The sequence below is a fragment of the Shimia sp. R9_3 genome (assembly GCF_017743755.1).
Classification (GTDB): domain Bacteria; phylum Pseudomonadota; class Alphaproteobacteria; order Rhodobacterales; family Rhodobacteraceae; genus Shimia.
In genome coordinates this window covers 1-57,671 of sequence record NZ_JAGHRP010000006.1, presented here as the reverse complement: position 1 = coordinate 57,671, position 57,671 = coordinate 1, and the positions used below count along the sequence as shown (strand labels likewise).

The 57,671-nt window shown below is 58.1% G+C and carries 51 protein-coding genes, 1 tRNA gene and 1 pseudogene (1 of these 53 running past the window's edge); 32 read left to right on the top strand and 21 right to left on the bottom strand.

Annotation, left to right across the window (positions count from 1 at the left end; genetic code table 11):
- A protein-coding gene (gene speB, locus J7412_RS15495; RefSeq protein ID WP_209079472.1) for an agmatinase crosses the window boundary here: on the top strand, positions 1-77 show its final stretch. 901 nt of this gene lie to the left of the window's left edge; only the last 77 of its 978 coding nucleotides appear in the window; its start codon lies beyond the left edge, outside the window; it ends in the stop codon at positions 75-77.
- 130 nt (positions 78-207) lie between these two features.
- Here speB and J7412_RS15490 read toward each other — a convergent pair whose 3' ends face one another.
- Positions 208-555, bottom strand: a complete 348-nt coding sequence (locus J7412_RS15490) for a DUF2794 domain-containing protein (protein WP_209064039.1) — start codon at positions 553-555, stop codon at positions 208-210.
- Positions 556-902: 347 nt separating this feature from the next.
- On the opposite strand from J7412_RS15490, the gene J7412_RS15485 reads away from it, so the two are divergent.
- Positions 903-1,337 (top strand): cytochrome c, encoded by a 435-nt coding sequence (locus J7412_RS15485; protein ID WP_209079471.1) that lies wholly within the window; start codon positions 903-905, stop codon positions 1,335-1,337.
- Positions 1,338-1,358: 21 nt separating this feature from the next.
- Here the strand turns inward: J7412_RS15485 and J7412_RS15480 are convergent, their stop codons facing one another.
- Entirely contained in the window at positions 1,359-1,622 is a 264-nt protein-coding gene (locus tag J7412_RS15480) for an I78 family peptidase inhibitor (protein ID WP_209079470.1), read from the bottom strand.
- A 198-nt stretch (positions 1,623-1,820) separates the two neighbouring features.
- On the opposite strand from J7412_RS15480, the gene J7412_RS15475 reads away from it, so the two are divergent.
- Positions 1,821-2,960, top strand: a complete 1,140-nt coding sequence (locus tag J7412_RS15475) for an S-(hydroxymethyl)glutathione dehydrogenase/class III alcohol dehydrogenase (RefSeq protein WP_280637743.1) — start codon at positions 1,821-1,823, stop codon at positions 2,958-2,960.
- A 71-nt stretch (positions 2,961-3,031) separates the two neighbouring features.
- Here the strand turns inward: J7412_RS15475 and J7412_RS15470 are convergent, their stop codons facing one another.
- Together J7412_RS15470 and J7412_RS15465 are read right to left on the bottom strand one after the other, a co-directional pair.
- A complete protein-coding gene (locus J7412_RS15470; RefSeq protein ID WP_209079469.1) occupies positions 3,032-3,652 on the bottom strand; it encodes a TetR/AcrR family transcriptional regulator in 621 nt (206 codons plus the stop codon).
- A 122-nt stretch (positions 3,653-3,774) separates the two neighbouring features.
- Positions 3,775-4,125, bottom strand: coding sequence for a helix-turn-helix domain-containing protein (locus J7412_RS15465; RefSeq protein WP_209079468.1), 351 nt, complete (start codon positions 4,123-4,125; stop codon positions 3,775-3,777).
- A gap of 72 nt (positions 4,126-4,197) precedes the next feature.
- On the opposite strand from J7412_RS15465, the gene J7412_RS15460 reads away from it, so the two are divergent.
- The 4 genes from J7412_RS15460 (at position 4,198) to J7412_RS15445 (ending at position 7,717) form a co-directional block, all read left to right on the top strand.
- Positions 4,198-5,088: a DMT family transporter gene (locus J7412_RS15460; RefSeq protein ID WP_209079467.1), complete on the top strand. Its 891-nt coding sequence runs from the start codon at positions 4,198-4,200 to the stop codon at positions 5,086-5,088.
- A 362-nt stretch (positions 5,089-5,450) separates the two neighbouring features.
- Positions 5,451-6,380 (top strand): AEC family transporter, encoded by a 930-nt coding sequence (locus J7412_RS15455; RefSeq protein ID WP_209079466.1) that lies wholly within the window; start codon positions 5,451-5,453, stop codon positions 6,378-6,380.
- A gap of 36 nt (positions 6,381-6,416) precedes the next feature.
- Entirely contained in the window at positions 6,417-7,250 is an 834-nt protein-coding gene (fghA, locus tag J7412_RS15450) for an S-formylglutathione hydrolase (RefSeq protein WP_209079465.1), read from the top strand.
- Between the two features lie 17 nt (positions 7,251-7,267).
- On the top strand, positions 7,268-7,717 hold the full coding sequence (locus J7412_RS15445) for a YaiI/YqxD family protein (protein WP_209079464.1): 450 nt from the start codon (positions 7,268-7,270) through the stop codon (positions 7,715-7,717).
- Positions 7,718-7,734: 17 nt separating this feature from the next.
- Here the strand turns inward: J7412_RS15445 and J7412_RS15440 are convergent, their stop codons facing one another.
- Positions 7,735-8,229 (bottom strand): SRPBCC domain-containing protein, encoded by a 495-nt coding sequence (locus J7412_RS15440; RefSeq protein WP_209079463.1) that lies wholly within the window; start codon positions 8,227-8,229, stop codon positions 7,735-7,737.
- A gap of 242 nt (positions 8,230-8,471) precedes the next feature.
- Here J7412_RS15440 and J7412_RS15435 point away from each other — a divergent pair, with 242 nt between their 5' ends.
- The 3 genes from J7412_RS15435 (at position 8,472) to J7412_RS15425 (ending at position 11,056) form a co-directional block, all read left to right on the top strand.
- A complete protein-coding gene (locus J7412_RS15435; protein ID WP_209079462.1) occupies positions 8,472-9,437 on the top strand; it encodes a DMT family transporter in 966 nt (321 codons plus the stop codon).
- Between the two features lie 84 nt (positions 9,438-9,521).
- Positions 9,522-10,145: an HAD family phosphatase gene (locus J7412_RS15430; protein WP_209079461.1), complete on the top strand. Its 624-nt coding sequence runs from the start codon at positions 9,522-9,524 to the stop codon at positions 10,143-10,145.
- The gene (locus J7412_RS15425; protein ID WP_209079460.1) at positions 10,142-11,056 is read left to right on the top strand and encodes an ornithine cyclodeaminase; all 915 of its coding nucleotides are present in this window, start codon (positions 10,142-10,144) and stop codon (positions 11,054-11,056) included. The genes J7412_RS15430 and J7412_RS15425 overlap by 4 nt, the downstream gene beginning before the upstream one ends.
- Positions 11,057-11,244: 188 nt before the next feature.
- On the opposite strand, the gene J7412_RS15420 is transcribed toward J7412_RS15425, so the two are convergent.
- A complete protein-coding gene (locus tag J7412_RS15420) occupies positions 11,245-12,483 on the bottom strand; it encodes an MFS transporter (RefSeq protein WP_209079459.1) in 1,239 nt (412 codons plus the stop codon).
- A 138-nt stretch (positions 12,484-12,621) separates the two neighbouring features.
- Here J7412_RS15420 and zapE point away from each other — a divergent pair, with 138 nt between their 5' ends.
- Together zapE and J7412_RS15410 are read left to right on the top strand one after the other, a co-directional pair.
- Positions 12,622-13,692, top strand: coding sequence for a cell division protein ZapE (gene zapE / locus J7412_RS15415; RefSeq protein ID WP_209079458.1), 1,071 nt, complete (start codon positions 12,622-12,624; stop codon positions 13,690-13,692).
- A 134-nt stretch (positions 13,693-13,826) separates the two neighbouring features.
- Positions 13,827-14,738, top strand: a complete 912-nt coding sequence (locus tag J7412_RS15410; RefSeq protein WP_209079457.1) for a LysR family transcriptional regulator — start codon at positions 13,827-13,829, stop codon at positions 14,736-14,738.
- Positions 14,739-14,790: 52 nt separating this feature from the next.
- On the opposite strand, the gene J7412_RS15405 is transcribed toward J7412_RS15410, so the two are convergent.
- Positions 14,791-15,495 carry an NAD(P)H-dependent oxidoreductase gene (locus tag J7412_RS15405; protein WP_209079456.1) on the bottom strand — a complete coding sequence of 235 codons (705 nt, stop codon included), beginning with the start codon at positions 15,493-15,495 and terminating at the stop codon, positions 14,791-14,793.
- 316 nt (positions 15,496-15,811) lie between these two features.
- Positions 15,812-18,601 (bottom strand): bifunctional aconitate hydratase 2/2-methylisocitrate dehydratase, encoded by a 2,790-nt coding sequence (locus tag J7412_RS15400; protein ID WP_209079455.1) that lies wholly within the window; start codon positions 18,599-18,601, stop codon positions 15,812-15,814.
- Between the two features lie 369 nt (positions 18,602-18,970).
- On the opposite strand from J7412_RS15400, the gene J7412_RS15395 reads away from it, so the two are divergent.
- The 7 genes from J7412_RS15395 to J7412_RS15365 all read left to right on the top strand — a co-directional run bounded on the left by J7412_RS15395 (position 18,971) and on the right by J7412_RS15365 (position 28,165).
- Positions 18,971-19,615, top strand: a complete 645-nt coding sequence (locus J7412_RS15395) for a hypothetical protein (RefSeq protein WP_209079454.1) — start codon at positions 18,971-18,973, stop codon at positions 19,613-19,615.
- A gap of 12 nt (positions 19,616-19,627) precedes the next feature.
- A complete protein-coding gene (locus J7412_RS15390) occupies positions 19,628-20,617 on the top strand; it encodes a hypothetical protein (protein ID WP_209079453.1) in 990 nt (329 codons plus the stop codon).
- A 9-nt stretch (positions 20,618-20,626) separates the two neighbouring features.
- A complete protein-coding gene (locus J7412_RS15385; protein ID WP_209079452.1) occupies positions 20,627-22,291 on the top strand; it encodes a peroxidase in 1,665 nt (554 codons plus the stop codon).
- Between the two features lie 209 nt (positions 22,292-22,500).
- Entirely contained in the window at positions 22,501-23,388 is an 888-nt protein-coding gene (locus J7412_RS15380; protein WP_209079451.1) for a GNAT family N-acetyltransferase, read from the top strand.
- A gap of 124 nt (positions 23,389-23,512) precedes the next feature.
- Positions 23,513-23,929 (top strand): methyl-accepting chemotaxis protein, encoded by a 417-nt coding sequence (locus J7412_RS15375; RefSeq protein ID WP_348540506.1) that lies wholly within the window; start codon positions 23,513-23,515, stop codon positions 23,927-23,929.
- 487 nt (positions 23,930-24,416) lie between these two features.
- A complete protein-coding gene (locus J7412_RS15370) occupies positions 24,417-27,119 on the top strand; it encodes a Hint domain-containing protein (protein WP_209079449.1) in 2,703 nt (900 codons plus the stop codon).
- Positions 27,120-27,127: 8 nt separating this feature from the next.
- Complete coding sequence (locus J7412_RS15365) at positions 27,128-28,165, top strand: hypothetical protein (protein ID WP_209079448.1); 1,038 nt, start codon at positions 27,128-27,130, stop codon at positions 28,163-28,165.
- Between the two features lie 237 nt (positions 28,166-28,402).
- Here the strand turns inward: J7412_RS15365 and J7412_RS15360 are convergent, their stop codons facing one another.
- From J7412_RS15360 to J7412_RS15345, 4 genes are all read right to left on the bottom strand, one after another.
- Positions 28,403-29,116, bottom strand: a complete 714-nt coding sequence (locus J7412_RS15360) for a sugar transferase (RefSeq protein ID WP_209079447.1) — start codon at positions 29,114-29,116, stop codon at positions 28,403-28,405.
- A gap of 519 nt (positions 29,117-29,635) precedes the next feature.
- Positions 29,636-30,856 carry a polysaccharide biosynthesis/export family protein gene (locus J7412_RS15355; RefSeq protein WP_209079446.1) on the bottom strand — a complete coding sequence of 407 codons (1,221 nt, stop codon included), beginning with the start codon at positions 30,854-30,856 and terminating at the stop codon, positions 29,636-29,638.
- Positions 30,849-33,065: a polysaccharide biosynthesis tyrosine autokinase gene (locus tag J7412_RS15350; RefSeq protein ID WP_209079445.1), complete on the bottom strand. Its 2,217-nt coding sequence runs from the start codon at positions 33,063-33,065 to the stop codon at positions 30,849-30,851. The genes J7412_RS15355 and J7412_RS15350 overlap by 8 nt, the downstream gene beginning before the upstream one ends.
- A 99-nt stretch (positions 33,066-33,164) precedes the next feature.
- A complete protein-coding gene (locus J7412_RS15345; protein ID WP_209079444.1) occupies positions 33,165-34,526 on the bottom strand; it encodes a hypothetical protein in 1,362 nt (453 codons plus the stop codon).
- Between the two features lie 278 nt (positions 34,527-34,804).
- Here J7412_RS15345 and J7412_RS15340 point away from each other — a divergent pair, with 278 nt between their 5' ends.
- The 5 genes from J7412_RS15340 to J7412_RS15320 all read left to right on the top strand — a co-directional run bounded on the left by J7412_RS15340 (position 34,805) and on the right by J7412_RS15320 (position 39,446).
- Positions 34,805-36,274, top strand: coding sequence for an oligosaccharide flippase family protein (locus J7412_RS15340; protein WP_209079443.1), 1,470 nt, complete (start codon positions 34,805-34,807; stop codon positions 36,272-36,274).
- Positions 36,275-36,430: 156 nt separating this feature from the next.
- On the top strand, positions 36,431-36,697 hold the full coding sequence (locus J7412_RS15335; RefSeq protein WP_247743960.1) for a hypothetical protein: 267 nt from the start codon (positions 36,431-36,433) through the stop codon (positions 36,695-36,697).
- A complete protein-coding gene (locus J7412_RS15330; protein WP_209079442.1) occupies positions 36,697-38,145 on the top strand; it encodes a hypothetical protein in 1,449 nt (482 codons plus the stop codon). Before J7412_RS15335 ends, J7412_RS15330 begins: the two co-directional genes overlap by 1 nt.
- The gene (locus J7412_RS15325) at positions 38,072-38,551 is read left to right on the top strand and encodes a hypothetical protein (RefSeq protein ID WP_209079441.1); all 480 of its coding nucleotides are present in this window, start codon (positions 38,072-38,074) and stop codon (positions 38,549-38,551) included. The genes J7412_RS15330 and J7412_RS15325 overlap by 74 nt, the downstream gene beginning before the upstream one ends.
- A 97-nt stretch (positions 38,552-38,648) precedes the next feature.
- Complete coding sequence (locus J7412_RS15320) at positions 38,649-39,446, top strand: metallophosphoesterase (RefSeq protein ID WP_209079440.1); 798 nt, start codon at positions 38,649-38,651, stop codon at positions 39,444-39,446.
- Here J7412_RS15320 and J7412_RS15315 read toward each other — a convergent pair.
- Entirely contained in the window at positions 39,376-40,470 is a 1,095-nt protein-coding gene (locus tag J7412_RS15315; RefSeq protein WP_209079439.1) for a glycosyltransferase family 1 protein, read from the bottom strand. The genes J7412_RS15320 and J7412_RS15315 overlap by 71 nt on opposite strands.
- A 217-nt stretch (positions 40,471-40,687) precedes the next feature.
- Here J7412_RS15315 and J7412_RS15310 point away from each other — a divergent pair, with 217 nt between their 5' ends.
- The gene (locus J7412_RS15310; RefSeq protein ID WP_209079438.1) at positions 40,688-41,746 is read left to right on the top strand and encodes an acyltransferase; all 1,059 of its coding nucleotides are present in this window, start codon (positions 40,688-40,690) and stop codon (positions 41,744-41,746) included.
- A gap of 8 nt (positions 41,747-41,754) precedes the next feature.
- On the opposite strand, the gene J7412_RS15305 is transcribed toward J7412_RS15310, so the two are convergent.
- Together J7412_RS15305 and J7412_RS15300 are read right to left on the bottom strand one after the other, a co-directional pair.
- Positions 41,755-42,651 carry a hypothetical protein gene (locus J7412_RS15305; protein WP_209079437.1) on the bottom strand — a complete coding sequence of 299 codons (897 nt, stop codon included), beginning with the start codon at positions 42,649-42,651 and terminating at the stop codon, positions 41,755-41,757.
- Between the two features lie 145 nt (positions 42,652-42,796).
- Positions 42,797-43,408 carry a hypothetical protein gene (locus J7412_RS15300; protein ID WP_209079436.1) on the bottom strand — a complete coding sequence of 204 codons (612 nt, stop codon included), beginning with the start codon at positions 43,406-43,408 and terminating at the stop codon, positions 42,797-42,799.
- Positions 43,409-44,205: 797 nt separating this feature from the next.
- On the opposite strand from J7412_RS15300, the gene J7412_RS15295 reads away from it, so the two are divergent.
- From J7412_RS15295 to J7412_RS15285, 3 genes are read left to right on the top strand one after another with little or no spacing between them, the layout of a single operon-like run.
- Entirely contained in the window at positions 44,206-45,654 is a 1,449-nt protein-coding gene (locus tag J7412_RS15295; protein ID WP_209079435.1) for a mannose-1-phosphate guanylyltransferase/mannose-6-phosphate isomerase, read from the top strand.
- A gap of 12 nt (positions 45,655-45,666) precedes the next feature.
- Positions 45,667-46,815 carry a glycosyltransferase gene (locus J7412_RS15290; protein WP_209079434.1) on the top strand — a complete coding sequence of 383 codons (1,149 nt, stop codon included), beginning with the start codon at positions 45,667-45,669 and terminating at the stop codon, positions 46,813-46,815.
- Positions 46,812-47,912 carry a glycosyltransferase family 1 protein gene (locus J7412_RS15285; protein ID WP_209079433.1) on the top strand — a complete coding sequence of 367 codons (1,101 nt, stop codon included), beginning with the start codon at positions 46,812-46,814 and terminating at the stop codon, positions 47,910-47,912. The genes J7412_RS15290 and J7412_RS15285 overlap by 4 nt, the downstream gene beginning before the upstream one ends.
- Here the strand turns inward: J7412_RS15285 and J7412_RS15280 are convergent.
- Entirely contained in the window at positions 47,909-48,685 is a 777-nt protein-coding gene (locus J7412_RS15280) for a sulfotransferase (protein WP_209079432.1), read from the bottom strand. The genes J7412_RS15285 and J7412_RS15280 overlap by 4 nt on opposite strands.
- A 101-nt stretch (positions 48,686-48,786) precedes the next feature.
- Positions 48,787-50,418 (bottom strand): hypothetical protein, encoded by a 1,632-nt coding sequence (locus J7412_RS15275; RefSeq protein ID WP_209079431.1) that lies wholly within the window; start codon positions 50,416-50,418, stop codon positions 48,787-48,789.
- 205 nt (positions 50,419-50,623) lie between these two features.
- Between J7412_RS15275 and J7412_RS15270 the strand changes: the two genes are divergently transcribed.
- The 3 genes from J7412_RS15270 to J7412_RS15260 all read left to right on the top strand — a co-directional run bounded on the left by J7412_RS15270 (position 50,624) and on the right by J7412_RS15260 (position 53,166).
- Entirely contained in the window at positions 50,624-51,538 is a 915-nt protein-coding gene (locus tag J7412_RS15270) for a glycosyltransferase family A protein (protein WP_209079430.1), read from the top strand.
- A 174-nt stretch (positions 51,539-51,712) separates the two neighbouring features.
- Entirely contained in the window at positions 51,713-52,303 is a 591-nt protein-coding gene (locus J7412_RS15265; protein ID WP_209079429.1) for an NAD(P)H-dependent oxidoreductase, read from the top strand.
- A gap of 140 nt (positions 52,304-52,443) precedes the next feature.
- Positions 52,444-53,166 carry a glutathione binding-like protein gene (locus tag J7412_RS15260; RefSeq protein ID WP_209079428.1) on the top strand — a complete coding sequence of 241 codons (723 nt, stop codon included), beginning with the start codon at positions 52,444-52,446 and terminating at the stop codon, positions 53,164-53,166.
- A 13-nt stretch (positions 53,167-53,179) separates the two neighbouring features.
- Here J7412_RS15260 and J7412_RS15255 read toward each other — a convergent pair whose 3' ends face one another.
- Together J7412_RS15255 and J7412_RS15250 are read right to left on the bottom strand one after the other, a co-directional pair.
- Positions 53,180-55,429: an ATP-binding protein gene (locus tag J7412_RS15255; protein WP_209079427.1), complete on the bottom strand. Its 2,250-nt coding sequence runs from the start codon at positions 55,427-55,429 to the stop codon at positions 53,180-53,182.
- Positions 55,430-55,708: 279 nt separating this feature from the next.
- Complete coding sequence (locus J7412_RS15250) at positions 55,709-56,353, bottom strand: 2-hydroxychromene-2-carboxylate isomerase (protein ID WP_209079426.1); 645 nt, start codon at positions 56,351-56,353, stop codon at positions 55,709-55,711.
- Positions 56,354-56,656: 303 nt separating this feature from the next.
- On the opposite strand from J7412_RS15250, the gene J7412_RS15245 reads away from it, so the two are divergent.
- The gene (locus tag J7412_RS15245) at positions 56,657-57,238 is read left to right on the top strand and encodes a hypothetical protein (RefSeq protein WP_209079425.1); all 582 of its coding nucleotides are present in this window, start codon (positions 56,657-56,659) and stop codon (positions 57,236-57,238) included.
- Positions 57,239-57,294: 56 nt separating this feature from the next.
- Here the strand turns inward: J7412_RS15245 and J7412_RS15240 are convergent.
- Together J7412_RS15240 and tuf are read right to left on the bottom strand one after the other, a co-directional pair.
- Positions 57,295-57,370: transfer RNA gene (locus tag J7412_RS15240), tRNA-Trp, on the bottom strand.
- Positions 57,371-57,534: 164 nt separating this feature from the next.
- Positions 57,535-57,671: pseudogene (gene tuf, locus J7412_RS15235) on the bottom strand (elongation factor Tu); the annotation flags it as partial.

Below are 57,671 nucleotides of genomic sequence, written 5' to 3'. Positions count from 1 at the left end.
TCCTTGGGGTCTCCATCATGTTTGAGCTGCTCTGCGTGATGGCAAACACCATCGCTTCCCGACCCGCAGAAAGGTAAGAGCTCTGCCCTCGCCCCAACGCGGTTGCTGGGCTCCGCCCGTTCGCCGCTGAACGTGTCCACTGGACACATTCCGAGACGCGGCTCACCCCGGGATATTGTCAGAATGAGAACGCGGCGCGGGTGCGCGTCAATCCACGGCGCGGATCAGCTTGCGTTCCAAGACCCGCAGCACGGTTTTGAGATCATGGCCGCGCTTGAGCACCTGACCATCCATGCCGATCACCGCATATAGCCCCTGCTTGTTGCGCAGCTTTGGGCGCTTCTCGATGCGATAGAGCGGGTTTTCTGCCGTGCGCCGGAAGACGGAGAACACCGCCACTTCTTTCAATGAGGAAATCCCATAGTCCCGCCATTCTCCGGCCGCCACCATCCGGCCATAGAGGCTCAGAATGATCGACAGTTCCGTGCGGTGAAACGCAACTTGCTGCGGCGGTTTAAAGGAAGGGTGCAGGGCGGTGGGCGGCTGTGCATTCATACGTTCAGATTTGCGCCCTTTGCCCGCAAAATCAAGCCTCTCTCTGAACCGCCGGCCGCTGCCTCATTTCCGCCGCAGATTTATCTGCAAAAGGCCTTCGTCCGATCCTCTTTTTGCCAAAGGGTAATGAAAAATTAAGGTCATAGCGACGACTACGCTACTCCCGGCGGCGCGGCTTTATTGCCCCCACCCAGTCTGCGCCGCCGGGGGGCACTTTTCCCAGACAGATTGCGACCCTGCGCAAAGACGCAGCAGGCCGCGCGCAAAGCCACCCCGCGATGAGTTTACTTGCTTTTCTCCGCCACTTTGCTCTGTAGTGCGCGCAGCCAAAATCTAAGGATATCGCCGTGTTTCGCACTCTCACTCTGTCTTGCCTACTGTTGCTCGCAAATGCCGCCGCCGCCCATAACGGCGTGAAAGACCCTCAGGTCATGGCCCGCATGATGGCCATGGAGAGCATCGGCTCCGCCTTCAAAACTCTGGTGAGCATGGCCAAGAATGAAACGCCGCTGCATCAGGCCAAGGCGCGTATGGCACGCGACACAATTGTTCAGCACTCCGGCAACATCAAAGCCCTGTTTGAAGCGCAGGCCAGTGACCCGAAATCTGAAGCCTTGCCAGCGATCTGGGCGAACTGGGAAGATTTCTCCGACCGCGCAGACGATCTGACCACATCCGCGCAGGCGCTGGACTTCAAAGACCGCGCCGCGCTGGCAGACACATTGGGTGCCGTGGGCGGCGCCTGCCGCGCCTGCCACAAGCAGTACCGCGAAAAGAAATAAAGCGCGGCGCCCTGCGGCGCATCAGCCGCAGCTGACCTCAATAATCTTGCCTGCGTCATCGTGGATCACATTGAGGCGCTGCTGATTGAAATCCATCGTGGCGGGGGAGTTTTCCCCCAACACGCGCACCACCTCAGGTGTGGTGACCCCCTCCAGCGCGCCTTTGTCCTGCCCGACCAGAAAGGCAAACGCCTCCGGATCACAGGTCATGCTGCCTTGGCTGGCCACCTCTTCCTCTTTGCAGGCCACCAATGCCGTCAGGCTCAGGGCCATCAAACCGATCATACGCATCTTCTCAATCCCTCTCATTGCGCCCGCGCGCCTTGCCCCCTGCCACATCCGCCCGGCCTTGCACAACCAACGGTTTCGCCTGCTTTGATCCACACGCGGCGTGGCGCAATTCGGGCTTGCGACGTCGCCATTAAGGTTGCATAGCGCGCGGGTTTCAACCACGCTCTGAGCAAATCATGGAGGATAAGCAAAATGATGCGTACCCGTGCCGCCGTCGCGCTAGAAGCCGGCAAGCCTTTGGAAATTATGGAAGTGAACCTCGAAGGCCCGAAAAAGGGTGAGGTTCTGGTGGAGATCAAGGCCACCGGCCTGTGCCACACCGATGAATTCACCCGTTCCGGCGCGGACCCTGAAGGGTTGTTCCCCTCCATCCTCGGCCACGAAGGCGCAGGCGTTGTGGTGGAAGTGGGCGAAGGTGTCACCACCCTGAAGCCCGGCGACCACGTGATCCCACTCTACACCCCTGAGTGCCGTGAATGTCACGCCTGTCTATCGGGCAAAACCAACCTCTGCACCGCGATCCGTGGCACGCAAGGCCAAGGCCTGATGCCCGATGGCACCACCCGTTTCTCCATGCTCGATGGCACGCCGATCTACCACTACATGGGCTGCTCGACCTTCGCGAACCACACGGTTTTGCCGGAAATCGCGCTCGCAAAAGTGCGCGAAGACGCGCCGTTTGACAAAATCTGCTACATCGGCTGCGGCGTCACCACCGGCATCGGCGCGGTGATCAACACCGCTGGCGTCGAGATCGGCTCCTCCGCGGCGGTCTTCGGCCTCGGCGGCATTGGTCTCAACGTCATTCAGGGCCTGCGCATGGCCGGCGCTGACATGATCATCGGCGTTGATCTCAACAACGACAAAGCCGAGATGGCCAAGAAGTTTGGCATGACCCACTTCGTGAACCCCTCCGAGCTGCCCGAAGGCCAGTCCGTGACCGAAGCGATCATCGAGCTCACCAAAACCGAGAAAGACCAGTTCGGCGGCGTGGATTACTCCTTTGACGCCACCGGCAACGTGCAGGTCATGCGCGACGCGCTGGAATGCTCCCACCGCGGCTGGGGTGTTTCCGTGATCATCGGTGTAGCACCAGCCGGCGCTGAGATCTCCACCCGCCCCTTCCAGCTGGTCACCGGTCGCGTCTGGAAAGGCACTGCCTTTGGCGGCGCGAAAGGCCGCACCGACGTGCCTCAGTTCGTTGACTGGTACATGGACGGCAAGATCGAGATCGACCCGATGATCACCCACAAACTGACGCTGGATGAGATCAACCACGGCTTTGATCTGATGCACGAAGGCAAGTCCATTCGCGCAGTGGTGGAGTTCTAAACCGCTCCCCTAAAACACAAAAACGGGTCGCTTCGGCGGCCCGTTTGCTTTTTGCCTACATAGTGCGCCCCCTAGCGCACCCCATAGCGCGCCATGAACATTTCCACAGCGCCCTCGACCACGTGCTCCACCTCACCTGCCGCAAACTCTGTCTGCACGCCGGTCACCTGCCGCAGAAACAGCCCGGCCTTGCACAGCTCCGCAAACTGGTCCGCTGCCAGTTTCTTATCGGGCACCCGCAGCTCCCCGCGCGCTTCTGCTTCAGCAAAAAACGCCATCAACCGGCTCTGACAAAGCTGCGGGCCGGAGGTGTAAAACTGCTGCCCCAACTCGGGAAACCGGTCCCCTTCCGACACACAGACCCGAAACATATTGCGCCCGAACTCGGACAGGATGATCCCCATCAGCCCGCGCCCGACCACGCGCAAAACCTCGGCGGCCGGCTGCGTGCCATCCACTGCCGCCTCCAGCTGTTCGGCCTGCTCCGCACATTCCTGGCGCACAACCTCCATGAACAGCATCCGCTTGTCGGGGAAATAGTTGTAGAGCGTCGCCTTGGAGACCTGCGCCGCCTGCGCGATATGGTCCATACTCACACTTTCAAACCCATGCTGCATGAACAGACGCCGCGCATGATCCAGAACCTGCGCAAATTTCCGGCCTTGCCGAATGATGGGGCTTTGGGTGTTCATAAGGCTGTGCTGACCTCTTGGCTGGCGTGCGTCCAGACAGTACACCGCCGCTTTCCCCTGCGGCAAGTCCGGTTGCGAAACTTGTTTCGACAGCCCCGCAAAACCTGGGCCCTCCAATACCGCTAGCCGTCCTGTGAGCTCTCCGCCAGCCCCTGCGCCCACTTCGGCGCCCAAGGGCCAAAGGGGGCCAACAGCGCAAACAACTCATGGCCGGCAGCACTCAGTTCATACCCCGCATCGCCGCGCTGCACCAACCCGCTGGCCATCAACTCTTTGAGACGCCGGTTCAGCACCGTTGGCGACACCTGCTCACACCGCGCCTGCAATGCGCGAAAGGTCAGCGCCCCGTCTGAAAGCTGCCACAAAACCCCAAGCGCCCAGCTGCGCCCCAAAAGGTCAAACAGCGCCATAATCGGCTTGCCGGTCTTTGAGCCGCGCACGGGGCGGCCGGGTGTTGGCACCTGATGCGTCATAGATCCTCCTTGCTACACATTCGATAGCACATTATTGCTACACAAAACGTAGTGAATCTGTTGAGCCCTGTCATGACCCTTCTTCCCCTTCTTGCCGCGCTGGGTGCGTCTTTTGGCTGGGCCAGTGGCATCGTGATTGCCCAATCCCCTGCAAAGCAGTTGGGGGCCTTTGCCTTCACCCATATCCAGCTGGTCGCCTGCGGGTTGCTTGCGGCCGCGCTCACCACCGCGCTCGGGCACTGGCACAGCGTCCCGTGGCAATTCTGGCCCGCCTTTGTGTTCAGCAGTGTCTTTGGCATTCTGCTGGGCAACCTTGCCATGATCGCCTGCCTGCGCAGAGGCGGCCCCAGACGCACAGAGCTGCTGCTGTCTCTGAAGGCCCCCATCGTGGGCGGCATCGCCTTTCTCTGGCTGGGGGAAGTGCCCGCGCCAGCTGATATCCTCGGCGCCACCATCACCCTGATCGGGGTCTGTATCGCCATTGTTTTTGGCACCAACACCGAATCCCAAAGCGACGCGCGCTTTGCCCCTTTGCTGCACATTGTGGGCTTGGGCGTGGTGGCCACTGCCCTGCAGGGGGCTGGTTTTCTGGCCATGAAACCCGCGCTCGAAGCCGGGCTGACCCCCATTGCGGCCACCGCCCTGCGCCTCTTGGGTGCTGCGGCCTTGATTTCTGTGATGGCCTGCCTGCCAATGAAAGCGGTGAAACCGAACACGGCGCTCAATCCGCCTTTGCTGGGCAAAACCATCCTGCCGGGGGTGATCGGCTATATATTTGCCTCGTCTCTGTTGCTCTTTGCCTTTGCGCATCTGGATGCGGGCATCGCCGCGACGCTGGGCGCATTGTCCCCGGTGCTGATCTTGCCGATCCTCTGGGCCAAAGAGCGTCTTCGGCCACATCCCATGGCCCTTATAGGCGCGCTGACCGCCGTGTCAGGCACAGCGGTAATCGCCTTGCTCTAACGCCTGTGCACAATCACGAGGTTGCATCAGAGCGCTGCCTATTTCGTCGTCATTTGGCCGTGAAATAGATGGCTTGTCCTGCGCCCAAATCCCTAAATCATCGTCCAGTAAATCTGCAACAACTGTAGCAGGTCACATAGACCGGCCCCCGACCCTGGGTGGGGGTGAAGCCCCCTCCCTTGGGGAGGGTCGGGGGCTGGTCGGCTTCGCCACCTGCACGCAGGTAGAGACCAAGCGCCTCAGGTTTTCACGACCATGATTTGGAACTGAGCAATTTTGGACTGAAGCTGATGCGACCTCCTGATTGCCCACAGGCCCCAGCCCACCCTTGCCACCTGCACCAAACCTGTTAAGCCTTGGCCATGCTGGCAATCTTTCTGAAAACACTGCCGTTTTTTGCGCTCATTGGCCTTGGCTACTGGGCCGGGCGCACGCGGTTCTTCTCAGAGGAGGCCACGGCCTATCTCACCAAATTTGTGTTCTATTTCGCGCTCTCAGCGATGCTGTTCCGCTTTGCCGCCAATCTCAGCCTTGCTGAGGTTCTGAACTGGCGCCTGATGGGAGCCTATCTGCTGGGCAGCTGCGTGATCTACGGGCTGGCGACCAGCATTGCCATGCTGCGCAAACAGGATGTGGCCACCGCCGCTGTCGAGGCGCAATGCGCCACCATCGGTAATGTCGGCTTTCTGGGCGTGCCCATGCTGACACTTCTGATGGGGCCAGACGCCATCGGCCCTGTGATGCTGGTGCTGGCGGTGGATCTGATCGTCTTCTCCAGCCTCATTGTGATCCTGATCACCGGTTCACGGGACGGGCGCATGAACCTCGCAATCCTGCGCACGGTTGCCGCCGGTTTGATTCGCAATCCGATGATTGTGGCGATTTCGCTGGGCTTTGTCTGGTCCGCCCTTGCGCTGCCGATCCCCGCGCCTGTGAACGAGTTTCTGGCCATCCTTGGCGGCGCGGCCACACCTGGGGCGCTCTTTGCCATTGGCGCGTCGCTGGCCAGCAAATCAGCCGAGCGCGTGCAGGTGGCGGTCTGGCTCAGCTTTGCCAAATTGGTGCTGCACCCGTTGTTTGTGGCCATCGCCGTGCTGTGGGTTTTGCCAATTGATCCCTATTCCGCCAGTGTTGTGATCGCCGCTGCCGCCCTGCCGGTGGCTGGCAATGTCTATATGCTTGCGCAGCACTATGGCGTCGCCCCGCATCGGGTGTCCGCCGCCATTCTCTTTTCCACCGTCGCATCCATCGCTACGGTCTCGCTGGTGATTGCATGGGTCAGCCAGTTCTGACATTTTGGCGCAAACCGTTTGGCAGGAGCCCCACCCATGGAATTGATCTCTGAAAACCGCGCCTTTGGCGGCACTCAAGGCGTCTACACACACAATGCACACAGCACACGCTGTGACATGACTTTTGGCCTCTTTCTGCCCGAAGAAGCCAAGGTCGGCCCGGTGCCGCTCATCTGGTATCTCTCCGGCCTGACCTGCACCCATGAAAACGCCATGGTGAAGGCAGGCGCACAGCAATGGGCCGCCGAACAGGGCGTTGCGCTGGTCTTCCCGGACACCTCGCCCCGCGGCGAAGGCGTGGCAGATGATCCGGCCTATGATCTGGGTCAGGGCGCAGGCTTTTATGTGAATGCCACCCAAAAACCATGGGCGCCGCACTACAACATGTGGGACTACATCGCCGAGGATCTGCCGTCCTTCCTGCAGGAAGAATTCCCGGTGGATTTGTCGCGCCAGTCCATCATGGGCCACTCCATGGGTGGTCACGGCGCGCTAACGCTGGCCATGTCCCTGCCCGACCGCTTCCGCTCCGTGTCTGCCTTTGCCCCTATCGCCAACCCGACTGCGGCGGACTGGGGCCGCAAACAGCTTTCTGCCTATCTCGGCGACGACGAAGCCGCCTGGGCGGCCCATGACGCGACCCTGCTGATGCGCGAGAAAGGCTTTGACGGGCCGATCCTAGTGGACACCGGCACCGACGATCAGTTCATTGATCTCTTGCGCCCCGAAGCGCTGGCCGAAGCCGCCAACGCCCGCCGTCAGGAAGCCACCCTGCGTCTGCAAAAAGGCTATGATCACAGCTACTTCTTTGTGTCGTCCTTCATGGAAGAGCACATCGCCTTCCACGCCGAAGCGCTCTACGCAGACTAAGAACAGGACAGGCCCAAATGACTGCGATTTATGTGGATGCCGACGCCTGCCCGGTGAAAGCCGAGGTCGAACGGGTCGGCACCCGCCACAAGGTCAAAATCTACGTTGTCTCCAACGGCGGTCTCCGGCCCAGCCAGAACCCGCTTGTGGAAAACGTGATTGTGCCCGAAGGCCCGGATGTGGCCGATATGTGGATCGCAGACCGCGCCAAAACGGGGGATGTTGTCATCACCGGCGACATCCCTCTGGCCGCAAAATGTGTGGAGGCCGGGGCCCGCGTGCTCAAACACAACGGCGAGGCTCTCACCGCGGCCAACATCGGCAATGTGCTCGCCACCCGCGATCTCATGGCAGACCTGCGCGCCGCAGACCCGTTCCGTCAGGGCGGCGGCAAAGGTTTCACCAAAGCAGACCGCTCCCGCTTTCTGGATGCGCTTGAACGCGAGTTGCGCGCCGCCAAGCGCTAGCCCGAAAAAAAGGCCGCTTAAGCCGCTTCTCCCACCAGCAGGCGCTCCATCCGCGCAAGGTTCTGACGCCAGCCGCCTTCCACCATCGGCAAATACTCCACAAAACAGATCCGTTCAGTCAGAGAAGCTGCAACCGGCACCATCGACACCCCGAGCTTGGTGTGTTCGCCCGCAGGCGCAAGGGTGATCGTGGTCAGAATATCCTGCGGCCAATTCGGCAACGACTGGCTTGGCGTTTTCTGCCAATCCGCATCGGTCGATTGATGCAGCCAGACCAGACGCGCCTTTTCCTCAATCGTCTTGAACAGAATACGGCTGTGGTCACATTGCCCGTTAAACCGCATCTCCGTGCGCCACTCGCCGCCTTCCTCAAAGGCAAAGCCATGGGTCACGGTCTCAACGCCCACCCCGTACCACTGCCCAAGCAGCGACGGCACACTCAAGGCGGCCCAGACCTGACCCATCGAAGCCGCAATATCGCGCTCCAAGGTGAATACCGGCACGTCGATCATGACCCTAGTGTTCCTTTTCCTGCGCGCGCCTCACACGCATCTGTCTTGCCTTCAAACACACCGGTGGCGTCCGAGGGCGCACCTGTGCTTCCCCTAAATACGGCCACAGCCTTAAGAAGTTCTGACGATAGACCGGATTTGGCCCCCAAATCCGCACCGCTGCGCCCACCGCAAAAGCGCAAAAATCCGCACAGGTCGTTTTTGCTCTAGACGCTGAACGATTGTTCATCCCAAGTGGACACATGAGCCAAGCCCTGACCCATCGCCTGCCCCTCGGCCCGCTTTCGGCCGTGATCGCCGTGATCTTCTTCTCGATCAACGACGCGACGATCAAATTCCTGTCCGGTGACTACGCGCTGCACCAGATTGTGCTGATCCGCTCCGTCATCGGCTTGGCGATCCTGCTGGCCATCATTGTGCCTCTGCAGGGCGGCTTTGGCGTGCTGCGCACCAGCCGCTTTGGCATGCATATGTTGCGCGGCTTCTGCGTGGTCGCCGCCAACACAACCTTCTTTCTTGGCCTTGCGGTGCTGCCGCTGGCCGATGCTGTGGCGGTCTTCTTTGTCTCGCCCTTGCTGATCACTGCCTTTTCCGTGCTGCTGCTGGGGGAAAAGATCGGCCCGCGCCGCCTGCTGGCGGTGGGGCTTGGCATGGTTGGCGTTTTGATCATGGTGCGCCCGGGGGCTGAGGGCTTCAACGCCGCGCTCCTGCTGCCGATCCTCGCCGCCGTAGCCTATGCGCTGCTGCACGTGCTCACGCGCAAAATCGGCGGCACCGAAAGCGCGGCCACCATGTCGGTCTATATCCAGCTGGTCTTTGTAGTTGTCTCCGCCACCGTAGGGGCCACCCTCGGCCATGGCGCGTGGGAGGACAAAGGCGGCGAAATGCTCGCCTTCCTGCTGCGCAGCTGGCACATCCCCGCCGCGGCGGACTGGCCCCTGCTTGTGCTGCTGGGCATCGCAAGCGCGGGCGGCGGCTTCTTCATTTCGCAGGCCTACCGCCTGTCAGAGGCCAGCCTGATTGCCCCGCTGGAATATGTCGCTATGCCGATCGCGGTTGTCGTCGGCATCGTGCTCTTTGGCGAATGGCCCACGCCGGCCTCATGGCTCGGCATGGTGCTGATCATCGGCAGCGGCCTGTTTGTCTTCTGGCGCGAAACCAAGCTGGGCGATGTGCCTACGCCCGAACGCCCGCGCAGCCGCCGCTAGCAGCTGTATTTGATAGAAAAACCGGTTCCCCTGACGCCCCCGCCGCTCTACGGTCAGCCCAAAATATCCATACAGGGGAAGACCATGTCGCAAATCGAGGCCGTGATCTTTGACATCGGCAATGTGCTGATCGAGTGGCAACCGGAGAATTTCTACGACCGAACCGTGGGAGAGGCGCGCCGCAAAGCCTTCTTTGCCGACACAGACATTCACCGACACCACGAAGCCATTGATGCCGGGGCCTCCCTGCCGGAAATGATCGAAAGCCTCGTGCCGCAGTACCCGGAGTATGAGGCGGAGCTGCGCATGTGGAACGACAATTGGAACGATCTCGCCGCCCCGGCAATCCCCCATTCCGTGCGCCTGCTGAACGCACTGGTGGACAAAGGCGTCACGGTTTTCACCCTCACGAATTTCGGCCACGACAACTTCCCGCTGTCCCAAGCGGTCTACCCGTTCCTCAACCGCTTTGACCGGGAATATGTCTCTGGCCGTCTCAAACTGATAAAACCCGATCCGGCGATCTACGCCCATGTGGAAACCGACAGCGGTGTTGATCCCGCGCGCCTGCTCTTCACCGATGACCGCGCCGACAACATCGCCGCCGCCGCCGCACGTGGCTGGCAAACCCATCTCTTTGAACACCCTCAGGGCTGGGCTGACCGGCTGGTCACAGAGGGTCTCCTGACGGCGGAGGAAGCAAAATGATCCCTTATATCTCCTTTGAAGACGGAGAGAGAAACATCAACTGGCTCGGCCTCACCGATGCGCTGGCCGCTGGCCATGATCTGCCCCGCGCCGAAATCTCCGACAGCTTTCTCTATCGCGGCAATGACACGCTCTTGCAGCGTCAGGCCTGGATCGACGGTCTAGGTATCGCGGTCAAATCCGCCACCGTGTTCCCCGACAACCCGGCGCAGGACGTGCCCATGGTCAACGGGGCGGTCACCCTGTTTGACGACAATATCGGCACGCTCTCCGCGTTGATTGATTTTCACCTCGTCACCAAATGGAAAACCGCAGGCGACAGCCTTCTGGCCGCCCGCCGCCTCGCCCGCCCTGACAGCCGCAACATCCTAATCGTTGGCGCAGGCACGCAGGGGCGCAACCTGCGCGACGCTTATGGTGCCGCCTTCCCGGAGGCGCGCTTCACCGTCTGGAACCGCACACAGGCCAATGCCGAGAAAATGGCTGCCGAGATCGAGGGCCTTTCTGTGGCCACCGATCTGGAAACCGCCGTGGGCGAGGCTGACATCATCACCTGCGCCACCATGTCCACAGAGCCCACCTTGCGCGGCGACTGGCTGCAACCCGGCCAGCATGTGGATCTGATCGGTGCCTATCGCCCCGACATGCGCGAGGCCGATGACACCGCGCTCCAACGCGCCCGCGTGTTTGTGGACAGTTATGCCACCACCTTGGATCATATCGGCGAGTTGAAGATCCCGCTGTCTGAGGGCGCCCTCACCCGCGAGGATGTGCTGGCAGATTATTATGACCTGTCCCGGTTCACCCGCCAGTCAGAGGACGAGATCACACTCTTTAAGAACGGCGGGGGGGCCCATCTCGATCTGATGACCAGCCGCTACATTCTCGATCAATGGCAGGCCGCGAGCTGACGCGCGCGCCGTCCTCTTGCCAAACCGATGTTTGGGGCGAGATTGCGCCCCAACAAGCCGCCTAGGGCCTCTGTTTGCCGGCGCAACGCGCGGTTGGGTAACCTTTTTTCGCCGCCAAATTTCGCACCTCCGCAATACAGCCGCGATACAGACGCAATACCGACGTTCCGATTTATGGTTAACGCGACCTAGGCCGCGGACGCAACGGGCTCCCGTTTTTCGCGGATCGGAAGGTGCACAATCGCGCTGAACGCCCCGATGGCCACACCCAGCCACCACACCACCGTGTAGTCGCCGTATTGGTCATACAAACGCCCGCCCAGCCAGACACCCAAGAAGCTGCCAAGCTGATGAGAGAAAAAGACAATTCCGTAAAGCGTCGCCATATAGCGCAGCCCATAAAGATGCGCGACCAGCCCTGAGGTCAGCGGCACGGTGGCCAGCCACAGAGAGCCCATCACCAGCGAGAAGACCACCACCGTTGTCGGCGTGATCGGCATCAGGATGAACATTGCCGCCGCGAGGGTGCGCCCCGTGTAAACCCCTGCCAGCAAATACTTTTTCTGATAGTGCTTACCCAACCAACCGGCCAGCAAAGTGCCTCCGATGTTGGCCAGACCAATCAGCGAAATCGCCACCGCGCCCAGGGCAGAGGTGGTCGAAATCCCCAACCCCGCCAACATGCTCCCCGGCGCAATTGGCCCGCACATCTCAGTGATCATCGCCGGGAAATGCGCGGTCACAAAACCAAGCTGATAGCCGCAGCTGAAAAACCCAAGGAAAATCAACGTGTAAGACGGGTCCCGGAAGGCTTTCATCAGGATCGCCCCCATGCTCTCCTGCAGCTCCGCCTTGGGCGCCGCAGGCGCCCTCATCATCGGCAAGAGCAGCAGCACCGCGACAATCACCGCCGCAAAAACAAGGAAGGTCTCCTGCCAGCTCAAAAAGCCCAGCATCCATTCCGCCAGCGGTGCCCCAAACACCTGCCCACCTGACCCCGCAGCCGTGGCAATCGCCAGTGACATAGAGCGGTTCTCATCCGAACTGGCCCGCCCCACGACCGCCAGGATCACCCCGAACCCCGTACCTGCAATGCCAAATCCCACAAGGATTTCATAGAGTTGATGCGCTTCGGGTGTGACCGCGAAAGAGGACAGAACAAGCCCCGCCGCATAGGTCACAGCCCCCAGAATGATCGCTTTCCGGTCGCCCATCTTCTCGGAAATCATCCCGAAGAACGGCTGGCCAATCCCCCAGGCAAGGTTCTGAATCGCGATCGCCAGAGAGAATTCGCTGCGCAACCAGCCAAACTCATCGGCAATCGGGATCTGAAACACCCCAAAGCTCGCCCGAATGGCAAAGCTCACCAGAATGATGATACAGCCCACAATCAGCACCGGGGTCATAAGAGGAGTCTTCTGCGGCATGGGGGTTCTCCTGTTGCGCAGAGCAGATACTGCACAGTTTAAACAACACAGGCAATTCAGCATTTGTTTGCCCCCACATCACGCCTGTCAATGTAACGCCACTTTTCCTCCGCCCCGCGATTGGCTACACCCGATAATATGACAAGCTTGCCAGAGATTTACGCCGCCAAGGTTGCCGAAGGCATCCTCACGCCTGACGACGCCCAGACCGCCGTTTTGCCAGAGCTTGAGCGCATCCGCGCAGAGGTGAGCAAACCGGTCAAAAAGAGCTGGTTCCGCAAATCCACACCAGAACCCGTGCAGGGACTCTATCTCTGGGGCGGCGTGGGTCGGGGCAAGTCCATGCTGATGGATCTGTTTGTCGAAAGCCTCTCTGTCCCCGTCCGGCGCGTGCATTTTCATGCCTTTATGCAGGAAATCCACGAGGCCATGCACAAGGCCCGCGCTGATGGGGTTGAGGACGCCATTCAACCCGTGGCCCAAGCGGTGTCAGAGAGCGTGCGCGTGCTGGCATTTGATGAGATGCAGATCACCGACATCACCGATGCCATGATTGTGGGCCGCCTGTTTGAACAGCTTTTTGAGGCGGGTGTTGTGGTTGTCACCACCTCAAACCGCGTGCCAGACGACCTCTATAAAAATGGCCTCAACCGTCAGTTATTTCTGCCTTTTATAGCGATCATCAAGGAGCAGCTGCGGGTCTGGGAGCTGGTCAGCCCAACCGACTACCGCCAAAATCGCCTTGCGGGAAGTCAGGTGTATTTTGTCCAGGCTGGCACCGAGGCCCGCGCGCAAATCCGCGGCATCTGGGAAGATCTGACCGGTGGCGATGCCGCGCCATTGGTGCTTACGGTTAAGAGCCGCGAAGTCACCTTGCCCGCCTTCCGCAATGGTGTGGCTCGGGCGAGCTTCTTTGACCTCTGCGGTAAGATGCTTGGCCCCGGTGATTATCTGGCCATCGCCAATGCGGTGCGGGTTCTGATCCTGGAAGACATCCCTGCCTTGAGCCGCACAAACTTCAACGAAGCCAAGCGTTTCGTAACCCTGATCGACGCCCTCTATGAAGCCCGCGTTCGCCTAATCTGCTCTGCCGCAGCAGAACCAGAGATGCTCTATCTTGAGGGGGAAGGCACCTTTGAGTTTGAACGCACCGCTTCCCGCCTGCGCGAAATGCAAGACGCGGATTGGGGCCAAGAGCCTGAAAACTAATCCAAAAACAAGGGGCACAACTGCTATGCGAGCATCCCCAAACCGCGAGCAATAGTCACGTAAGCATTGCGCCTTAGGGAAAAACCACTCATTTCTGGATGGATCGTTCCACCCTTCCATGCAATGAGGCGCCCATGGATACTGACAGCCTCCGCCTTTTTGTGCTCGCCGCCGACAAGCTCAACATCAGCGCCGCCGGTCGGGAGCTTGGTCTGGCACCAGCCGTTGCCAGCGCCCGTCTGGCCAAGCTTGAGCACGCCCTAGGCGCCGACCTTCTGCACCGCTCTACCCGAAAGGTGTCTCTGTCACTGGAAGGCGCGGAGTTTCTCCCCTACGCGCGGGAAATCCTTGTTCAGGAGGAAGCCGCTTTGGCCGCTTTGGGCCAAGGTCGGGCCATGCCTACGGGCACGCTGCGCTTCACCGCGCCAAGCACCTTTGCGCAGCTCTACATTGCCCCGATCCTTCCCAAATTTCTGGAGCAATACCCGGGCATTACGCTGGACCTGCGCCTCTCAGACAGCCGGTTTGACCTGATCGAAGGCAGCTTTGACCTCGCGATCCGCAACTCAGCACTTGAGGACACCAGCCTCAAAGGGCGCAAACTGGCCAATGACCACCGCATCCTTTGCGCTGCCCCCAGCTACCTTGAGAAACGCGGCATCCCTCAAACGCCTGAGGATCTGCTCTCACACGAACTGATTGCCTTTGCCGATCAGGAGGCCAAACCTTTGCGCCGCCGTGATGGGGAGATCGGGAGTTTTGACCCGCATAAGGCCCGAGGCCGGGTGATCTTGGACGACGGCCTCAGCCAGAAATTGGCGACCATCGCCGGGGCTGGCATCTCCAGCAATCCGGTCTGGAGCGTTCATCAGGAGCTGAAGTCCGGTACGCTTGTTCGGGTGTTGCCCGATCACGAGGTGGCAGATGGCTCAGTGCTCTGGATGATCTACCCAAAAACCAACGTGCTCTCTGCCAAGGTGCGGGTGTTTATGGATTTTCTGATCGAAGAGATCGGCAAGTCACCGGTCTGGCAGACCCCGGTATAAAACCGCGCCCCGGTTTTGGGGGCGCAGTCAAAGTGCTTCGACAAAGCCGGCGTTAGAACCAGCTTACAGTCTCTTCCATGCTGCGGCGGATCTTGCCGAACTCCGGCTCATTGGCACGGTAGCCAAAGGCAAACATCACAGCCGGTTTGTAGAGCTTTGGATCGATGCCAAAGTGCTTTTCAAGCACCTCTGCGGTCTGTGCCATGTCAAAGCCTTCGATCGGGCAGGAATCGATGCCCATCAGCGCGCCTGTGGTCATCATATTCGCCAGCACGATATAGGCCTGCTTGCCTGCCCAGTCGCTGATCTCACGCGGGCTGGTGATCTTATGATCGTCGGATTGGAACTTGCCATAAGCGCCGTTGAAGATCTCGATCACCTCTTCAGGCAGCTGTTTCACATTGCGATAGAAGTTCTGCAGGTAATCGGAGCCCGCAGTCATGGTCTCTTCGGTGTGCGCCAGAATGATGCCGAAGTGGCTCGCAGTGCCCAGTTGGCCGGTGCTGCCGTTCATCATCCCGTTTGCCCCCCAGGAGAACTCACGGAACAGTTCACGGTTTTCGGGCTTCTGGAGCATGACGATCTTGAACGGCTCATGCCCAAAGGAAGTTGGCGACAGGCGCGCGGCTTCCAGAATGGTCTCAAAGGAGGCGTCATCAATCTTGCGCTCAGCGTCGAACACTTTGGTCGCGTGACGGAAGTTGAAGGCCTCAAGAATTTCGGCCTGGATGCGGGTGGTGTCAGTGATGTCTTTCATGTCTTCACTCAAAAAATCTGATGGCGCTCAGATATGAGAAGCGAGATCTGACAAAAACTGAGACGAGTCACAAAAGAGAATTCGGGTTTCGCATATAATTAACGGGTGAATTACACTTTGCCGGAAAGACGTAAATCAAGGGGTAACGCAACGAACTGCGCATCGCCAAAAGGGGCTAACCCGCTAAAATTATTTGTTTTTGAGAGACTCGACAGGCGAGAAAATCGCTTAGCAGGCGATTGTATGCATATCGCATCAGCGCCTGAAAAAGAAAACGGGCAGCACCTTTTCCAGATGCTGCCCGTCGGTGTGTTTCTTAGAAGTGTGCGGACTTCGCGTTCGCTGGCACCTGAAGCGGTGGTGCGAATTTGGTCAGGTCGATGCCTTCAACCGCCTCTTTGTATTCTTCCAGCGTTGGTGTGCGGCCGAGGATCGCGGAGAGCACCACCAGCGGTGTGGACGCAAGCAGAGACTCACCCTTCTTCTCCGGCAGGTCAGCCACAACACGGCCTTGGAACAGGCGGGTTGAGGTCGCCAGTACGGTGTCACCCTTCGCAGCTTTCTCCTGGTTGCCCATGCAGAGGTTACAGCCTGGACGCTCAAGATAGAGAATGTTCTCATACTCGGTACGCGCCTGCTGTTTCGGGAACAGATCATCAAACTCAAAGCCCGAGTACTTCTGCAGGATGTCCCAGTCGCCCTCTTCCTTCATCTCGTCGATGATGTTGTAGGTCGGCGCGGCCACAACCAGCGGTGCCTTGAACTCGACTTTGCCATTGGCGGCTTCGAGGTTCTTCAGCATCTGAGCCACAATCTTCATGTCGCCCTTGTGCACCATGCAGGAGCCCACAAAGCCCAGGTCCACTTTCTTCTCAGCGTTGTAGTAGCTGATCGGACGGATGGTGTCGTGGGTGTAACGCTTGGAGACGTCTGCGTTGTTCACGTCCGGGTCGGCGATCATTGGCTCAACGATCTGGTCCAGATCCACCACAACTTCTGCGAAGTACTTCGCGTCGCTATCCGGAGTCAGTGCTGGCTTCTCACCGGACTGGATTTCGGCAATGCGGGCATCCGCTTTGTCGATCAGGCCCTGAAGCATCTTCACTTCGTTGTCCATGCCCTTGTCGATCATGATCTGGATGCGGGATTTCGCAAGCTCCAGAGAACCGATCAGGGTCTCATCGTTGGAGATACAGATCGAGGCTTTCGCCTTCATCTCTGCGGTCCAGTCGGTGAAGGTGAAGGCTTGGTCTGCCAGCAGCGTTCCGATGTGCACTTCGATCACGCGGCCTTGGAACACGTTGTCGCCGTGCTGCTCCAGCATCTGCGCCTGGGTGGCGTGCACCACATCACGGAAGTCCATGTGATCAGCCATCTGACCTTTGAAGGTCACTTTCACAGATTCTGGGATCGGCATGGAGGCTTCACCGGTCGCGAGCGCCAGAGCCACAGTGCCGGAGTCCGCACCGAAGGCCACGCCTTTGGACATACGGGTGTGGCTGTCGCCGCCGATGATGATGTCCCAGTCGTTGACGGTGATGTCGTTCAGCACCTTGTGAATCACGTCGGTCATGGAGTGATAAACGTCTTTGGGGTCGCGCGCGGTGATCAGGCCGAAGTCGTTCATGAACTGCATCAGACGCGGCGTGTTGGCCTGCGCTTTTGCATCCCACACAGAGGCAGTGTGACAGCCAGACTGATAGGCGCCATCCACGATTGGGGACACAACAGTCGCCGCCATCGCTTCCAGTTCCTGCATGGTCATCAGGCCGGTGGTGTCTTGAGAGCCAACGATGTTGACCTTCACGCGCACGTCGGAACCTGCCAGCAGAGTGGCACCCGGCGTGGAGCCCAGAGCGTTTTTGTTGAAGATCTTTTCAACAGCAGTGAGGCCTTGGCCTTCCGCGGTGATCTCTTTGGACGGCGCAAAGACAGGAGTTGCTTCCACGCCCAGAGCTTCTGCAGCAAATGTCTGCAGCTTCTTACCAAAGACAATCGCGTAAGAGCCGCCAGCCTTCATGAACTCGGCCTTTTGCGGGGTGAAGGCTGAGGACACATCCACCAGCTCTTCGCCGTCTTCGCTCAGCAGCTTTTTGTCTTTGGTGTTGATTTTCAGAACGGTGCCGGTCTCAACAGAGTATTTCTGCTCAAGGATCGGGTTGCCGTCGTTGTTGAGGATCGGGTTGCCATCCTCATCGGTTTTGCGCACCCAGTTCTTCAGGTCCAGACCGATACCGCCGGTCACGCCAACAGTGGTCAGGAAGATCGGGGAGATGCCGTTGGTGCCCGCCACAATCGGCGCGTAGTTCACAAATGGCACATAAGGGGAAGCTTGCTTACCGGTCCAAAGCGCCACGTTGTTCACGCCGGACATACGGGACGACCCCACACCCATTGTGCCTTTTTCGGCGATCAACATAACTTGCTTGCCAGGGTGCTGCAGCTTCAGCTCTTCGATGTGCTTCTGTGCCGCTTCGGTGATCATGCACTTGCCGTGCAGTTCACGGTCCGCGCGGGAGTGCGCTTCGGCACCTGGGGACAGCAGGTCGGTGGAGATGTCACCTTCTGCCGCAATGAAGGTCACGATCTCGATCTCTTCGTCGATGTCAGGCAGCTTGGTGAAGAACTCTGCCTTCGCATAGCTTTCCAGAAGGTCTTTGGCGATAGCATTGCCACCGTCCAGCGCTTCTTTGAGGCGCGCTTGGTCCGCGTCATAGAGGAACACCTGAGTCTTCAGAACTTCTGCGGCTTGCTTCGCGATGGCTTCATCGTCGCCCAGCGCCAAATCCAGCAGCACGCGCACGGAAGGGCCACCCTTCATGTGCGAAAGCAGCTCAAATGCAAACTCTTGAGAAATCTCGGCCACATCAGCGGCACCAAGAATGATCTCTTTGAGGAATTCCGCTTTCACACCAGCAGCGCTCGTGGTGCCCGGAAGTGTGTTGTAGATAAAGAAGTTAAGCGCACCTTCGCGCGCCTCGTTCCCGGTGTCCTTGATCAGTTCGATCAATTCGGCAACCAGGTCTCCCGCGTCAATCGGCTTGGGGTTCAGACCCTGCTCTTTGCGCGTTTCGATTTCAGCTAGGTAATCCGTATAAAGGCTCATGGCTATCCTGACGAGTAAGCGTTAGAAGAAGCGAGAGCACAGGGTGCTGACAAAGATCAGCGCGCCCTGAAGCGCTCTTTGTATGCCGATGTATACCAAGCTTGCCTCGGTTACAAGGTCCTGACCAACGACAATATGCTTAAAACGCGTTGTGAACTAGGCCATTTGGCCGGAATCTCAAGCCCAGCAATCGGTCGCCTGCCACATGGCTGCGAAATCGCATACCACATAGGGCCGTCACCGTCACATCTTGCGGATGCGACCAAAGCACACCCCAAATTTTTCCGCCTTTTCCGTTAACAAACCGTCTCAATTGGCTTAATCTGAGAGAATATTTTTAAGTGCGTTGTTATTTAGGTCGAGGTTTTTATGACCAATGTTGCCGGCAAGGCGTATGCCATGAATGTCGTCACTCCAAGCAGCCCCAAGCTGACATGGCTCAACCGATTGTTTTTCATGGCGGCGCGAGGATTGCCTGAGCGTTTGGCCGGGCTTTTGGGCCTGTCTCTCATTCACTTTGCCCGCTGGGTGATTATCAAACCCAAGGACTGGCCGGATCTCGGCCAAGGCCCGCAAAATCTGCAAAACGACTACGTTCTATTCTGCTCCAATTTCAACGGAACATGGGACCAGTATATCGACGCCTTTTCCGATGGCATTCCCAGCGGGCTTGATCTGTTCTGGTTTTCCGCCACGAAATACCCGCTGTCGATACCGGTCACGCCCTTCAAAGATTACATCACCCACAATCAGATCAGCACGGATTACTACTACAACGCCACCCCCGGCGCCGCGCAGCGTGACATCAAAGGGGCGCTGAAGGTTTATGATGCGCTCCTGCACCTGGAGACGGTCTACGCCGAAGAAAGCCCCGAAGCCTTTGCCCGCAGTTTTCGCGAGGCCATGAGCCGGGTTCAGGGCTGTTTGGGCGACGTGGGCTTTGGCCCGGTCGCCAGCCTCAGCACCGAACGCGCGGATCTGAACCGCAACATCTATGTCGCCAATGATGCGTGAGGAGCGCCCCCAATGCCAGATCTGGACAGCGGCCACTACTTCCTGACAACGCTCGCCCCTATCCGCGACAGCGCCGCAGGCGAGCACACCCACACCTCATATACGCAAGCCGCCCGCATTGCCTTGGCAAAAATGCCACCCGCGCTGCAATCTCCTGCCACGCAGAAAAGCGGCAAAAACAGCCCCTTTGCGCGTAACAACCGTACCCATTTTGCCCGCATGTTTGTGCTCAATGACGCGGTTTACAACGGACGTGTGGGCAAACGCTTTCGCGGAGACCCGGTTAATCCGCAACATGTGGACCGCTTGAACACATCTTATGTGGTGTTTTGTGCCGACATTGACGCGATAACCGAAGATGGTGCCCCTTTGCCGGAAGAGCTTTCCCGCACGGAGCACAAAGAGGTCCGCGCCGCTTATGCCCGCACGCTCTGGAACACCATGGAGGCGGAATTGCGCGCGGTTTATTGCAATTGTGAGGGCTTTGACGGCGTTCAGTCCGCTGACGACTTCGCGCTCTATCTGGACAAGTGCCACGTCGAAACGACCATGCCGTTTCATGACTATTACCTCAATTTGCCCGACTTCCACCATCTGCCGCTGCGCCGCCTGATTGCTTTGGTCGCTGTACCACTGCTCTTTGCTCTTTTGGGGCTCTTGCTGCGCCTGATCGGTGTGATGGACATGCCGCTTCTACCTATAAGCACCTTCTGGGCCTTTATTGGCGGCTTGCTTGCGGCCGTCCTCATGGCCGCGGCAGCGGTGTGGTATGTGTGCCAAAACGGGAAGAAACCTCTGCCCCCTGCAGAATATGACGATCTGCCCTCGGTGCTTAAGGCGCTCTATCTGCAGCAGAAATTTGCAGATTTCGCAGTCGACACCCAAGGGGCCGATCCCGAAGAACTGCACGCGCAGTTTGGCGCCTTTCTCGCCGCCCATCAGCCGGCAAACAAGACCGCGCCAACGCAGCTCCCCGGCACGATTGCAGCCCCAAAACCATAAGGACAGCCCATGGCACGCACCCTCAATCTGCATGACATTCAGGGCAATGTGATCCGCGCGTATGGGCGGTATTCCTTCCCGTATGCCCGCTACTTTTTTCTGCATATCGACAAGGCTGCCGAGGGGCGCAAGTTCGTCGACGCGCTTCGCAAGGTTGTCACCACAGGCGCGCGCTGGCCGGAAGAGGCTGAAAAGCCCGCCTGTACGGTCAATGTTGCTTTCAGTTTCATGGGGCTTCTCGCTTTGGAAGTGCCTACGCGCACCTTGAAAGGCATGCCTTTTGAATTTGCTGACGGCATGAAGGCGCGCGCCTTTGTTCTGGGCGATCGGGACACCACAAAAGTGGCGCAGGACGATCCGGAATGGGATGCACATTGGGATCCCATCTGGCAAAACAACCGCGCTCCCGGCAGCGGAGGGGCTGAGGATGTGCACATCTGGATTTCTCTGAACGCGCAACTTGCGCAACCGGGTAAGGCTGATCCCTCCCCCGCACTTGAGACACGTACCCAGTGGTTGCGCGATCTGTGCGAGGCCTCAGGTGGCGGCGTGCGCATATTGAATGCCGGTCGTGATAGCAGGGCGGATTATCTGGAAGCCAATGCGGTGTTTGGCACCCACGGCGATGTCGTACTGCCCACACCCAAAGAGCATTTTGGCTTTGCGGACGGCATCGGTGATCCGGTGTTTGACGGGCAGTACCGCCCCGAAGACATGCCTGATCGGGTCATCGGGCGCGGCAAGCGCATGGATGGCAAATGGACGCCCATCGCCACCGGAGAGTTTATTCTCGGCCACCCCGACGAAAGTCAGGAGTTGCCCCCTGCCGCCATGCCGCCTGAGTTTTCACACAACGGCACCTTCATGGCGTTTCGCAAACTCCATGAGAACGTCGGCAGCTTCAATGAGGTGCTGGAGGCGGAAAGCGCACGTTTCGCCAAGGTGATGTCAGTCCCAAAAGAAGAAGCGCGTGAAACGCTTATGGCCAAAATGTGTGGCCGCTGGTCTGACGGTGTGCCGCTGGCCAAGCACCCCACATTTGCGGGCTGGCAAGCCTTTAAGGCAGGGCGCGGCTTTGACGATCCAGATCCAGTCAAAGCGCTTGAAAATCAGATGGCTTTCCTGCGCTCCCCCTGCGCCTCAGATTTTCGCTACGCAGATGACATGCCGGGCTACAAGGTGCCCGGCGGCGCACATATTCGGCGCATGAACACGCGTGACTATCTCGACCCGCTCAATCAGGACGGCGTTGATGCCGAAGGGATGCCGTACCCCAACAAAAACGCCACCCATGCGCTCAACAAACGGCGCCGCGTGCTGCGTCGCGGCCTGCCCTACGGCAGCTCAGATGCCAGCAAAAACACAGATGACACAGAGCAAGGCGTCGCCATGATCCTGATGGGAGCCAGCCTGTTTCGTCAGTTTGAGTTTGTGCAGCAGCAGTGGGTGCAATACGGGCTGGATTTCAACCAAGGCAACAACACCTGCCCCATGCTGGGCGATCACAGCACCCACAAACGCCACACCATTCCGGCGGATCCGAAATGCGGAAAGCCGCCCTACATCATGTCCAAGCTCAAAACCTTTGTGGAGTGCCGGGGCGGAGAATATTTCTTTGTGCCCTCAATGACCGCCTTGCGGCTTATTGCTATGGGCGTGGTGGACCCAACATAAATACGCGACGTGGCGTAGGTTCAGAGCCAAAGCCACTCAATCACCGACAGCACCAGAAACACAGGAATAGAAAGTCCTATGGCCAAAAGAAGGGCCGCCGCCTTCGTCCATTTGGCGCTTGGTGCGGTCTGGCCATATACGGGGGTTTGTTTTGATTTTCTCATGAGTTTATTAACCATGATTTAGGTTTCAGATGCGTTAATGGCCGCATGTTTGATGCTTGCCCAGACCTCCCGCCAACCCCGCTTCAGCAAAGTGATGAATATCGCAAGGCTCTGGCACTGACCAAGACGCAAACCTCCGCTCTGGAGGACGGCACGCTGGTGCTGCGGCGCAAATTGGCAGGTGTGTCTGTGGCAATGCTCCCCCGCGCTCAACTCTCCCCAAACACCCTCCCCGCGCTGATCCGCAAACCCATCAAGGGCGGCAGCCTCTACAAACACCTTTTGGTGTTAAACCCCGATCAGCCCGCCCCGTGGCTGGGCAAGCTCGGCGCGGTTCCGGTGATGACCCCGCAGCACATCGCGGAGCTATCTTTGCAAGGTGATCTCCGCGCGCGACTGCATCAAAAGTGGCGCAACCGCCTGCGCTTTGCCGAACAGCAGGATCTGCGTATCACACGGCAGAACATGACACTGAAACCTGATCAATGGCTGCTGCAACAAAATCAGGCCCAGCAGAAAGAGCGCGGCTACAACGGCTGGCCCGATGCCCTCACGCTGGCCTATGCCAAGGCCAACCCCGGGTGCGCCAAGCTCTTCACCGCTTTCTCCGGGAAGACCCCTGTCGCAGCGATGCTGTTTTTGCGACATGGGCACAGCGCCACCTACCACATCAGCCACAGCACCGCTCTGGGTCGCTCATTGGCCGCACATAACCTGCTGATGTGGCAAGGCATGTGCTGGCTGGCCACCAAAGGGGCTTTGCATCTCGATCTGGGCATTGCCTCCACCGAAGGCTCCGCAGCAGGCCTCGCCCGCTTCAAACTGGGAACCGGTGCAACACTGCGCCCACTCGGTGGCACGTGGCTCTGGTGGCCGCCAATACGCGGAATGCTACGCCCCTTGAGTTTGCTGGACCAAAACCTGATGAAATGAGTGAACGACGGTCCAAGCCAGCAAGAAATAGCAACGCATTTCCAAGGGGGAAACGGGCTAAATCCCTGCGCCGATGGGATGCCATATTTCACCCTCCTGAACGCGTGAATTGAATTCACACAGTGTGTATCACTTGGCCCCACCCGAAGTGCGCTCACTGGCGCAAAGGACCTCAGATTGCGCCATGAAGATCAAAAACCTCATTTCTGCGAGCGCGCAGCAGATCGACAAAGGCATGGAGTTCGAGTGCAATGCCGGCGTCGCGATCAATGGCATTGCGAACCGCGTAAACCACATTTCCAAGTTGGTGTCCGAGCTGTCAGACAGAGCCGTGGAGCAGGCCAGCAATCTCGCAGAAATCAACAGCGGCACCTCGCAGCTTGAGCAAGTCACCCAGCGCAACGCTGCGATGGTCGAAGAAGCCGCCGCAACCAGTCAGGTGCTCAGCAATGACGCTGAAACCCTGTCGGAAATCGTCTCGTTCTTCCAGATTGATGGCACCGAATCAGCTGTGGCCCCCGAAGAAACTATCGCCGCTTAACAGGCCTGAGGGCGCTTCATCTGCACCTTTTTCGGTGTGAGCACACATGAAGCGCCTTCAGATCGCATCGCCGCGTTCTGACAACTACGCACCATCGCCGCGCCTAGATCTCTGCCAATAAAGGCAATCCCGTCTCTCCGTTGCCCGAAAAGACACACCTGAGACACGAAGAGGTCCCGCACGCGTCCTAATTTTATCACAAATGAAGGGCATTTTCGTGCCCCATGACGACACTGGGGATGACTACGGACTTTGTTCAAGTAAGTTCACACTTTCATAACAAACTCGTTGCTTGGTGCGCACTCACACTCTAAGTAGTGTCGGTTCGCAAATAAGCATCGGGTAGAATACCCGTTGTGCTACGGGACTTACGAAACGGCCCTCGCTGGCATCCTCTCATGTGCGTTTAAGAAGTCTTTTATCAATCTGGGGTTAGCTCTCAGAGAATTTTTGCATTCTGCACGCGCAGACCTAAGGAGGTGCCGAAATGTCAGGCGGTAGTGGTAGCGGATCCGGTAGCGGTTCTGGAAGCGGTTCTGGGAGCGGCTCCGGCGGCGGTGGCGGAGGTCTCGCCCCCCTCAATCCTGGTCCCGATGGTGTCGTACGCGGCGGCAATGGCGGTGAGAACATCTTCCCGGGCTTCACCGATGGCGACGGCGACCGCGTTGATAGCAACGATGCGCGCCTCCCCGGAGAAGCGGGCAACGATGACATCATCTATGCCAACGGCGGCAACGACACAGTCAACGCAGGCGCAGGCAACGATTACATTGATGCAGGCTCTGGTAATGACGTTGCTTACGGCGGTGACGGTAACGATGTGGTTGCAGGCAACGAAGGCAACGACACCGTTTATGCTGGTGATGGCAATGACACTGTGTTCGGCGGCGGCGGGAATGACAGCATCAGCGCTGGCTCAGGAAATGACCGCATCTATGGGGACACGCAGACCGGCAACACTGGCAACCTGATCACCAATGGGGATTTCTCCTCAAGCGCTGGCTGGCATCGCGTCGATGGCAACTACGATGGCGTAAGGCCAATTGTTGGCGGCGGGCACGCACAGTTCAATCAGGGTGGCCGCGCGGCTGGCGACGCAATTCAGCAGTCTTTCGCAACAAATATCGGTGCAGAGCATACTGTATCTCTGGACCTGTTTGAAAACCACTCAGGTGTCGCGCACCACGGTTTCCGTATCGACGTTCTGGATTCAGACGGCAATGTCATTTCGTCTGAAACCGTCGCGGTTCAAGATGGCACGTCAGAGCATGTAAGCTTTACTTTCACAGCGACGACCCCAAACACCACGCTGCGCATCACCAACACGACGGCTACCGGTAACAGCGGCAGCAGCGACGGCAAAATCGACAATGTGTCCGTCATCGAAACCCCGTCTGTGGCGGGCAATGATACGATTGATGCGGGCGCAGGCCACGACTATGTCGACGGCGGCGATGGCAACGACTCGCTTCTCGGTGGCGACGGCAATGACACCATTGACGGCGGCATTGGCAATGACACCGTAGATGGTGGCATAGGCCATGACCAAATCGATGGTGGCGCAGGCAATGACAGCCTGTATGGCCATTGGGGTGGCGACAACATCCAAGGTGGCAGTGGCAACGACACTGTGGACGGTGGCTTCTCTACCGACCACATGGATGGTGGCGATGGCATCGACACGGTCAGCTTCCAACGCGCATTTTCCTCGGCCGATCAAAACGTTGACCTCGACCTGCAGGCGGGCACAGCCCGCCTGAGCGATGGCACGACGGAAACTGCCACCAACTTTGAAAACGCGATCGGCAGCGCCGGTGACGACACGCTTGCCGGTACCGACGGTACCAACGTGATTCAAGGTGCGGACGGCGACGATGTGATTGACGGCCGCGGCGGTGATGACATCTTGATTGGCGGAGACGGCAAAGACGTCGTTTCCGGTGGCGACGGCCGCGACTACCTGGAAGGCGGTGACGGCAGCGATACACTTTATGGCGGTGCCGCAAATGACACGCTTGATGGTGGCGATGGGGATGACACCCTGTTTGGCAACGAAGGTTACGACACCTTTGTCAGCAGCGATGGCAGCGATAGCATCGTCGGCGGTCTTGGCCGCGACACCTATAAGAGCGCCGATCCGGCGGATGAGCACATTGATGCCTTCGTCGACGATGGTGGCAACGGTCACATCGACAAACTGATCGAGGGCTCACGCGATACGGTCAATCAGGTCGAGCATTTTGTTGCAGATGAGACTGCAAATGATGACTCCATCACGCTGACCACCAATGTCACCGACGTGTCAACGATCACGGGCTTTGACAACAGTGCCACCGGGGTGTTCACCCCCAACAACGGCGCTGCGATCAACTTTGGTGGTCCAGGTCAGCCCACGCTGCGCGACATTCTGGACGGAAATGTTCCGAATGTGTCGCCAGGCGGCACCTACCGGATCACCGATGGCGACGAAAGCGGCCAAGTTGGCAATATCTCCTTTGAGAACTTCGAAGAGATCAACTTCACCGTTGTCTGCTTTGCCCGCGGCACGCAAATCGCAACCTCGGAAGGCGAGGTCGCCATTGAGACCCTGTCGGTTGGCGACAAGGTGATGACCAAAGACAACGGCGCGCAGCCTATTCGCTGGATCGGCAACCGTCATATCTCGGCGGAGGAGCTTGAAAAGCACCCGAACCTTAAGCCCGTGCGCATCTCCGCCGGTGCTTTGGGGCCGGATATGCCCAAGCGTGACCTGATGGTCAGCCCACAGCACCGGATCTTTGTCAGTTCCAAAATTGCTGAGCGTATGTTCGGCAAAAGTGAGGTGCTGATTGCCGCCAAGAAGCTGACCATGTTCAAAGGCATTGATGTGGTGGAGGACAACCCGGATGGCGTGTCCTACTATCACTTCCTCTGCGAGAACCACGAGCTGATCTGGTCGGAAGGCACCGTGACGGAGACCCTCTTCACCGGCACCGAAGCGCTTAAATCGCTTTCCCCAGAGGCGCGGGACGAGATCTTTGCCATCTTCCCGGAGCTCAAGACCGGTGGAGAAAATGGCATTCCGATGATCGCGCGCGCCACACCAAAAGGCGCAGAGCTACGGGTGTTCTTGGAGCGCATGCAGCGGAACCGCAAGACGCTTGTGGACCCCAAAACGGCGGCTTCCGCCGAGGTTCAAATCCGTCAGTGAGGTAAGCCATGAAGGACACGCACAGCGTGGACCGTGTCGGCGGAGTTGAGGTCGCAAGCCTCATCTCCGCCACAGAAAAACTCCTGGGGCAGCCGGTGATCAAAGCCAGCTGCCCGGGCGGGCGTGACCGGGCGGTTTTTCGGATGTTTCTGGAAGATCAAACGGTGATTGTGTCCCGTCGCGACAACACCAAAGGCGCGGCACGGGAGCGGCGCATTCTGGAGCATGTCGCCCCCTGCACAGATCATTTCCCCCAACTTATTGGGGAGCATCAGGGGTTTCTGTTCCAGACAGATATGGGCCCGGTGAGTCTCGCAAATCGGATCGGGGCCATACGCCCCGCTGAGCAAAAGGCGCTGTTTGACGACGCCATTGTCTCGGTCTTCAACTATCAAATGCACATCGGCCGCCCCTTGCCTCAAGCTGAGGTGCCTGTGCTGTTTCAAGACAATGCAAAGCGCCAGTATTTCTGTGACGGCCCTCTTCGCACGGCATCGGTCTTTGGCCTGACGCTTGACGGATACGATCCCGACAAGCTGGCAATCGAATTTGCGCCAACAGACGCGTTCTTTCTGAAATGGGACAACCGGCTCGCAAACGCTTCTGTCGCACCATCAGGCACAATTGGCTGGTTTGATTTTGAAGACAGTTTTGTCGGCTCAGGTTTTGAAGATCTGGCTTGGCTGGCAGCAGATGAATACCATGCGCTGTCTTTTGCCGACATTTACCCGCTCTTTGTCGCACGGATCGAAGAATATCACGGGCTGGCCGCCCCTCTCGTGCTGCGCCGGTTTCATCTGATGACCACCCTCCTGATCGCGCTGCGCACGCGCCGCATCGGGCGTCACCTGATCAAACGACGCCGCTGGTACACCCGGCAGGAGATCGACAAATCAGATCGCGTTGGCGCGCATCCGGAGATGGTTCAGGCCCTGCTGCTGCGTGGCGAGACCTTCGCTGCGATGGAGAAAGAAACCTGGCCTCTCGTGAGGATGTTTGAGCAGATCCGCGAACAGCTCCAAGGCGCCCGAGGCTCGGCTGAGTGACATATGAAAGTGCATATCATATGCGCTTTCTGGATCGAAAAACCTCTCAAAGGAATAAGAGCGCAGATGCGCCCATCTGCGCTCTTATTTTAGTCTAGCGACGGCATTCAAACCAATTGAACTCGTTACTTAAATTGGATCTTCAAAATTAGACCTCAAATGCATGCGCGCATTTCTGATCTCTATGCCAAAAGAAATTTCCGACTATTTAACCTCACGGCTTGCGCTGAGCGCTGATTAGCACCCAGTGCGTTTGACAACTGCTTGCGACGTCTTAAGCACGATGCGGATGTCAAATCCCATGCTCATGCGCTGCAGGTATTCGTAGTCCATAGCCACACGGTCGTCATAAGAAACGCTATTGCGACCGGACACCTGCCACAACCCCGTAATCCCCGGTTTCTGAGCGAGGTAGAATTCTTCGCCGTGGCCGTATTTCTTAAGTTCATCCTGAACAACAGGACGCGGGCCGACAAAGCTCATTTCGCCGACCAGAACATTCCAAATCTGCGGCAATTCATCCAGGCTGGTTTTTCTCAGGAAATCACCAAACTTTGTAATACGCGGATCATCAGTCAGTTTATGATTTGCATACCACTCTTTTGCCGCTTCCGGATTTTCACGCAGATAGGCTTGGAGTTTTTCCTCTGCCCCCATCACCATTGTGCGCACTTTCCAGCATTTGAACTTACGACCGTCTTTCCCAACGCGCACATGACCAAAAAAGCCACTGCCTCCATCGCGACGCGTCACAGCCCAAAGGCAAAAAATGACCGGCGCCAAAACCGGAAGCATGATCAAGGCCAGAGCAATATCGAAGGCACGCTTACCGGCACGGCGATAAAACCGGTTTGCCGTAGCGCGTACAGTAGCCTTTGTGGCTGATCTTTCATCAGAGCGAGTGAAGCTCTGCCGGGCGAACAAAAAACGTTCTTCCACAATATCTTTCATGACCAAAACTCAAAACAGAACTTACGAAAAATAGCGAAAAGTATTCTTAGGTATTGGATAAACAGTAGTTTGATTCTGATTGTAAGTAAATTTTTAACTTATCTATATTCGTGGCTTTTCTGCACTGCAGAGATTTGTTGATTCTCCATTTTTTGGTGCCGCGCGTTAGTCGGGAAAACCTGACCAATTTACATAAAAAAGAAATCACCCTGAAATTCACCCACAATTGGATCGCGCCGATTATCGAATTTAAAAACAAAATTGTTCTCAAGTTAAATTTAAAAATACGCATAAACGACATATACTTACACAAAGCGTTTCAACAAATACCACCCGCGCAATAATCGTATGAATCTCTCGAAAAACAAGGGAATTTGCGCCATTTGTGACATTCCTTCATTTGGGAGGGCATCGAGACGCAGGCATTCATTTATTGGCGTATTACCTTCAGAGAATTCCCAATAAACGTGTTTTCCAAGACCGGATTCAGTGCAGCTGCAGCGCCCAAAATATCAACACTCAAAAGTCGTTTGCAGCATTGCCCATCAAAGCGGAAACAATCACCGCATCGCCTGGTAGAACGACGGTGTCACGTGTCGCGTCCAAACGCTCGATTCCGGCGCTTGTTCTACGCAAAATCACGTAATTCATATCCAAAAGATCGCTGGCGGAGCCCAGAATCACCCTATTTGAGGAGAGTACTGCCAATCTTTGTCGCTGATTCTCATGGCGTTGCCGCAGACCATCGCGGGCCTGCACAGCGCTCCGCAAGGCTTCCAGCGTTTCAAGTCGCCGCTGGTCATGAAAGTTGGATTGCGCGCGTGATGCAGTGATCCAGTCACTTTGCGCACGCGACTTTTGCGCCTCTAATTCCAAGATGCGCGCGCGTGCCTCGGACTCAAGGCGTTCTTGCGCCGTGACAATGGTCGCGCGCTGCAGACCGCGCTCCGCCAGTGATCTGGTGTCCTCCAACTCCTCCACCCGGCTCTGAACGACATCCTGCTGAATCGCAATCCGGCTGTCCAAAAGAGCGATTTCCGTTTCCAGTTCTTTGAGATGCTGATCCCAAAGCGCGTCTTGCCTACTCCCCTGCGCAATGAAGGTACTCAACAGCTGTTGCTCCAACCCAAGCTGCGCATCGATGATCTCTGGCATAGCGACTGGCATCTCGCGTGGATCGACATCTTGCGCGGCAAGCACCGACTTTTGCGCCAACTGCGCTTCCAGTCGCGCGATCCGGACTGTCTGGTGCGCAATTTCAAGGGCTGCCGCACGAAGTTGCCCTTCGGCATCCGCATGAAGCAATTCGCGCTGATCATCACGCAGGTCTGTCAGTGAAACGCCGCCTGCCAAACCAAGCGCAAGCTCCACGGTCAATTGTGGCAGGAAATCAAACGAGCCTGGGCGCTGCACCGCTCCGACAATTACGATGGGCGCATGGCTCTCAATCGCCAGACTGATATCCGGATTGACGTAGAGCTCCGCCGCCTTCAGGTCTTTCTCAAGGGCTCGCTCGGCTTCCTCCAGTGTCAGTCCCGCGACACGCGACTGCGCCAGCCCCGCAAACCGCAGATACCCATCCAGATCAACCGTGCCTGTCATGGGTTGCGACTCTCCCAGAAAACTTGCCTGAAGCCGGTCGCCGATGACCAGCTTGTAGCCCTCTCCATAGGCCAACGTGGCACCTAAACTCAGAAGCGCGGCCCACAGGCCCAGCGCGCATGCACTCGCTCTAACCATAATTGTAGTGCCTCACATAATAGTCGGGATCCTGCTGTGTGGAGACCATGGTCAAAACCATGCCCTCCGGACGCGCTCCGATACTGGCGAGATGTGTCAACCCCATTTTGACGGCACGTTTGGGCGTCTTACGCCAGCGAACCAGATACAACAGGCTGTCCGCCACCCCTGCCACCATAAGTGCATCGGAGACCGCAAGCACCGGGGCCGCATCTATGATGACGATCTCATAGTGGTACTTCAGCGTTTCCACCAACTCAACAAGTTCAGAGTGTTTGACCGCATCCGACAAAATACCTTTGGAGGAGGAACTTCCCAGAACATCAAAGTTCAGAGAACCTCCGCGCATGATGGCCTGACTGAGCGACACTCGCCCGGCGATGAAATCCCCAAGGTCATACTCCATTGTCAGATTGGCTTCGCGGTAGATCGCAGACTGTCGCGTGTCCAGATCCACGAGGATCGTTGAGCGGTTGGAAATCGCAAACATCCGCGCCAACGCCAAAGCCGCAGTTGATTTCCCCTCATTGGGCACAGAAGACAACAAAACATAACTGTGCGATGTTCCGCTCTCCTTCCGACTGAGCAGGGTTTCCCGCAGCTGCCGCAAGCGTTCGCTGAATAAGGAATAGGGATCATCTGCTAGGGAGGCAAAGATTTCTCCGGGGCCAGACCAATTGCCTTTGGGCAGGCTGCCCACCACCGGGAAGCCGTGCGCCGCTTCCAGCTGCGCACTGCGTGCAAATCCATGGCTGCTGGTTTCCAGCACAAGCGCGGCGATCAACCCGATCACCAAGCCCAGAACTGCACCAAAGGCGGTCAGCAGCTTCGGGCGCGGTGCGGACGGGCCTGAAGGGATTTTCGCAGCGTTGATTAAAAAGGCTTCGGCACTTTGCAATTCAACCTGTGAACGCGCCTCGCTCAAGCGCGCCAGCCAATCCTCATAGGTGCCGCGCAACGCATCCGCCTCGCGTTCCAGCTGACGCAGCTCAAGCGAAGAGCGCGAGATGGCGGCCAGCTTGGCCTCCAGTTCGCTCACGTTTTCCAACAATGCCTGCTCGCGGAACTCCAGAATGCGCACGTCATTGCGAAACCCCTCAATCACCTTGCGCGCCTCATCGGTCATTTCCGCATCCAGCTGCGCAATCACCGAAGCGATTTGTCGCCGCTCCGGGTGCTCTTCTCCCAAACGCGTTGCGAGATTGGCATCCTCTTGCAGCAAAGCCAGACGGCGCTCCCGTAAGGTCGCGAAGAGAGGCGAGGACAAGAGATCACCAACAGCGGGCGCTCCGTCCCCTTGCAACACCGCCTCGATCTGCTGAACCTGCGCCTCTTCTGCTGCAATTTCCGCGCGCACCCGGGCCAGCTGATCATTGAGCTCAATCATCTGCTGTGACACGATATCGCTGGAGGCCCCATCACTGATGATCTGCGCACTCTTGAAGTCTTCGACCGCCGCCTCGGCGCGTTCAACCTGCGTGCGCTGTGCCTCCACCTGATTGGACAACCAAGTGGTCGCACGCAGCGCCGCCTCGCGCCGGTTGACGATTTGCTGCTGGATATAACCATTGGCCAGATTGTTCGCCATGAGGCTGGAGAGCTGCGGATCCACCGTTTCAGACAGGATCTCGATGACATAGGACTGGCCCACGCGCCGAACCGAAAGCCCTTCGCGAATGCGCGAGGACACCCGGTTCATCTTCACCCGCTCCGGCGGGATCAGCGCTGGCGGCGCGTCGACCTCCTCTGTGGGGTCGGTTTTTGAACCGGGCGCGGGCTTTTTTGAGCGAAACCAGGAAAACGGCGGCAGCGGCGCATTGGCTTCGGCATAAAGCGCATCAATCCGATCCACACCAATGCTGCTGATGGCCTGTTCCAGCAACTGATTGGATTGAATGACCGCGACTTCGCTGTCCAAGATCGGATTACTCAATTGCAAATCAGACACCAACGCTTGCGAAGTCGATATCTGCGTATCCCTTGGGTCCAGCATCAATGTGGCACGCGCGGTGAAGTAGCTCGTCATTTGCGCGGTCAGCACATAAAACAGCGCTGCGACAGCGAATGAGCATCCTAAAATGAGCCATTTGCGCCGCAGCAAGGAGTGCACAAACTCGCTCAGATCAACCTCATCGCCCTTTGCATTGGATGCGGGCCGAACGATGTAGGAGCGCTCCGTGCCAAGGTCTTCGTTGCCAAGCGTATTCACATTCAATCTCCGTGCAGCGTCAAAACGCTCTGTCATCTCAATTCGAAGGGCGCCTCATCACTGGCGTGCTTTATGCGCGGTCCCCTGGGGGTGCGGCACTCAGCTGTTGAGCGACACACCATGCATCCCTGCCCTCAATTTTGGCCGAAAAGGCACCGGTCGCATTGGGCGCCCCAACAATTCTGATCCTCGGGCAATGCCTACAGCCAGCCCCGCCATGGCAAAAAATTCCGTGCCTAGATTGGGTGTCGTCTTGGTCAGCATCGCCTGCAAAAAAACCGCGCCACAGCCATATTGCAGGGCCGAGACCACCAGCGCCTGCTGTGACGCGGGATCCACCGCCCGCGCGCGGATCACAGCTACCAGAAACGCTCCGAACAACAGGGTTCCAACCAAGCCAATATTGCCCAGTGTCGCGCCAAGCCAACCGTTGCCGCGCACCGATCCGATGCCCGCCCCCAGCGTCCATGTGTCCCAGAAATTGACAAACGCCTGCCGGTTCCAGCTCATGCGCTCCACCCCAGAGGAAGAGGACAGCTTGGAAAACAAAACGTGGTCAAAATAGTCCCCAACCGCAGGCACAAGATTGAGGATCAAAACAGCGGTTCCAACAAAGAGCGGCAATAAGACAGCAACAGCACCCAACATCCTGACCTGCGCCGGGGGCAAATGATCCAAATGCATGTGACGCAGCTGAAGGCCGAGGAAAATCAGCATAAACGCCCCCACCGCCGCATAGGTGCCGCTGGAGGTCGAGCGCAGCACCAGAACCGTCACCACCAGCAGGCAGATGATCGCCAGCACATTTGAACGGTCGCCCACCCAATATCGCAGCCAGAACCCAAAAAGCCCGATGGTGTAATAACCGAAGGACGACGGCTCCGGAAATCCTCCAACCATGCGCTTTGCGCCCAACAGCATCTGGTGGTCGAGCATCTGATAGCCTGAGGTCCGGATCACGCTCAGCAAATCCGGCATGCCCAGCGCGTAGGAGGCGATATCTGCAAATCCAAGCGTGGCATGCACAGCCAATGCCGCCGCCATTGCACACACCACATGCTGCGGCTCGGGCCGTAGCCGGTAAAGCGTGGCGAGCACCAGAAAGGCAGAAGCAGACAGAAGAAGGCGAAAAGCCTGCGAGACATTGCTGTTTGACGGCTGCAAAGGCTGCAGCATCGGCAGCGCCCGGTCCTCAAAGCGGACCACCTGAAAAACCTCGGTCTGACCGACAAACAGGCGCGGCAGGAATATGGCCGAAACAACCGCCCCGATCAAACACAGCAACAGCCAGAACCCGGGGCGATAGGGGCGCACAGTACCCAAAGTCTGGCTGAACCAACGGCGCTGAAAGAAGAGCTGCACCATCATAACCAGCAGCACAATATCGCTGACCAAGAGGGATGTGCCGCCAACCGCCGGAAAGGTAATCGCCGCAGCCGCACCAAAAGGCAAAGAGACCAAAAAAGCCCAAAGCCCGCGATACGGCCCCTGTAACAGCAGGACACTGCACAAAAACACGGCAATAAAAGAGGTCGAGACGAATTGCATACCAAACCAGGTCTCAAATACGCTTTACTTACAAATACCGACAGGATGTAACATTTTAAGGCAATTTAACAGCCGCGTTCCCTATTCACGCGCCAAAACCTCTGAATTACCGATATCGCGCCCTGTGGCGCACGAATTTTCATCACCCGTACTTTGGTTTCTTTTGTTCAAAACTCGGATTTACAGGACAGATGGCAGATCGCGCTCCCGCAGCCCAATCCTCAGGTCAATCCAAAATCCAATCCGGCGCGAATGCGGCGCTCTCTATAATTGGCCTCGCATCGCAGCAAATATCCGGATTTGTCATCACGCTGTTGGCCGCAGGCTTTCTCGCCCCCGTTGAATACGGTGTCTACACGCTGGCCATAGTCTTTGTGGAGCTGGTGCTCGCGTTCACCTATGCGGGTTTTTACCATTTTATCGTGACCTCGTCGGAGGATGACAAAGCGGTGCTTTCCACCATGTTTTGGCTGATGCAGCTTGTGGGCTGGATTGGCGGTGGGGCACTGATTGTGTTTGCCCCATGGTTGGCACAGGTCTTTGACAGCCCTGATCTCGCCCCCGTTCTGCGCTATTTGGGCCTGCTGCAACCCTTTGCCTCCGGCATGGCCTGGGCCAGCGCCGTTCTGATACGGCGTCAGCAGATGCGGCGGCACTTCATCATCATGCTGCTGCAAAACAGTGCCGCCATGCTCGGCGGCGCAGTGGTGCTTTGGCTCTGGCAGTCGCTCTTTGCCATGGTGGTCTACCGCTATATCCGGGTTGTCATCGGTGTTTTTCTTTACAGCGTCATGACGCCGGATCGCCCCCATTTCCTGTTTGATCGACCAATGGCAGCACATGCGCTGCGCTATGCCTCAGGCCTTTATGGATCCCGCCTGCTGGTTTTTGTCTCCAATTTCGGCACAGACCTGTTGCTGGCCTATTTCTTCACAACGGCAGAATCTGGCCTCTACCGTTTCGCCAATCGGTTTTCGACCGCCACCATTGATATCGTGGGGCAACCATTGCGCAGTTTTGCACTCAACCAATTTGGCGCAGCTGCCCGAACAGGGGCCCAGCTGGAGCCGGTTCTCAACCGCTTTTGTGGCGTGATGGTCATTTTGATGGGAGGCTTCGCTGCCACCATTCTGGTGTTCGGAGCCGATCTCGTCACAACGCTCTTTCACCCAAGTTATCTCGCCGCCCTTGGCGCTCTCTATGCGCTGTCGGTGCGCGCCTTTGCCGGTTTTGGCAATGCGCTGATCCTGCCGATCTTTGCCGCCCGCAACAAAACGCAGGTGTCGATGTATCACAATCTGGTCTGGACCAGCGTGATGATCGCCACCATCTTTGTCACCTCCGATCAGGGCCTGAACACGCTTGCCTTTGCCCAAGCCTGCGTGGCCATCCTCACAGCCATTGCCGCACTCGCACTCATTTCTTGGCAAGGCGAGGTGCCCATTCGAGGCGCAGTTTACAACATCCTCATCGCATTGGCTGTGGTGGGCGCCTACTATGCCGCCGCCAGTGGCCTGTGGCTCTGGATCAAAAGCGGGATTGGCGTCAGTGGTCTCAGCCTTGGCATCGGCCTGTCATTGGCCACGCTTCTGGCTCTGGCGACGATCGGCGCGGGAATGCGGCTGCGCGTGTTTGATATGCGGGTCTTTGCCGAACGGTAAACCCCTTATAGCCAGCCACTACATACCACTCCCGTTGCGCGTAACTCGTAACCTGCGCGCGCTGCGCCCACCCCTGATTAAGTACGATCTGGCATCCCCCTTGCCCATCAAGCTCAGGCACCCCGCCTGACCGATTGACCATGCGAGGACACAGCTTTGCCGTCACCAGATGATTTTTCCCAATATCCCGTCACCCTGAACGCTCCGGCGGTGTCTCTGCAGGAGATCACCCCAAACGACAGCGTGGATCTCAGCAAAACCACACGCGCCCTGAACGTTGCCAGCAGCGGCACGGTGCGCCTCACAACCGCCGATGGCTCTGTGGCCACGCTTTTTGTTGCCGCCGGGATCACCTTCCCAGTGCGTGCCACGCGCATCTGGGCCACAGGCACAACCGCAACTGGCATCATCGGACTGAGCTGATGATAGGGATCGGCCTCGACATCTCTGCAAGCACGCTTGGGGAAGCCGGAACAGTCTCACCGCAACCAAGCTTCATCGCTCTTCTCGATGCGGAAGGGCAATCCAACATCGTGGGCTTCAATTCCATCGACAGCCTGCCTGCCTCGGCCCGGCGCCTTTATGGGGACGTCTCCCAACTCTCGATCACCGCCGGCGCAGGCACCTCCACGCCAACAGTGGAAACCCTGCCATACGTGCTCGCCGCAGCAGGTGAAACCATCGCTGGGCAAGAGGGCCGCTACGGTGAGCGCTGCCTCACGTCTGGTGGCGGCAGCGGTGGCACAGGCCCAACCATCGGCCTCGCCGCAGCCTTTGACACAGGCACGCTTTGGGAAACGGCGAGCGCGCTCCTGTTGGCCAAAGCGGCCACCGCCGGACAACATATCGACGCCTTCCGTCCAAGCCTTTCCGGACAGGTCTGGCAGAACAAGATCCACGGAAGACGCCATCTGCGCCAGACGCTTGCAAGCCTGCCTGCCCCTCTGCGCTATCAGGCGAAAATCTGGTGGCAGGGCGAAACCAATACCAGCACGCCACGAGCCGAGGCCAACCTCACGCACCCCGATATCGCCGATTACGCCCAACATTTTGAGGAGATCTACGCCTTTGAAGAGGCCCAAATGGGCGCGCAGCCGCCTTGGTTTCTGATCGCATTGTCTCCCATCGAAACCTCCCTTGGGTCCGGCCAACCCGATCCTTACACCGCCGCAATCAACGACCAATTGCGCGGCCTCTGCCGCTGGCACATCGCACAGGATGGCACCATCACCGACGCGGCCAACGGCGGTCATACTCAGCGCTATTTTGTCGAGCACGGTTTGCGCAATGGCAACAATGTGCATCTGACAGCTTCTCAAATGCAGCAACTCGGCCAGCTCATCGCCAATGCCCTCGTGGATCTGCGCGGTGCCGATGGCGCGTCGCAATCCTACGCACCGGCATTGCGCCCTGTGATCACGCAACTCGCCGAAACGGACATCTCGAACGCGGATCTGACCCTGTCCTTGCGCAGCACCGATGGCGGCACGCTTTATTTGGCAGCGCTGCCCGCAGGCGATCCGCCACCGACGCAAGCGGGATTGAAAGCTGGCATCGGCTTCCTTGCCACTCAGCAGGAATCTTTGCCAAGCACTCTTCCCCCCCGGCGGAGAATCCACTGTCCTTTTAAGCGCCCTGCCGCAGGACACCCCAATGGACATCTACGCGTTGCTGACGACAGACGAGATCGACAGCCCCCTGCAATTGCTCCCCGACATCACCCTGGCCTCCAGCGCCTCGGTCTGGGATGTGACCTATCAACCAAGCCTGTTCAGCTACTCCGAAAATGGGGCGTTGGTGAACAACAGCGAGACCGGCACCCGCTATGCACGCGGCACCCAAACACGCGCAACAGGGAAGTTTATCTTTGAGGTCGATGTGTTTGGAAGCGTGGTCTTTGTCGGGATCGGGGATCAGGATGCACCGCTGGGCGGCGGCACCAATGGTGTGCGCAAAGCCGGCTGGCTGGGCACCACACTGCGCTATTCCGGCAGCGGCCTTCAGCAGATGGGGGCCCATATCAACAGCCAGACAACCGTGCAGGTGGCCGTTGACCTGACAGCCCGCCAGCTCTGGCTGCGCCCTTCCGGCGCAATCCTCTGGAACAACACTGCCGATGCCGATCCCGCCTCCGGGACCTCTGGTGCAGATATTTCGGCCGTCCTTGGCCCCCTCAAACCGCTCGCAGGCCTTGGCCCCGGGACAACCACCGGCGCACGGCTGCGCACCGCCGGCCTCACATTGCCCCTACCAACGGGCTTTCAGCCCTGGGGCTAGCGGGAGGCTCCGCAAATGTGATCCATCCCAGGCGCTTCCCGCTTGACCCTGGACAAAAGCATGCCAGTCTGAGCTTATACTCCGATCTCAGACTGTGATGCCTCTGTTTCCCCGCCTGTTCCGCACCAAACCGCTCACCGAAAGCGCGCTTGCCCCGCAAAGGCCTTTCTTTGCCATCGGCGATGTGCATGGCTGCGCTGATCGTCTGGACGCAGCCCTTGGCTGGATCGCTGCCCGCCCTGAGGACACAGAAGCTCCGGTGGTGCTTTTGGGGGACTGTATAGATCGCGGCCCCAACAGCGCGGCTGTGCTGCATCGGCTGTTCAGCCTGCACACCGCCTGGCCAGACCTGATCTGCCTGCGTGGCAATCACGAGGAAATGCTGCTCGGCTTTCTGGATGATCCGGTCCAATACGCGCCAATGTGGCTTGGGGCTGGCGGCACAGAAACCCTGCAAAGTTTCGGCCTCACACCGACCACCAACAGTGAAGACGCGCTCTATGATCTGCGCGATGCCCTTGCGCAGGCCATGGGTGTGGAGATGATCCAATGGATGCTTGACTGGCCGTGGCTCTGGCAATCCGGCAACATCATTGCGGTTCACGCAGGTCTCGATCCAACCCAATCGCCCGATGCTCAAGACCCGGCAGTGCTGACCTGGGGCAATGCCGACTGCTATGACATTCGCCGCAAAGACGGGCTTTTTGTGCTGCACGGCCATCTCATTGTGGATCGCCCCGGCCTGATCAACGGGCGCATCGCAATCGACAGCGGCGTCTATGCGACCGGCGCGCTCACCGTGGCTAGGGTCGAAGCCGGAGGCCTTACGCTGAAGACAATAGACCAGCCTCATCCAGATGCGCCGCAAACTGCGCCGCCGCTGCCTGCCAAGTGAATGCGGCACTCTGAGCGCGCCCAGCCTCGGCCCGTTCTTTCCTTTCCTGCTGGTTGTCAGCGATGTCCTGCATCGCAACGGTCCAAGCTTGAGCGTCTTCTGGATCGGCGTAGCGCGCCGCACTACCACAGATCTCCGGCACAGCACCGCGCGGCGCGGCAATCACAGGACAGCCACACGTCATCGCCTCTACGGGAGGCAGCCCAAATCCTTCCGTCAGCGATGGAAACGTCAGGGCCAGCGCATTTTCATAGAGAGCGCGCAATTGCGCATCGCTCACCCGCCCCAACAGGCGCACCGACGCACTTTCCCGGAGACCGTTTTCGCCAAACACCCGCGCATTACCGCCCCCCGCGATCACCACGGGTGGTGCTCCCGCGCCGCGCCGCTCAGCCGCAGCAATCAACATTTTGAGGTTCTTATGCGGCGCGAAACTGCCTATGGCGAGAAAATACCCCTGCGGTTCCAGCGTAAAATCTGTGAGGGTTTCCGGATCTGCAGCGGTGCGCAAAATGTGGTCCGCCCCATTGTGCACCACCCGCGCCTTGCCGCGCGGCACGACACCATGCGCCTCCAACTCCCCTGCTGAAAAGCGGGATACCGTCAGAACCAGCCTGACCTTCCGCCCCAATCGCGGCTGCACCGCATGATACCACATGCGAAAGGCGCGCGCGTATGCCTGCGGCTGGGTGAACGCCTGCGCATCATGCATCATCACCACCTGATTGGCGGAGGCAATCGGCCCGATATTGCAAAGGCTAAGCAACGTCTCCTCGGCCGCCAGACGAGGTAAAGAGACCTGCTCCCAAAGTTGCCCTTTCAAGATACTTTCGGAAATTTCCACAGACTTGATCAGAGCGTCAGGAAAGGTTCCCAGCTCCTGAATTGGTCCTGGCTGCGGCACCACGCATCGCAGCTCCGGCGCATCGTCCCGCGCCAAAAACGCGCGCATCAGTTCCACAGCAACCCGGTCCACACCGGTCGGCGGTCGCGTCAAAAAGCGGCCATTGAGCAAAAGCGCCATCTCAAAAACACATCAAAGCAAACACATAAAAACAGCCTTACCATGCGAGCGGCTGCCGGATCTTTCAACAGCATTGCCACTTGGAGGCGCAAAATCTGCCCAATGCTGGGCACTATCATCTCCCGTAGGTTGACAGAGCCCATCTTTCCAGCAGAGCTAAAAAAGAGATCCGACCCATCTTTGTGTGCCAAGGCCCTTCGGGGAGAGGTCATTTGCTATGCTGTGTAATGTACAAGTTCTGCGCACTGTTGCCGCGACCATGGTGGTTCTGCACCACCTGCGCACGCCGTTGCTCCCGCATGCCCCATGGATCAAGGACATCCATGTAGGTGCGGCCGGGGTCGATATTTTCTTTGTAATTTCGGGCTTTATCATCACGCTGACCACGGCGCAGAGAACCGCCACGCCGGCACAGTTCTTTGCACAACGCGCTACACGCATCGTGCCGCTTTACTGGCTGTTCCTATTGCTCATCGCTGGCATGGTGGCCGTTGGGCTGCGCCCCGTTGGCCTCACCGACACAGACGCCACGCTGACCAATCTGTTCAAATCCATGGCCTTCATTCCGTTTGAACGCAGCAACGGCGCGCTTATGCCCATTCTCGGCGTCGGCTGGACCCTCAACTTCGAAGCGTTTTTCTACCTGCTCTTTGGCGCCGCGCTTTTTCTGCCCAATCGCCACCGTATGATGGCGATCACCACTTGCCTGCTGCTCTTGCCGCTGGCTGGCCTGCTTCTACAGCCCCCCGGCGCGGTGGCCCGCTTTTTCACCAACAGTATTCTCTTGGAATTTCTCGCCGGTTGCTGGCTGGCATATTGGTACCTGAATGCAGGCCCCATTGGCGGGCGGCGCAGCACCGGTTGGCTGTTGATCACAGCCGGTGGTCTTGGTCTGGCTCTCCCAGAGATTTTCGACTGGGGTCCAGATTTCCAACAGCTCATGCCGCTTCGTTTTTTAGCTTTCGGCCTGCCGGCCTTCTGCATTGTGGCTGGCGCACTTTGCCTAGAGCGCACTTCCCAATCGCTCAAATCCCCGTTTTGGCAACAACAAGGCGCTGCAAGCTACGCACTCTATCTGTCTCACACCATTGTTTTGCAAATCGGAGAAAAAGGGCTCGCAGCCCTTGAACTCGACGCCCTATTGGGGCCCATCGGCACTGCGGCAGTGCTGTTTGTTGCGGCAATCGCTGCGGGCACGGCCACCCACCTCTGGATCGAACGGCCCATAACCCGCTGGTGCCGAGACAGTTTCCCCTCAAAGCGCTCACAGGCCTAAGCCGCCAGCTATCGGTAAATCCGCTGCAGAACCGCGGCAACACTCTGAATGGCAAGCGCTTCACCGCGCGAGAAATCTTGCGCCACCACCCGTTGCGGCCGGATCTGGATCACCCCTCTGTCAAAGCGATCCGGATTACCGAGGACCGAATGATACTGCGCGCCCGGTGCGACATCCCTTTCGCCACGCCAATCCATCGAGTCCACCAGCCCCGCAAACCACGGCTCCAGCGCAGCGTGCAACGTCGGCCGCGGCGCATCGGCAAAATCCAGATAGTTCACGCGGCTCACCCTCTGCCCTCGGCGGGCCAGGCTGCGCGCGGCTTGTTCCACCTTGATCCAATCAAGCGCCGCGCTCCCCAAACTTGGCTTATTCATCAAGCTATTGGTGGAGGGTTCAAATTTCGGCTTACGCCATGACGCAATCACATCACGGGCATTGCGATAGGCGTGTAAAAACACCGGAGGACGTTCTGAAGCTGCCAAAGCCCAAGCCCGCGGCCCCGCCTTGGAACTGTCGAGCACGATCTCGGCACCGCTCGCAAACCGCACGCCGTCAAACAGCCGGACCTGCAATGCGTTAAAACGCACAATGCCCGGATCGCGCGCAATCTTCCCGAGATCATACCGCTGTCGCACAAGAAACTTATTGCGGATCACACTGGCCTCCAGCTCCGCAAGTTCCGCCAGATCATCCGCATCAATTTCAGCGTGCGACAAGGCGCTTCGCCAGAACGTGCAGTCGGGAACGGTCGCGCCACAGGAACACATCAACCCGTCAATCGGCAGCCGCCACAGCGCGTGGACTTCTCCAACGCCCACCAATCTGTCTGAACTGTTGAGAACGCGCTCCATCACCGTAGAACCGCTGCGCCCGGAGCCGATGATGTAGATCAGCCTGTCCAAGAAACCACCCGCAAAACAAATCAACCAACGCTGCCAGCTTATCGCGCGGCACGTTTGCGGTAAACGACACAGACTATTCAGGCAGGTCCGTTTGGCCAGTCGCTCATTTTTTGATCAGGCTGCTTTGCTCAACGGTATCTTGTGTTCACGCGAGAAGTGCCTCCAAGCGATCATCCTGCTGGCTTTCGCCCAGATGAAGGCCACCGAAGAGGTTGATGGACTCACTACTCCCGCCCAGCTGAGTGCGCGATGCCACAAAATCCGGACCACGCTCATCAACATGCGCCAGCTTCAACACCAACCGATCACTTTCGAAAATATCAAAGTTAATGGCGCGATCACAAACCGCATCGCCAGCCAGTGCCTTTTCAACGACATCGTCCCGCAACACATCTGATGGGCCACCATCGGCCAGAGAGTCATCAACCGTTGCCTCTGCCAAACGATCCACACCATTTGCGCCGATCACATTGTCATCTCCGTGCCCCACAAAGAGCACCTCGCCCCCTTGGCGGGAGGTCCAGCGGCTTTCATCGCAGTCAAGCTTCGGAGTTCTGTCTTTCCAGACATCGCGTTCTGCGGTGTCAGTCATTTTGTCTTCTCCACCTTGGCGCAGACCTTCTGGCTCCTGCACCGGATTGGGACTTTGCGTCCGATCTTCTCTGCCGACCATCGCGGCTTGCTTATGCGCCGGGCTGACGAGCCGCTCCGTTGGTTGCGCCATCCACTCGATAGGAATGCTCGACAGGCTGTGCATACGCACTCCGCCCGCGACATCTAGGAAACGGCCACCATTCCTCGATTCAATTCCGACACCACAATTGCTTCAACAGAGTCGATATCTCTGCGAAGTTAATTTTCTACTGATCACTGGAAACGGTGGCAGCGGCATTGCGCACGCGCCTGACACAAGATTGTTTTTGCCTTTTGAATTATTTCAAGCGTATTTGCGAGACACGAATGGTTAACAAAATAATAATTCGGCAAATTGCCGCCGAACTGACGTTAAAGCAGCAAGCAAAAAATCGCCCATAACGCCGTCAGCAATGCAGATTTCGCTCACATTCTGTTGATCAAATCCCCAAGGTCGACACGCCAATTCGACACTCGACCATTTCGATAATTTCGCCAAATCCAAACCACGGCAGCGTTTCAAAAATCACAAAATCAAAATTAATCCTTCATTAATATTTAATGAACAATACTTAACCATGAGGCGAAAAATTATGAATGACATCTCCTCAAAATCAGCGCAGCAACTGTCGATGACTCGACCTGAAAGAACGGCAAAAAAACCGAAACCGCCATGAAAACAACGCCGCATACTCTTTCGTGCGGAACTTTCCTCAAACGGTTAGTTCATGCGCAAAAGAGCTGGCAGTCAGCCTAATTTTCAGGCAATCTCCCGCAGCGGGTGATAGTTTTGTGACAATGTTCTCAATAACTTGAGGCAGTCACATGATACACTTATACCTGAATTCAGTTTCAGGATCTGCGTATACCCTCCCTGAATATTCTTCAGGATCTGTAGATTAATATTGGAGATAAACCCGAATGAAAGTTTCGCCGGTTTTACTTTGTGGCGGTTCTGGAACGCGCTTGTGGCCTCTTTCTAGAAAGAGTTACCCCAAGCAATTTGTCGAATTGGTTGGCAAACACACTCTTTTTCAATCATCCGCCCAGCGCCTTACGGGCGGAATTGAGAATATGAGTTTCTCAACCCCCGTTGTTATTACAAATTCCGACTTCCGTTTTATTGTCACCGAGCAATTAATGGATATCGGAATTGACCCCAAAACCATTCTAATTGAGCCCGAAGGCCGCAATACCGCACCCGCCGTATTGGCAGCGGCCCTGCACCTTCACTCCGAAGACCCGGACGCCGTCATGCTTGTGGGGCCATCTGACCACGTGGTGCCTGATGTGACCGCATTTCAGGCCAGTGTCAAAGCAGCGCTGCCTGCGCTTGAGCGTGGTGAACTGGTGACATTCGGCATCACGCCAACCTCTCCGGAAACCGGCTACGGCTACTTGGAGCTCGAAGGCTCTCCCAAGAACGCTGAAGGCACGATCAAGCTGTCGCGCTTTGTCGAAAAACCAAAGCTTGAAGTGGCTCAAGCCATGCTTGAGCAGGGCAACTATCTTTGGAATGCCGGCATCTTCCTGTTCAAAGCCAAAGACATTATCGCGGCCTTTGAGGCGCACGCACCCAACCTCATCGCCCCGGTCCAAGCCTCCGTTGAGGCGGCCGAAGTGGACCTTGGTTTCCTGCGTCTGGCGCCAGAGCCCTGGAGCGAGGCCGAAGACATCTCCATCGACTACGCGGTGATGGAGCGGGCATCCAATCTCTCTGTGATGCCTTTCACCGGCTATTGGTCTGACCTTGGCGGTTGGGACTCCGTATGGCGCAACAGCGATCAGAACGATCAGGGCGTCGCGCTATCAGGCAATGCCACCGATATAGGCTGCCGCAACACCTTGCTGCGCTCTGAAACCGACACCCAGGAAATCGTCGGCATCGGCCTCGAAAACATCATTGCCGTGGCCATGAACGACGCGGTTTTGGTCGCGGATATGAGCAAGGCGCAAGACGTGAAACACGCCGTCACCGCGCTCAAGGCCAAGAACGCCTTGCAGGCAACCGCATTCCCCAAAGATCACCGTCCTTGGGGCTGGTTTGAAAGCCTCGTCATTGGCGATCGTTTTCAGGTCAAACGTATCCATGTCCACCCGGGCGCATCCCTGTCTCTGCAATCCCATCACCATCGGGCAGAGCACTGGATCGTCGTGGAGGGCACGGCAAGAGTAACGGTGGACAACACCGAACAACTGGTATCGGAAAACCAATCAATCTACGTCCCGCTTGGGGCAGTTCACCGGATGGAAAACCCTGGCAAAGTCCCCATGGTTCTCATCGAAGTTCAAACCGGCAGCTATCTCGGCGAAGATGACATCATTCGCTACGAAGATGTGTATTCGCGGGGGCAAGGTGCCAAAGGATAGGTAGGTTTCGCCATGTTGATGCGCTCCCCGGCACGCAACATCGCACTTGTACATGACTGGTTCCCCGGACTTGCTGGAGGAGAGCACGTAACCGCCGAATTGGCGCGTGCTTTCCCCGGCGCTCCCATACATACTCTCTTTGATTTTCTCACCAAGGAAGAGCGTGACTACGCAACAAACGGTGGGCTCAGCCCGCTCAAGGTCAGCCGCCTTAACCGGCTGCCCGGCGTGCAGAAATACTACCGATATCTGCTGCTTCAATGCGCCCGCGAGATCGAAAAATTCGACATGCGCGGCTTTGATTGCGTGATCAGCTCCTCCGCCGCCTTTTCCAAGGGCGTGATCACCGGGGTCGATCAACCCCATATCGCTTATATTCACTCGCCACCCCGCTATGCTTGGGATCTTGCGCCAGAATATCTGGACAGTCTCGGCGGCGGCTTTCTAGGCCAGCTGAAGCGCCATCTCGCACATGGCATGCTCCACAAATTCCGCCTCTGGGATCTGCGCACGGTGAATATGGTGGACCACATCGTCGCCAATTCGGAATTCATCGCCAAGCGCATCGAGAAGGTCTACCGCCGCAAGGCGCAGGTGATCCACCCTCCCATTGATATGGAGCGTTTCCCCTATAACGAAGGCGCGCGTGATGACTACTTTGTCACCGCATCCCGCTTTGTGCCCTACAAACGCATCGACCTCATTGTCGAAACCTTCGCCCGCCGCCCGGACCTCAAACTCAAAGTCGTGGGCACCGGGCCGGAGCAGTCGCGCATCATGGCGCTTGCCGGTCCCAACGTGGAGTTCACGGGCCGCCTTGCCGACGCCGATATGGCCAAGTGTTTTCGCAATGCCCGCGCCTTTCTTTTTGCCGCACTTGAGGATTTTGGCATGGTCCCGGTTGAGGCGCAGGCCTGCGGCACTCCGGTCATAGCCTTTGGTGTCGGTGGCTCTGCTGAGACCGTGCGCGGGCTGGACAAAGGCGATCCCACCGGCGTGCTCTATAACGAACAAAGCATTCCGTCGCTGCTCGGAGCGGTCGATCAATTCCTTGCGGTCGAGGACGACATCAAACCCAAAGCCGTGCGCCGCCACGCCGAAAGCTTCCGCAAAGAAGTGTTTCAGAAAAAAATGCAGCAGCTGGTTGAGGAGATCATGTGACGACCCGACTTCCGGTTTTTGTCAACGGGCGCTTCTTGACCGCAGACACCACAGCAGTGAACACAGTCGCGCGCGAGCTGACCCTTGCCTTGGCCAGACTTCAGGCGACTGATGCGGACGTCGCCGCCCGCTATGACCTCAAAGTGGTTGTCCCCCCCGCCGCGAAAAAAGCGGCGCAAGCTTTGGGCATCCCGTTTCAGGTCTTCGGTCGCCTCGGCGGCATTTTCTGGGAACAACTCGAGCTGCCCCGCCTGAGCCGCCGCGGCCGCATCGCCGGCTTTTTTAACACCGCTCCGCTGCTCGGCAAAAACCACGTCACCATGCTGCACGATGCCCATGTTTTTGATGCGCCGGAAAGCTACAGCTTCACCACGCGTCAGTGGCGCAAGCTGCTGTCTTATGGTGCGGCCACTGATGGGCGCCTGGTGCTGGCGGTGTCGGAATATTCCAAGTCCCGACTGGTGGCTTTGGGCATCGCCAAATCAGATCAGATCCATGTGGTCTCAAATGGCGTCGGCCATCTGGCCGCCCTGTCCTCACACAGCTACAACCCGAACAATGCCCCGCTGAAGACGCCTTATTTTGTGGCCCTCTCGAGCCTGCAGGATCACAAAAACATCACCGTCTTGCTACAGGCCTTTGCACGGCCCGACATGCAAAATGCCCAGCTGGTGCTGGTCGGAAAATCCACCAAACAGGCCTTCCTGAGCGCAGGCCATGTGGTGCCAGACAACGTCCATTTCCCGGGATTTGTCTCCAATCGGGAACTCGCTGCGCTCTATCAGGGGGCCGTTGCCGTGCTCACGCCATCACGCACCGAAGGCTTCGGCCTTCCCCCTGCCGAAGCGTTGACACTGGGCACTCCGGCCATCGCCGCGCCTTGCGGAGCGCTGCCTGAAGTGTGCGGTGACGGCGCACTTTACGCGGATCCCGACAACCCTGAGGACTGGGCGATCAGCGCCCAACTCCTGATGAGTCAACCCGCCCTGCGCAGCTCTCTGATCGCTGCGGGCCGCGCGCATATTTCCGACTTCACCTGGGAGAATGCCGCCCGCGCGGTGATTGCCGCGCTGGATCAGCACCGGGTTGCGTCCTAACCCTCTTCCATCATGTGCAATAACGCCTCAAAGGCCTTCCGACATTGCGCCATTAGGGACGGCGCAATGTTGGGCACCGGCACGTCCTCTTGAGGCACGCGCCGTTCAATCCTGGCATGGTTGCCACTTTGGATCGGATCGCCCGCCCCCGCCCCGATGCTCGCCGCCCGGCTGACATAGCGGTTCTGTAGCGGAGGGGTCATTTGCAGCATGTCCTGAATGCGCGCCACGGCGGCCTCCGGATCAGAGAGCAACTCCTCACTGCGCAACCCGATACGCCGCTCTGGCGCAAACCGTGGCCACAGGCGTGTGAGCCGCCGCACCCGCGCCAGATAATATTGCGCCGCTGTGGTCTCATCGGGATATTCACTGGACCCCACATGCTGGAACAGATTGGCCACCGATGGGATTGTCGGCTCCGGCGCCCGCAACAAGAAGACCACACGCGCAGCAAAAAATGCCTCCGGCAGGTCACGGTCGAGCCGGTTGTGGAGCATCTTGTCAAACAGGTATCGCGCGCTTGGCGACCACGCGCTGCGCCTTGCCTGATTGACCGCCAGCTGCCCCAGGCTCCCGCGTCCTTGATAAGAAATATGCGCCTCGCCGTATCCCGATATCTGAGGATGGCTGCACAGCACGTTGGACAAGGCTGTCGTCGCGCCGCGCATGTGAGACATCACAAATATCGCGCGGTCAAAGCGGCATTGCGGATTGACCGCCGCCACCGCGGCCCCCACCGGTGCCTTCACAAATGATCTCACAGAAACGGTCATAAAAATGGCCAAACACACAGAATACAAGCTTATTCCTGCGCCATCGCCTCTCCTGTGTCAAAGCTTCATGGACCCGAAGCGACCCTTTTCCCACCCGCTGCTCAGTTACGGGCAACCTCAGCATCAAAAAGCTGAAATCGGTGGCGCAAACTATCCCCACGCATTGAGCCATTGGTCCGCACGACGATGTCCAATGCCTGTCCCGCACCCAGTTTGACACCCGTCAGTGCGATCTCTTCCTCGGTCTGCACACCCTGCTGCACCAGCACCTCACCGCTGGCCTTGATGACAACCATCACGCCATCGCCAGCCTGCCCCGTGGTCTCCAGCTTGCCGGACACATCGAGCGTAACGTCCTGCCCTGAGACATAGCGATGCACGATCCCGATATCCTGAGCGCGGCGTCCACCCAGCTGCATCCCGCGCGCTGTCAGCCGCACACCTTCGGCAAGGTCCGTGCCAAGGTAAGGCGTCCAGGGCCTGCGCCGCGCCTCCTGCCCCGGTCGTGTGACAAATGGCACATCGTCAGCCCCAGCCAACTGCAGGAAACGCTGAAACCCCGGCGCATTGCCTAGAGCTTCCCCCTCCGAAGGGTAGGCAAACTGATCAAAACTATCGGCCAGCAGTGCCTGCGCCCCCAGCCGAATATCCGTGCCCAGCGCAAGTGGCCGCTCTGCGCTGAAAACCAACGGTGCCTCCCGTGACAAGACCATCTCTTCGCGGGCAAGCACCACCACCGCATCAGCGCCGCGCACGGTCACATCTGACGCCAATACGGTCACCGGACGCGGCGCACCCCATAGCACCAACTGGCGACCGCCATTAAAGGCGCAGCCATAGGTAAAGGCCCCTGCGCCAACCGTCTCAACATCCGTGCCAGCCATCTCTGCCGCGATCATGCGATAGCTGCGCCCCGCAGGCTCAATCCGCCCATCGCGCGTAAATAGCCCCGCATATTTCCCCCTGCGCACCAGCGGATACCAAGCCACACGATCCACTCCCGCCAGTGCCATCTGGCAATAATACCGCAGCATGTAGCCCGGCGCCGCCTCCCGGTCGATATGACCAAACTCCGTCACATCAATGCCAAGCCCCGCCATCTCCGGGTGCCGCCGCAAAACCGCCACTTGCCGCACAAACTGTTCCGGCTCTGTGGTGTAGGGATGAAGCGCAATGGCATCCATCCACGCCGCCGCACCCTGATCAAGAAGCCGCCACAGATAGCCTGCGGGGATCGAATGCGCGGCCCCACCGATGATGCGCACCTCTGGGGCTCGCGCACGCAACCTCTCTGAAACGGCGGCCAGATGCGCCGCATGCAAATCCGCGCGCGCCATCGGCCCCAACTTAAGCGCCGGACCTTTGACAAAACTGCCTCCGTTAAACTCATTGGCCACCTCTATGGCCTTCACGCCCGGGTAGGCCGCAGCCACCGCCTCCACATAGCGCGCAAAGGCGGCGATGCCGTGTTCTGTCATCACCGTATTGCCTGCCTCATAAAGCGGGTTGGCGGGATGCACGATCAGCGTTGTCGCGACCTTCTCCAGATCAAATTGCGCAGGAAAACCCGTGCGCGGCCTGCCGAAGTCATAAGCGCCTGCCTCGCGTTCCAGCTCTTTCCAGGAAATGGAATCGCGCATGTTGAGAATGGGAAACGCCTGCGCCAGTCGCAGCACGCGATCCTGCTGATCCACGCCAAAATTGCTTGCCACGCCAATTGGCGGTGCCCTCAATTTCCCCTCAGCGCCACTTTGCTGCGCAGATAGAAAACCGCCCAACAGCACAGTGGCGATAATCTGCCTAAGCAGCGGACCTCTTTTGCGAAATACCACCAAACACACCACCAAAAACCGGAAAAGGCACAACTGTCACTTTATCGCATTATGCAACCTGCTAGACATATAGACACTGGAAAATGAAATTTTTCGGAGTGCTTGTATGTCGGTTGCCCCAAAGCGCGTAGCAGTGGTGATTTGCTCGCTTGGTCGCTCTGACACTCTGGCCCAAATGATGCCCTATCTGATGCGGCAGACCGTCTTGCCCAGCCGGATCCTGCTGGTGGTCACCAAACCTGAAGACGCGCCGGATTTTGCAAAACTCCTCCCCCATGCACCTGTCCTCCCAGAGGTGATCCTCTCAGAAAAAGGCTCTTCCCGGCAACGCAATGTCGGGCTGGATCACGTTGTGGATCATTCCGATTTTGTCTTCTTTCAAGATGACGACTATGTGCCCAGCTGCCATGTGATTGCGGACATCATCAAAGCTTTTGAGGCCTTCCCGGAGGTGACCGGCGTCACCGGCAATCTCTTGGCGGATGGGATCAACTCTGAGGGCATCAGCATCAAGGAGGCGGGGCATGCCGTGGTCAATTGGGAGCAGCAAGCGCCGGACGCTGGAAGGGGGGAACCAACAATCCTGAACTCCGGCCTGCTTGGGCTTTACGGCTGCAACATGGCGGTGCGGTCCTCTGCGGCCAAAGACGTGCGCTTTGACGAGAAACTCCCGCTCTATGCATGGCAGGAAGATCTCGACTTTGGCGCCCGCCTGCCCGGCCAGAAGGTCAGACTGCAAAGCCTCGTCGGAGTGCATTGCGGCGTCAAATCCGGCCGCGAGCGCAACGGCGCAATCCTAGGCTATTCCCAGATCGCCAACCCGCTCTACCTGATCCGCAAAGGCAGCATACCGTGGCGGCGCGGCCTGACCATGTGCCTGCGCAACTTCACCGCCAACCACCTGCGAGCCCTGCGCCCGGAGGCATGGGTGGACAGACGCGGCCGCGCCCGCGGCAACTGGATCGCCATTGCCGATGTGCTGATGGGCCGGTCTGACCCCGAAAAGATCCTGAAAATGTAATTGGGGGGGGGCGCCTAATGCCTTCCGTTCAATGGCTTTTCTCATCCCCTCTGCAAGTTTCACGGAAATGTGCGGATTTGAGAAACGCGCACAGGTTGAACTTCACATTGGGCAACCACACGTCCTGCGCACCGCACCTCCCCAAGCGGTTGTCCCAAATGCAAGGAATGCATCATGACCAACATACTGATCCTCAACGGCGCCCAACCCTATGAATTTGCACCGGGCCGGCTTAACGCCTCTTTGACCGATCGCGCCCGCGCAGCGCTCGAAGCCAAAGGCCATGACGTGCGCGTCACAACTGTCGCCGAGGGCTATGACGTAGACGCCGAGATCGCGAACCACCAATGGGCGGACACTGTGATTTTCCAGTTCCCGGTCAACTGGATGGGCGTGCCGTGGTCCTTCAAGAAATACATGGATGAAGTCTATACCGCCGGTCTGGATGGCCGCTTAAGCGCGGGCGATGGCCGCACCGAAGAAGCCCCCAAAGCCAACTACGGCATGGGTGGCGCGCTCACCGGCACCCGCTACATGTTGTCGGTCACATTCAACGCTCCGCGTGAATCCTTTGATGATCCTGCCGAGTCTCTTTTTGCCGGTGGCAGCGTCGATGACCTGCTGCGCCCAATGCACCTGAACGCAAAGTTCTTTGACATGTCCGCCTTGCCAACCTTTGCCGCGTTTGACGTGATGAAGAACCCTGACATTGCCGCGGATTTTGAGCGTTTTGACGCCCATCTCGCGGCACATCTCGCAGGCTGACGGCCAACGCCCCAACCAAACTTGCATCCCAAACTCGGCGGCTGCACCGGTCAAATGTGCAGCCGCCAGCCACGTGTCGCCAGCAATAGGCGAAACTGCTAGCCTGAGGGTGCAAGCTTGCCGAACCCCGGAGTGCCCTCATGACCACGCCAGACATCCACCTATATACCGCCGCCACAATGAACGGCTACAAACCGGTCCTGTTTCTGGAAGAGGCCGGCGTTCCCTACGATCTGACATTCGTTGATTTTGGCAAACGCGAGCAGAAAGCGCCGGACTATATGAAACTCAACCCGAACGGGCGCATCCCCACCCTCGTGGATCGCTCAAACGGCGATTTTGCGGTGTTTGAGAGCGGCGCAATCCTTTGGTATCTGGCCGAAAAATACGGGAAGTTCCTGCCAACAGATCCAAACGCACGGTCCGAGACACTGCAGTGGCTGATGTTTCAAATGGGCGGTGTCGGGCCGATGATGGGCCAAGCCATGTACTTCCAGCGCATCGCCGCGCCCAACGGGCATGAAGAGCCCTACGCAATCAAGCGCTATGTGGATGAGAGCCGCCGCCTTCTCGAAGTGCTCAACACCCGCCTTAAAGGCCGCGAGTGGCTTGCGGGCGAGAATTACAGCATCGCCGATATGGCAACCTTTCCATGGGCACGTGCGTACGTATGGGCCAAGGTTTCGATCGACGGGCTGTCGCATCTGCAAGCGTGGTTTGACCGCATCGACGCCCGCCCTGCAACGCAAAGAGCACTCACCATCCCCAAGGCCCAGCCGCAATTCTGGAGCGCCTCAGCGCAGGATGAGGCCTTTGGCGCCGAAAATGCTGCGCGCTTTGCGATGGATGCAAAACAGCCCTAGGTCACGCCAAGCGTCACGCTGCGCCGGTGATCTGCCCGTTTTTCTGGTGATCTGCAATCCAGTTCAAAAGCTGAACCTTGCGCAGCGGCTTTGTAAGAAACTCATCCATGCCTGCATCCAGGCACGCCTGCATTTCCCCATCAAAGGCATGTGCGGTCAGCGCCACAATGGTCGGCTGCGCAATGGCCATTTTGCGAATGGCTTTCGTCGCTTCCACGCCGTTTAGGCGAGGCATCGACATGTCCATGAAAATCAGGTTGGGCGCAAAACCCTCAACCATCTCGACCGCTTCCTGTCCATCTTCGGCAAAGGCCAGCTCCAGCGGTTGATCCTTGAGGTATTTTTTCATCAGGAAACGGTTGGTCTGATTGTCCTCAGCCACAAGTATGCGCAGCCCCGGCTCGATCTGTGCGGGCGCATCTGTGTTGGCGGCCTGCATAGGGGACAGCTCAGACTGCTCCACATCCTCATAAGGTATCTCAACGCAGAACGTCGCCCCCTCGCCGGGCTCGGATTCCACCATGATGCTGCCACCCATCACATCCAAAATATGCCGCGTGATCGACAGACCAAGCCCCGTACCGCCAAACTTGCGCGAGGTCGCGGCTTCGGCTTGGGTGAAGTGATCAAAAATCTTGTCCTGCTGATCTTTCGGAATACCGACCCCCGTGTCGCTGATTTCACAGATCAGGCGCCGCCCCTTCGCATCACAGGTGTGGCGCAGCATCACATCTACCCCTCCAGTGTCGGTGAACTTGATGGCGTTGCCCAAAATATTGGTCAGAACCTGACGGATGCGCCCGTCATCAGCCTTCACATAGTCCGGGGTGCTTTCCCCGACATTAAAGGTGATCACCAGCCCTTTGTCGTCCGCCGCAGGGCTCAACAGATCCAAGGTCTCCTTGATGCAGGCGTGTGGTGAAAACACCACCGGATGCAACTGCATCCGCCCGGCATCCAACTTGGACAGGTCCAGAATGTCGTTGATGATTGCCATCAGCGACATGGAGGATCCGCGAATGGTCTCGGTAAAGCGCGCCTGTTCTGTGTCCAGCTGGGTTTCAGCCAAAAGATCGGCCATGCCGATCACACCGGACAGCGGCGTGCGAATCTCATGGCTCATGTTTGCCAGAAACTCCGCTTTGGTGCGTGCCCCCTGCTCAGCCGCCTCACGGGCTTTCACCATGTCTTGCGAGTGTTGACGCGCTTCCGTCACGTCCCTTTCAATGGACACGAAGAACTCAACTTCGCCAGTTTCATCGCGGATCGGACAGAGGTTCACATCCACCCAGATGCGTCGACCGTCCTTGGTCACATTCTGCAGCTCACCGCGAAAAGCCCGGCCGGCGGCCACAGCATCTTCAATGGGTTTGTAGCTCCGCAGCTCTTCGATGTTGCCGGTCAACAGATCGACAATCGCCTGCCCCTTTGCCTCTGCCAAAGAAAACCCTGTGATCCTTGTGAAAGCGTCATTCACCCAGACGATGTGCCGGTTCTTGTCAGAAATGATCACACAGTCGTTGGCGTTGCGAGCCACCAGAGACAACTGGCGCATCTCGGTCTGCTGTTCCTGCAGGCGCGCCGTCACCGCCTTCATCTCCGCCCGCTGCTGTCGCAAATCCTGGGTGATACGGGCGTTTTCCAGCCCCGCCCGCGAGAACGCGATGAACATATAACACAGGCAAAACATCAGCATCACGCTGGAGGCGCGTATGAGGTAGAACGGCTCAAAGGACCCCAGCTGCAGAGCATGCACCCCCATCAGCACAAACGGGGCGCTGGCATAGAAAAACAATCTGCAAATGGCTGTTGCTGGGTTTTTCGGCAGGGCAATTGTCGCATTCACCGCGCCTATACAGAGCGCCCCAACGACAAAGAGCAAATCTGCCTCTTCAAGCTCCGCAAAATAAAACACTGCAATGCTGGCCACAAAGGCGCCACCCTGAATGGCGCTGGAGATCACAGCCAGCCTTTGAGCAGGCCGCAACCGCCCTGCGTCAATCAGGCGGCGCACATGGGTTCTCAGGATATGGCTGTCCAACCAATCACCGCCAACCGCGAGCAGAAAGGCAATCGCAACAATCCGCGGATCCAGCGCAAAGCTGGCGATGAAACAGCCAATCGCAAAGAGCACCAGCCGCGCCTTCCAACGCGCAGCCCGCTCCTCTGCATACTCTTTAAGCAGCTGACAGCGATTGCGCTGCGCGGCATCAGCCGGCAGGGCGTCCTGCGCAGAATAAAGTGCTGTCGGTGCCTGGGTCATGGTCTCGTTAGAGGATAAAAAGGTATTCAGAAACTATTCTAAGGGTCACAAACGTTAACATCGCTACTGGGAAGACCGCCATTTTTCATAGCGTTTTCAGTATTCTAAAAATCATTTGTTGTAAATTTTAAGTTGATCACACGGCTGATCGTGCGGTCAGACACTTACTTTTGGGTGAGCACTCAAGTCAAGCCACCCGTTATGCGCTTACACGCCGCGACGTCACGTACAAATCCGTCGCCCGCCCGCAGCGCATAAAAACCGGCAAACAGCCTAGCCTCAGCCAACCGTCGGGTTTTGGAACCGATGCGGGCCAAAGGGCGTCTCCAGCGCGTAATCCAAGAGCTCCAAGTGGTCCTGCCCATAGAACATGTCCCCGTTCAACACATAGGTGGGCGAGCCAAATACGTTGCGTGCCATGGCCTCCTGCGTGTTTGCCGCCAACTGCGCCTGTACCGGCTCCGACATCGCCGCCTCCAGCAACCCGGCCGCATCTACCCCTTCACGTTGCAGCACCTCGGCCAAGGCCCCTGCATCGCTCAAATCCATATCGTCACGCCAATGGCCCTGCAGCAGGGCAAAGGCCAGACTGTCCAGATCACACCCCGCCTTTGCCGCCGCAATCATTACGCCGCTGGAGAGCGCGAGCGGCGCATCGTGAAAACTCGGACGATGCCCAAGCACCTCCACGCCCCGGAACGCGGCCCACCGCTCGATTTCGCGGCCAAAGAAATAGTCCACATGCGCCTGTGTCCGGCCCGCAAAAGACAGCCCTCCCGCATGCTCCACGACTGGCGACAGCTCTATGGGCCGATGCCGCAAGCTCGCGCCCTTCCTGGCACAGATGTCCAGCAGCCTCTGATGCCCGATATAGGCAAAGGCAGAGTGGGTGGAGTAAAAATATTCAATCTCGATTTCAGCCATAGCGGGACGCTAACAGCGGCCCTCTCCCATAACCAGAAGAAAGCTCCAGCCCCCGCCGCCGCCCCGCACAACAAATCAGCAGCCACCGGCTCAACTCCGCCTGTGGCGCGTCACAGGCAGATAACACTCTGCCGCTACGACAACCCATGATAGCTTACCTGCGGCGCACAGCGGCACGCTCATCCGCCGGGGATCGCTGAGAATTTCGATCAGTCCTGCCCCCTTTTAGAGCCTGTCAAATGTGCCGCTACGGGCCCCAAGGCCCGGTCTGTGCCAGTATGGATAGTGTTAAGGACGAGAGACATGAAACGGCTTTTGATTGTCACCGGTTTTGAATCTTCCGGCAGCGTATTCCTTGCCCGCGTGGCCTCACACGTGCTCCAGAAATGCAAAACCTTCGGCGCGTGGGATGGCTACGGCTGGAACGGCGACAGGGGCGACGATCTGGTGATCATCCACCGTTCGATGCCCTACTCCCGCGGGCCAAAAAAATGGTTTGAGGAGCTTCAGGACGAAATCAAGGATCTGGCCGACTATGATGTGCGCTTCGTGATCTGCACCCGCGACCTTTCCATCAGCCGCACCAGCCGCCAGCTCCGATTTGGCGGCGCGACCGCGACGTACAAAGCCGATGATGCGCGCGCGCGTGATATCTTCGCCAACATCATGCAGACACATGAGTATTACATCTTCAGCTTTGAAAGCGCACTGGCGCTGCGCGAGATCTACTATCAGGATTTCTACAAATGGCTTGGGGTGGAGAGCAGCTTCTCGCCTCCACTCTTTGATGCCAACGCGCCTTATGTGAAGTTCAAAACCCCGCAACGCGCCATCAAACTGGCCCGCATGTCCGCCGGTCGCTTCAGGCGCATGGTCCGCATTTAACGCGTCGAACCCGCCGCTAAGCGCACGGTTCTCTGACACAGGTATCTTTTGGGAAATGGCAGGGGCACCAGGGCTCGAACCCGGGACCTACGGTTTTGGAGACCGTCGCTCTACCAACTGAGCTATACCCCTAACGTGAGCAGTTTCGTAGTGCAGTGCTGCAGGAAGGGCAAGAGGGAAAACGCGCAAAATGCGTTCTCATCGCGGCTTTCTTCCCTTGGCGGGACCGCGCCTTACCAAAGCAAAAGGGGGCGCCAAATGGCACCCCCTTCCGTGTCAAAAATCAGCAGAACTGATTATTCGACGATTTTGGACACAACACCGGAACCAACGGTGCGGCCGCCTTCACGGATCGCGAAGCGCAGGCCGGCTTCCATTGCGATCGGTGCGATCAGCTCAACGTTGAACTTCAGGTTGTCGCCAGGCATCACCA

Excerpts from the sequence above, each read along its gene's own strand:
- J7412_RS15490 (WP_209064039.1), bottom strand. The coding sequence starts at position 555 with ATGAATGCACAGCCGCCCACCGCCCTGCACCCTTCCTTTAAACCGCCG.
- J7412_RS15480 (WP_209079470.1), bottom strand. The coding sequence starts at position 1,622 with ATGATCGGTTTGATGGCCCTGAGCCTGACGGCATTGGTGGCCTGCAAA.
- J7412_RS15475 (WP_280637743.1), top strand. The coding sequence starts at position 1,821 with ATGATGCGTACCCGTGCCGCCGTCGCGCTAGAAGCCGGCAAGCCTTTG.
- J7412_RS15470 (WP_209079469.1), bottom strand. The coding sequence starts at position 3,652 with ATGAACACCCAAAGCCCCATCATTCGGCAAGGCCGGAAATTTGCGCAG.
- J7412_RS15465 (WP_209079468.1), bottom strand. The coding sequence starts at position 4,125 with ATGACGCATCAGGTGCCAACACCCGGCCGCCCCGTGCGCGGCTCAAAG.
- J7412_RS15460 (WP_209079467.1), top strand. The coding sequence starts at position 4,198 with ATGACCCTTCTTCCCCTTCTTGCCGCGCTGGGTGCGTCTTTTGGCTGG.
- J7412_RS15455 (WP_209079466.1), top strand. The coding sequence starts at position 5,451 with ATGCTGGCAATCTTTCTGAAAACACTGCCGTTTTTTGCGCTCATTGGC.
- fghA (WP_209079465.1), top strand. The coding sequence starts at position 6,417 with ATGGAATTGATCTCTGAAAACCGCGCCTTTGGCGGCACTCAAGGCGTC.
- J7412_RS15445 (WP_209079464.1), top strand. The coding sequence starts at position 7,268 with ATGACTGCGATTTATGTGGATGCCGACGCCTGCCCGGTGAAAGCCGAG.
- J7412_RS15440 (WP_209079463.1), bottom strand. The coding sequence starts at position 8,229 with ATGATCGACGTGCCGGTATTCACCTTGGAGCGCGATATTGCGGCTTCG.
- J7412_RS15435 (WP_209079462.1), top strand. The coding sequence starts at position 8,472 with ATGAGCCAAGCCCTGACCCATCGCCTGCCCCTCGGCCCGCTTTCGGCC.
- J7412_RS15430 (WP_209079461.1), top strand. The coding sequence starts at position 9,522 with ATGTCGCAAATCGAGGCCGTGATCTTTGACATCGGCAATGTGCTGATC.
- J7412_RS15425 (WP_209079460.1), top strand. The coding sequence starts at position 10,142 with ATGATCCCTTATATCTCCTTTGAAGACGGAGAGAGAAACATCAACTGG.
- J7412_RS15420 (WP_209079459.1), bottom strand. The coding sequence starts at position 12,483 with ATGCCGCAGAAGACTCCTCTTATGACCCCGGTGCTGATTGTGGGCTGT.
- zapE (WP_209079458.1), top strand. The coding sequence starts at position 12,622 with ATGACAAGCTTGCCAGAGATTTACGCCGCCAAGGTTGCCGAAGGCATC.
- J7412_RS15410 (WP_209079457.1), top strand. The coding sequence starts at position 13,827 with ATGGATACTGACAGCCTCCGCCTTTTTGTGCTCGCCGCCGACAAGCTC.
- J7412_RS15405 (WP_209079456.1), bottom strand. The coding sequence starts at position 15,495 with ATGAAAGACATCACTGACACCACCCGCATCCAGGCCGAAATTCTTGAG.
- J7412_RS15400 (WP_209079455.1), bottom strand. The coding sequence starts at position 18,601 with ATGAGCCTTTATACGGATTACCTAGCTGAAATCGAAACGCGCAAAGAG.
- J7412_RS15395 (WP_209079454.1), top strand. The coding sequence starts at position 18,971 with ATGACCAATGTTGCCGGCAAGGCGTATGCCATGAATGTCGTCACTCCA.
- J7412_RS15390 (WP_209079453.1), top strand. The coding sequence starts at position 19,628 with ATGCCAGATCTGGACAGCGGCCACTACTTCCTGACAACGCTCGCCCCT.
- J7412_RS15385 (WP_209079452.1), top strand. The coding sequence starts at position 20,627 with ATGGCACGCACCCTCAATCTGCATGACATTCAGGGCAATGTGATCCGC.
- J7412_RS15380 (WP_209079451.1), top strand. The coding sequence starts at position 22,501 with ATGTTTGATGCTTGCCCAGACCTCCCGCCAACCCCGCTTCAGCAAAGT.
- J7412_RS15370 (WP_209079449.1), top strand. The coding sequence starts at position 24,417 with ATGTCAGGCGGTAGTGGTAGCGGATCCGGTAGCGGTTCTGGAAGCGGT.
- J7412_RS15365 (WP_209079448.1), top strand. The coding sequence starts at position 27,128 with ATGAAGGACACGCACAGCGTGGACCGTGTCGGCGGAGTTGAGGTCGCA.
- J7412_RS15360 (WP_209079447.1), bottom strand. The coding sequence starts at position 29,116 with ATGAAAGATATTGTGGAAGAACGTTTTTTGTTCGCCCGGCAGAGCTTC.
- J7412_RS15355 (WP_209079446.1), bottom strand. The coding sequence starts at position 30,856 with ATGGTTAGAGCGAGTGCATGCGCGCTGGGCCTGTGGGCCGCGCTTCTG.
- J7412_RS15340 (WP_209079443.1), top strand. The coding sequence starts at position 34,805 with ATGGCAGATCGCGCTCCCGCAGCCCAATCCTCAGGTCAATCCAAAATC.
- J7412_RS15330 (WP_209079442.1), top strand. The coding sequence starts at position 36,697 with ATGATAGGGATCGGCCTCGACATCTCTGCAAGCACGCTTGGGGAAGCC.
- J7412_RS15320 (WP_209079440.1), top strand. The coding sequence starts at position 38,649 with ATGCCTCTGTTTCCCCGCCTGTTCCGCACCAAACCGCTCACCGAAAGC.
- J7412_RS15315 (WP_209079439.1), bottom strand. The coding sequence starts at position 40,470 with ATGGCGCTTTTGCTCAATGGCCGCTTTTTGACGCGACCGCCGACCGGT.
- J7412_RS15310 (WP_209079438.1), top strand. The coding sequence starts at position 40,688 with ATGCTGTGTAATGTACAAGTTCTGCGCACTGTTGCCGCGACCATGGTG.
- J7412_RS15300 (WP_209079436.1), bottom strand. The coding sequence starts at position 43,408 with ATGCACAGCCTGTCGAGCATTCCTATCGAGTGGATGGCGCAACCAACG.
- J7412_RS15295 (WP_209079435.1), top strand. The coding sequence starts at position 44,206 with ATGAAAGTTTCGCCGGTTTTACTTTGTGGCGGTTCTGGAACGCGCTTG.
- J7412_RS15290 (WP_209079434.1), top strand. The coding sequence starts at position 45,667 with ATGTTGATGCGCTCCCCGGCACGCAACATCGCACTTGTACATGACTGG.
- J7412_RS15280 (WP_209079432.1), bottom strand. The coding sequence starts at position 48,685 with ATGACCGTTTCTGTGAGATCATTTGTGAAGGCACCGGTGGGGGCCGCG.
- J7412_RS15270 (WP_209079430.1), top strand. The coding sequence starts at position 50,624 with ATGTCGGTTGCCCCAAAGCGCGTAGCAGTGGTGATTTGCTCGCTTGGT.
- J7412_RS15265 (WP_209079429.1), top strand. The coding sequence starts at position 51,713 with ATGACCAACATACTGATCCTCAACGGCGCCCAACCCTATGAATTTGCA.
- J7412_RS15260 (WP_209079428.1), top strand. The coding sequence starts at position 52,444 with ATGACCACGCCAGACATCCACCTATATACCGCCGCCACAATGAACGGC.
- J7412_RS15255 (WP_209079427.1), bottom strand. The coding sequence starts at position 55,429 with ATGACCCAGGCACCGACAGCACTTTATTCTGCGCAGGACGCCCTGCCG.
- J7412_RS15250 (WP_209079426.1), bottom strand. The coding sequence starts at position 56,353 with ATGGCTGAAATCGAGATTGAATATTTTTACTCCACCCACTCTGCCTTT.
- J7412_RS15245 (WP_209079425.1), top strand. The coding sequence starts at position 56,657 with ATGAAACGGCTTTTGATTGTCACCGGTTTTGAATCTTCCGGCAGCGTA.